55 protein-coding genes and 1 riboswitch (1 of these 56 only partly in view) are annotated in these 57227 nt (G+C 58.6%); of the genes, 21 read left to right on the top strand and 34 right to left on the bottom strand.

The genetic code is table 11. From position 1 onward, the window contains the following. Positions 1 to 198: 198 nt before the first annotated feature. Genes RUM8411_RS09855 through RUM8411_RS09845 form a run of 3 tightly spaced genes read right to left on the bottom strand, consistent with a single transcriptional unit; the run spans position 199 to position 2734 of the window. Positions 199 to 597 carry a (deoxy)nucleoside triphosphate pyrophosphohydrolase gene (locus RUM8411_RS09855; RefSeq protein ID WP_085822766.1) on the bottom strand — a complete coding sequence of 133 codons (399 nt, stop codon included), beginning with the start codon at positions 595 to 597 and terminating at the stop codon, positions 199 to 201. Positions 598 to 652: 55 nt separating this feature from the next. Continuing rightward, positions 653 to 1879 carry a bifunctional glutamate N-acetyltransferase/amino-acid acetyltransferase ArgJ gene (gene argJ, locus RUM8411_RS09850; RefSeq protein ID WP_085822523.1) on the bottom strand — a complete coding sequence of 409 codons (1227 nt, stop codon included), beginning with the start codon at positions 1877 to 1879 and terminating at the stop codon, positions 653 to 655. 6 nt (positions 1880 to 1885) lie between these two features. Then, positions 1886 to 2734, bottom strand: a complete 849-nt coding sequence (locus RUM8411_RS09845) for a peptidylprolyl isomerase (protein ID WP_085822522.1) — start codon at positions 2732 to 2734, stop codon at positions 1886 to 1888. Between the two features lie 176 nt (positions 2735 to 2910). Between RUM8411_RS09845 and secA the strand changes: the two genes are divergently transcribed. The 3 genes from secA (at position 2911) to RUM8411_RS09830 (ending at position 8236) form a co-directional block, all read left to right on the top strand. Continuing rightward, complete coding sequence (gene secA / locus RUM8411_RS09840; protein WP_085822765.1) at positions 2911 to 5628, top strand: preprotein translocase subunit SecA; 2718 nt, start codon at positions 2911 to 2913, stop codon at positions 5626 to 5628. A 100-nt stretch (positions 5629 to 5728) separates the two neighbouring features. Then, a complete protein-coding gene (locus RUM8411_RS09835) occupies positions 5729 to 6655 on the top strand; it encodes a hypothetical protein (RefSeq protein WP_085822521.1) in 927 nt (308 codons plus the stop codon). Between the two features lie 24 nt (positions 6656 to 6679). Further along, positions 6680 to 8236, top strand: coding sequence for a phosphate ABC transporter substrate-binding/OmpA family protein (locus RUM8411_RS09830; protein ID WP_085822520.1), 1557 nt, complete (start codon positions 6680 to 6682; stop codon positions 8234 to 8236). 3 nt (positions 8237 to 8239) lie between these two features. Here RUM8411_RS09830 and radC read toward each other — a convergent pair whose 3' ends face one another. From radC to dnaK, 13 genes are all read right to left on the bottom strand, one after another. Further along, a complete protein-coding gene (radC, locus tag RUM8411_RS09825) occupies positions 8240 to 8995 on the bottom strand; it encodes a RadC family protein (RefSeq protein ID WP_085822519.1) in 756 nt (251 codons plus the stop codon). Positions 8996 to 9030: 35 nt separating this feature from the next. Beyond that, positions 9031 to 9765, bottom strand: a complete 735-nt coding sequence (locus tag RUM8411_RS09820; RefSeq protein ID WP_085822518.1) for an ABC transporter permease — start codon at positions 9763 to 9765, stop codon at positions 9031 to 9033. Further along, complete coding sequence (locus RUM8411_RS09815; RefSeq protein ID WP_085822517.1) at positions 9762 to 10490, bottom strand: ABC transporter ATP-binding protein; 729 nt, start codon at positions 10488 to 10490, stop codon at positions 9762 to 9764. Before RUM8411_RS09815 ends, RUM8411_RS09820 begins: the two co-directional genes overlap by 4 nt. Then, a complete protein-coding gene (tenA, locus tag RUM8411_RS09810) occupies positions 10487 to 11164 on the bottom strand; it encodes a thiaminase II (RefSeq protein WP_085822516.1) in 678 nt (225 codons plus the stop codon). Before tenA ends, RUM8411_RS09815 begins: the two co-directional genes overlap by 4 nt. Further along, on the bottom strand, positions 11161 to 12096 hold the full coding sequence (locus RUM8411_RS09805; RefSeq protein WP_085822515.1) for an ABC transporter substrate-binding protein: 936 nt from the start codon (positions 12094 to 12096) through the stop codon (positions 11161 to 11163). Before RUM8411_RS09805 ends, tenA begins: the two co-directional genes overlap by 4 nt. Positions 12097 to 12116: 20 nt before the next feature. After that, positions 12117 to 13082, bottom strand: a complete 966-nt coding sequence (locus RUM8411_RS09800; RefSeq protein WP_085822514.1) for a HesA/MoeB/ThiF family protein — start codon at positions 13080 to 13082, stop codon at positions 12117 to 12119. Next, positions 13079 to 13675 carry a thiamine phosphate synthase gene (locus RUM8411_RS09795; RefSeq protein WP_085822513.1) on the bottom strand — a complete coding sequence of 199 codons (597 nt, stop codon included), beginning with the start codon at positions 13673 to 13675 and terminating at the stop codon, positions 13079 to 13081. Before RUM8411_RS09795 ends, RUM8411_RS09800 begins: the two co-directional genes overlap by 4 nt. Beyond that, positions 13672 to 14436, bottom strand: a complete 765-nt coding sequence (locus RUM8411_RS09790; RefSeq protein ID WP_085822512.1) for a thiazole synthase — start codon at positions 14434 to 14436, stop codon at positions 13672 to 13674. Before RUM8411_RS09790 ends, RUM8411_RS09795 begins: the two co-directional genes overlap by 4 nt. 2 nt (positions 14437 to 14438) lie before the next feature. After that, positions 14439 to 14633, bottom strand: coding sequence for a sulfur carrier protein ThiS (gene thiS, locus RUM8411_RS09785; protein WP_085822511.1), 195 nt, complete (start codon positions 14631 to 14633; stop codon positions 14439 to 14441). Next, entirely contained in the window at positions 14617 to 15594 is a 978-nt protein-coding gene (locus RUM8411_RS09780) for an FAD-dependent oxidoreductase (protein WP_085822764.1), read from the bottom strand. The genes thiS and RUM8411_RS09780 overlap by 17 nt, the downstream gene beginning before the upstream one ends. After that, positions 15591 to 16394: a bifunctional hydroxymethylpyrimidine kinase/phosphomethylpyrimidine kinase gene (thiD, locus tag RUM8411_RS09775; protein ID WP_085822510.1), complete on the bottom strand. Its 804-nt coding sequence runs from the start codon at positions 16392 to 16394 to the stop codon at positions 15591 to 15593. The genes RUM8411_RS09780 and thiD overlap by 4 nt, the downstream gene beginning before the upstream one ends. A 46-nt stretch (positions 16395 to 16440) precedes the next feature. Next, positions 16441 to 16547: riboswitch (TPP riboswitch) on the bottom strand. 165 nt (positions 16548 to 16712) lie between these two features. Next, positions 16713 to 17867 (bottom strand): molecular chaperone DnaJ, encoded by a 1155-nt coding sequence (gene dnaJ, locus RUM8411_RS09770; protein WP_085822509.1) that lies wholly within the window; start codon positions 17865 to 17867, stop codon positions 16713 to 16715. A 75-nt stretch (positions 17868 to 17942) separates the two neighbouring features. Beyond that, positions 17943 to 19853 carry a molecular chaperone DnaK gene (gene dnaK / locus RUM8411_RS09765; protein WP_085822508.1) on the bottom strand — a complete coding sequence of 637 codons (1911 nt, stop codon included), beginning with the start codon at positions 19851 to 19853 and terminating at the stop codon, positions 17943 to 17945. A gap of 213 nt (positions 19854 to 20066) precedes the next feature. Here dnaK and RUM8411_RS09760 point away from each other — a divergent pair, with 213 nt between their 5' ends. Further along, positions 20067 to 20669 (top strand): alpha-ketoglutarate-dependent dioxygenase AlkB family protein, encoded by a 603-nt coding sequence (locus RUM8411_RS09760; RefSeq protein ID WP_085822763.1) that lies wholly within the window; start codon positions 20067 to 20069, stop codon positions 20667 to 20669. On the opposite strand, the gene RUM8411_RS09755 is transcribed toward RUM8411_RS09760, so the two are convergent. Then, positions 20666 to 21487, bottom strand: coding sequence for an ABC transporter permease (locus tag RUM8411_RS09755; RefSeq protein WP_085822507.1), 822 nt, complete (start codon positions 21485 to 21487; stop codon positions 20666 to 20668). The two genes, RUM8411_RS09760 and RUM8411_RS09755, sit on opposite strands and share 4 nt — an antisense overlap. Before the next feature lie 122 nt (positions 21488 to 21609). Here RUM8411_RS09755 and cysQ point away from each other — a divergent pair, with 122 nt between their 5' ends. The 7 genes from cysQ to RUM8411_RS09720 all read left to right on the top strand — a co-directional run bounded on the left by cysQ (position 21610) and on the right by RUM8411_RS09720 (position 29618). Next, positions 21610 to 22407 (top strand): 3'(2'),5'-bisphosphate nucleotidase CysQ, encoded by a 798-nt coding sequence (gene cysQ / locus RUM8411_RS09750; protein WP_085822762.1) that lies wholly within the window; start codon positions 21610 to 21612, stop codon positions 22405 to 22407. Continuing rightward, positions 22407 to 23207, top strand: coding sequence for a 3-deoxy-manno-octulosonate cytidylyltransferase family protein (locus RUM8411_RS09745; RefSeq protein ID WP_085822506.1), 801 nt, complete (start codon positions 22407 to 22409; stop codon positions 23205 to 23207). The genes cysQ and RUM8411_RS09745 overlap by 1 nt, the downstream gene beginning before the upstream one ends. Before the next feature lie 70 nt (positions 23208 to 23277). After that, entirely contained in the window at positions 23278 to 24261 is a 984-nt protein-coding gene (gene galE / locus RUM8411_RS09740; protein ID WP_085822505.1) for a UDP-glucose 4-epimerase GalE, read from the top strand. Positions 24262 to 24268: 7 nt separating this feature from the next. Continuing rightward, positions 24269 to 25336, top strand: coding sequence for a glycosyltransferase family 2 protein (locus tag RUM8411_RS09735; protein WP_085822504.1), 1068 nt, complete (start codon positions 24269 to 24271; stop codon positions 25334 to 25336). Between the two features lie 146 nt (positions 25337 to 25482). Continuing rightward, a complete protein-coding gene (locus RUM8411_RS09730) occupies positions 25483 to 26469 on the top strand; it encodes a glycosyltransferase family 2 protein (protein ID WP_085822503.1) in 987 nt (328 codons plus the stop codon). Then, positions 26466 to 28166, top strand: a complete 1701-nt coding sequence (locus RUM8411_RS09725) for a DUF5927 domain-containing protein (protein ID WP_085822502.1) — start codon at positions 26466 to 26468, stop codon at positions 28164 to 28166. The genes RUM8411_RS09730 and RUM8411_RS09725 overlap by 4 nt, the downstream gene beginning before the upstream one ends. 6 nt (positions 28167 to 28172) lie before the next feature. Beyond that, on the top strand, positions 28173 to 29618 hold the full coding sequence (locus RUM8411_RS09720) for a nodulation protein NodH (RefSeq protein WP_085822501.1): 1446 nt from the start codon (positions 28173 to 28175) through the stop codon (positions 29616 to 29618). Here the strand turns inward: RUM8411_RS09720 and RUM8411_RS09715 are convergent. The 8 genes from RUM8411_RS09715 to hslO form a co-directional block, all read right to left on the bottom strand. Beyond that, on the bottom strand, positions 29602 to 30120 hold the full coding sequence (locus RUM8411_RS09715) for a L,D-transpeptidase family protein (RefSeq protein ID WP_085822500.1): 519 nt from the start codon (positions 30118 to 30120) through the stop codon (positions 29602 to 29604). The genes RUM8411_RS09720 and RUM8411_RS09715 overlap by 17 nt on opposite strands. 61 nt (positions 30121 to 30181) lie before the next feature. Next, entirely contained in the window at positions 30182 to 30967 is a 786-nt protein-coding gene (locus tag RUM8411_RS09710) for an ion transporter (protein ID WP_085822499.1), read from the bottom strand. 14 nt (positions 30968 to 30981) lie between these two features. Next, entirely contained in the window at positions 30982 to 32211 is a 1230-nt protein-coding gene (locus RUM8411_RS09705; protein ID WP_085822498.1) for a class I SAM-dependent RNA methyltransferase, read from the bottom strand. Positions 32212 to 32250: 39 nt separating this feature from the next. Then, positions 32251 to 34083 (bottom strand): ABC transporter ATP-binding protein, encoded by a 1833-nt coding sequence (locus RUM8411_RS09700; protein ID WP_085822497.1) that lies wholly within the window; start codon positions 34081 to 34083, stop codon positions 32251 to 32253. Then, positions 34080 to 35918 (bottom strand): ABC transporter ATP-binding protein, encoded by a 1839-nt coding sequence (locus tag RUM8411_RS09695; protein WP_085822496.1) that lies wholly within the window; start codon positions 35916 to 35918, stop codon positions 34080 to 34082. The genes RUM8411_RS09700 and RUM8411_RS09695 overlap by 4 nt, the downstream gene beginning before the upstream one ends. A 197-nt stretch (positions 35919 to 36115) precedes the next feature. Continuing rightward, complete coding sequence (locus tag RUM8411_RS09690) at positions 36116 to 37270, bottom strand: CCA tRNA nucleotidyltransferase (RefSeq protein ID WP_085822495.1); 1155 nt, start codon at positions 37268 to 37270, stop codon at positions 36116 to 36118. Continuing rightward, entirely contained in the window at positions 37267 to 37872 is a 606-nt protein-coding gene (locus RUM8411_RS09685) for a CoA pyrophosphatase (protein ID WP_085822494.1), read from the bottom strand. The genes RUM8411_RS09690 and RUM8411_RS09685 overlap by 4 nt, the downstream gene beginning before the upstream one ends. Further along, positions 37856 to 38833, bottom strand: a complete 978-nt coding sequence (gene hslO, locus RUM8411_RS09680) for an Hsp33 family molecular chaperone HslO (protein ID WP_085822493.1) — start codon at positions 38831 to 38833, stop codon at positions 37856 to 37858. The genes RUM8411_RS09685 and hslO overlap by 17 nt, the downstream gene beginning before the upstream one ends. Before the next feature lie 76 nt (positions 38834 to 38909). Here hslO and RUM8411_RS09675 point away from each other — a divergent pair, with 76 nt between their 5' ends. Beyond that, the gene (locus RUM8411_RS09675) at positions 38910 to 39353 is read left to right on the top strand and encodes an NUDIX hydrolase (protein ID WP_085822492.1); all 444 of its coding nucleotides are present in this window, start codon (positions 38910 to 38912) and stop codon (positions 39351 to 39353) included. Here the strand turns inward: RUM8411_RS09675 and RUM8411_RS09670 are convergent. After that, entirely contained in the window at positions 39350 to 40621 is a 1272-nt protein-coding gene (locus RUM8411_RS09670; RefSeq protein ID WP_085822491.1) for a PP2C family protein-serine/threonine phosphatase, read from the bottom strand. The genes RUM8411_RS09675 and RUM8411_RS09670 overlap by 4 nt on opposite strands. A 156-nt stretch (positions 40622 to 40777) precedes the next feature. Here RUM8411_RS09670 and RUM8411_RS09665 point away from each other — a divergent pair, with 156 nt between their 5' ends. After that, positions 40778 to 41107: an Hpt domain-containing protein gene (locus tag RUM8411_RS09665; protein WP_085822761.1), complete on the top strand. Its 330-nt coding sequence runs from the start codon at positions 40778 to 40780 to the stop codon at positions 41105 to 41107. On the opposite strand, the gene ilvA is transcribed toward RUM8411_RS09665, so the two are convergent. Both ilvA and RUM8411_RS09655 read right to left on the bottom strand, forming a co-directional pair. After that, positions 41104 to 42330: a threonine ammonia-lyase IlvA gene (ilvA, locus tag RUM8411_RS09660; protein ID WP_085822490.1), complete on the bottom strand. Its 1227-nt coding sequence runs from the start codon at positions 42328 to 42330 to the stop codon at positions 41104 to 41106. The two genes, RUM8411_RS09665 and ilvA, sit on opposite strands and share 4 nt — an antisense overlap. Before the next feature lie 58 nt (positions 42331 to 42388). Then, positions 42389 to 43159: a hypothetical protein gene (locus RUM8411_RS09655; protein ID WP_085822489.1), complete on the bottom strand. Its 771-nt coding sequence runs from the start codon at positions 43157 to 43159 to the stop codon at positions 42389 to 42391. A gap of 142 nt (positions 43160 to 43301) precedes the next feature. On the opposite strand from RUM8411_RS09655, the gene RUM8411_RS09650 reads away from it, so the two are divergent. The 3 genes from RUM8411_RS09650 to msrA all read left to right on the top strand — a co-directional run bounded on the left by RUM8411_RS09650 (position 43302) and on the right by msrA (position 45723). Continuing rightward, on the top strand, positions 43302 to 44528 hold the full coding sequence (locus RUM8411_RS09650; RefSeq protein WP_085822488.1) for an argininosuccinate synthase: 1227 nt from the start codon (positions 43302 to 43304) through the stop codon (positions 44526 to 44528). Positions 44529 to 44671: 143 nt separating this feature from the next. Next, complete coding sequence (locus tag RUM8411_RS09645) at positions 44672 to 44953, top strand: SCP2 sterol-binding domain-containing protein (RefSeq protein WP_085822487.1); 282 nt, start codon at positions 44672 to 44674, stop codon at positions 44951 to 44953. Between the two features lie 98 nt (positions 44954 to 45051). Then, on the top strand, positions 45052 to 45723 hold the full coding sequence (gene msrA / locus RUM8411_RS09640; RefSeq protein WP_085822486.1) for a peptide-methionine (S)-S-oxide reductase MsrA: 672 nt from the start codon (positions 45052 to 45054) through the stop codon (positions 45721 to 45723). Here msrA and RUM8411_RS09635 read toward each other — a convergent pair. Then, entirely contained in the window at positions 45720 to 46589 is an 870-nt protein-coding gene (locus tag RUM8411_RS09635; RefSeq protein ID WP_085822485.1) for a ribokinase, read from the bottom strand. The genes msrA and RUM8411_RS09635 overlap by 4 nt on opposite strands. A gap of 3 nt (positions 46590 to 46592) precedes the next feature. Further along, positions 46593 to 48848, bottom strand: a complete 2256-nt coding sequence (locus RUM8411_RS09630) for an NADP-dependent malic enzyme (RefSeq protein ID WP_085822760.1) — start codon at positions 48846 to 48848, stop codon at positions 46593 to 46595. A gap of 161 nt (positions 48849 to 49009) precedes the next feature. Between RUM8411_RS09630 and mutS the strand changes: the two genes are divergently transcribed. Beyond that, positions 49010 to 51622 (top strand): DNA mismatch repair protein MutS, encoded by a 2613-nt coding sequence (mutS, locus tag RUM8411_RS09625; RefSeq protein ID WP_085822484.1) that lies wholly within the window; start codon positions 49010 to 49012, stop codon positions 51620 to 51622. A gap of 31 nt (positions 51623 to 51653) precedes the next feature. Here mutS and RUM8411_RS09620 read toward each other — a convergent pair whose 3' ends face one another. Beyond that, on the bottom strand, positions 51654 to 52217 hold the full coding sequence (locus RUM8411_RS09620) for a nucleotide exchange factor GrpE (protein ID WP_085822483.1): 564 nt from the start codon (positions 52215 to 52217) through the stop codon (positions 51654 to 51656). Positions 52218 to 52227: 10 nt separating this feature from the next. Beyond that, positions 52228 to 53292 (bottom strand): heat-inducible transcriptional repressor HrcA, encoded by a 1065-nt coding sequence (hrcA, locus tag RUM8411_RS09615; protein ID WP_085822482.1) that lies wholly within the window; start codon positions 53290 to 53292, stop codon positions 52228 to 52230. A 112-nt stretch (positions 53293 to 53404) separates the two neighbouring features. Between hrcA and rph the strand changes: the two genes are divergently transcribed. From rph to RUM8411_RS09595, 4 genes are read left to right on the top strand one after another with little or no spacing between them, the layout of a single operon-like run. Further along, a complete protein-coding gene (rph, locus tag RUM8411_RS09610; RefSeq protein ID WP_085822481.1) occupies positions 53405 to 54118 on the top strand; it encodes a ribonuclease PH in 714 nt (237 codons plus the stop codon). Beyond that, positions 54115 to 54729 (top strand): RdgB/HAM1 family non-canonical purine NTP pyrophosphatase, encoded by a 615-nt coding sequence (rdgB, locus tag RUM8411_RS09605; RefSeq protein WP_085822480.1) that lies wholly within the window; start codon positions 54115 to 54117, stop codon positions 54727 to 54729. The genes rph and rdgB overlap by 4 nt, the downstream gene beginning before the upstream one ends. Next, positions 54719 to 55873, top strand: a complete 1155-nt coding sequence (gene hemW, locus RUM8411_RS09600; protein WP_085822479.1) for a radical SAM family heme chaperone HemW — start codon at positions 54719 to 54721, stop codon at positions 55871 to 55873. The genes rdgB and hemW overlap by 11 nt, the downstream gene beginning before the upstream one ends. 3 nt (positions 55874 to 55876) lie before the next feature. Beyond that, a complete protein-coding gene (locus tag RUM8411_RS09595; RefSeq protein ID WP_085822759.1) occupies positions 55877 to 56230 on the top strand; it encodes a YbaN family protein in 354 nt (117 codons plus the stop codon). Here RUM8411_RS09595 and RUM8411_RS09590 read toward each other — a convergent pair. Both RUM8411_RS09590 and RUM8411_RS09585 read right to left on the bottom strand, forming a co-directional pair. Continuing rightward, on the bottom strand, positions 56220 to 57113 hold the full coding sequence (locus RUM8411_RS09590) for a ParB/RepB/Spo0J family partition protein (protein WP_085822478.1): 894 nt from the start codon (positions 57111 to 57113) through the stop codon (positions 56220 to 56222). The genes RUM8411_RS09595 and RUM8411_RS09590 overlap by 11 nt on opposite strands. Positions 57114 to 57133: 20 nt before the next feature. After that, a protein-coding gene (locus RUM8411_RS09585; protein WP_085822477.1) for a ParA family protein crosses the window boundary here: on the bottom strand, positions 57134 to 57227 show its final stretch. It continues 710 nt past the right edge of the window; 94 of the gene's 804 nt are visible here — the last part of the coding sequence; its start codon lies beyond the right edge, outside the window; the stop codon is at positions 57134 to 57136.

Genomic DNA, 57227 nt, shown 5'->3' with positions numbered 1-57227 from the left:
GTCAGTACTTGATCCCAAGGTTGCTCGGTGACGGATTGGTTCGTTGCAGAAATCAAGCTTGTGAATGAAGCGAGAAACTTGATGAAACAATAGAACGTCACGAACATCCCGACCAATACCACAACCAGAAGAGCGTAAATTATTGTAGACACTTCAACTAACCTTCCAATTCCAAAAATCGTTTAAAAAGGTCTTTGCCTACAACCAATCCCTCAAAATCGGAATCAAAGGCACATCCGCCGCTGGCATCGGGTAGGTACGCAGTTCATTCGCACGCACCCATTTCAACGCCTGATCTTCGCGCGATTGCGGGATGCCTTCCCATTTTCGGCAGGCAAACAGTGGCATCAGCAGGTGGAAATCGTCATAGCTGTGGCTGGCAAAGGTCAGAGGCGCCAGGCACGAGGCCCAGGTGTTGATGCCCAACTCCTCTTCCAGCTCGCGGATCAGGGCGGCTTCGGGGGTTTCGCCGGGTTCGATTTTACCGCCGGGAAATTCCCACAGACCAGCCATGGATTTGCCCTCGGGGCGCTGCGCCAACAGCACCCGGCCCTCGATATCGATCAGGGCGACGGCAGACACTAATACAGTTTTCATGGTCACAACCCCGGACGCAAAACCGGGTTCCACATTTGCCGGAGTTGTTTCAGTTTCACGAGCGATAATCCGCGTTGATCTCGATATACCCATGGGTCAGATCGCAGGTCCAGACAGTCGATTTTCCATCGCCCAGCCCCAGATCAACTGCAATCACCAGGTCCTGGCCTTTCATATATGCAGCGGCGTCTTCTTCGCGATAATCCGGGCTGACCCAGCCTTTTTCGGCCACAAGAATATCGCCGAAGGAAATACTCAGCAGGTCGCGATCTGCAGCGGCGCCGGATTTGCCAATAGCCATGACCACACGTCCCCAGTTTGGATCCTCGCCGGCAATGGCCGTTTTCACCAGCGGTGAATTGGCAACAGCCAAACCGTGCACCTTGGCGTCAATATCTGAGACTGCACCAGTCACGCGGATTTCCACGAATTTCGTTGCACCCTCGCCGTCGCGCACCACCTGATGCGCCAAATCCAGCATCACGCCTTCCAGCGCCCGGGCAAACGCGTCATTGCAGGTGGCATCCACGCCGGATGCCCCAGTCGCACACAAAAGCAGCGTGTCCGAAGTCGACGTGTCGCTGTCGACGGTGATGCAGTTGAACGTCCGATCAGCTTGTGTGCCCAGCATGGCCTGCAACGCGGGTTGGGCGACCTGTGCGTCGGTGAAGATGTAAACCAGCATCGTCGCCATATCCGGCGCGATCATGCCCGATCCTTTGGCAATCCCCGCGATAGAGACTGTTTTGCCGTTAATCTCAACCTGCGCGCTGGCCCCTTTCGGGAAGGTGTCCGTGGTCATGATCGCCCGCGCCGCGTCTTCGATCGCATGACGGCTGAGGCCCGATTTCAACACCTCAAGCTGGGCCACGATACGCTCATGCGGCAAAGGCTCGCCAATCACCCCGGTTGATGAGGTAAAGACGCGCCCGACGTCAACACCGGTTGCTGTTGCCACGGCCTGCGTTAGTTCGGTCACTGAGCTTTGCCCGTAATGTCCGGTGAACGCGTTGGCATTGCCCGAGTTCACAAGGATCGCCGCGGGCCCGTCATTGGCCCCGCCGACCTTGTCCTGACAGTCCAGTACCGGGGCCGCACGGGTGGCCGAGCGGGTAAAGACCCCAGCCACAGATGTGCCGGGGTCCAGCACCGCCAGCATCACATCGGTGCGCCCCTGATAGCGCACGCTCGCCTCGACGGTGGCAAAACGCACACCGTCAATCGCGGGCAATTCGGGAAACGCCACTGGCGCCAGCGGTGAGACTTTGGTGATCTTCGCCACGCGGGATTACTCCTGAATCAGGTCCAACTGGCGCACAACGTCCGGGGTCAGGCCCTCGGGTGCTGGGCGCTCGATCTGGGCCTGTTGCGTCAGCTCATCAATGCGGGTCTGAATGGCCTCTTGCTGAAGGGTCTGGGCCAGCTCTTCGCGCACACTGTCCAGCGCAGGCGCTTCGCTTTTGCGTTTGTCGTTCAGGACGATCACATGCCAGCCAAACTGTGTTTTCACCGGATCAGACACCTGATCCTTTTCCAGACCGATAACGGCGGTCTCGAACTCGGGCACCATGCGGCCTGCGCCGAACCAGCCCAGCTCACCGCCATTGGGACCCGATGGGCCGGTCGATTTCTCTTTGGCCATCTCGGCGAAATCAGCACCATCATCCAGCTGCGCCTTGATCTCGTTTGCTTCTTCTTCGCTTTCCACAAGAATGTGGCTGGCGTTGTATTCATCCGCGCCCTGGAATTCGGCGAACTGTGCATCATAGGCTGCTTGAATGGCGTCATCGGTCACGGCGTCACCGACCAGCGCGTTCACTGTCTGCACGGCCCGCAAAGAACGGGATTCGTTTTCCAGCGCCAGCGCATTCAACTTGGTCAGATTGTCCTGTTCCTGCCCCAGCAATTGCTGCTGGATCAGCTGCTCGATGATGAAATCGTACAAAACGTCATCTTCGACCTGCTGATATTGCGGCGGCAAGGTCGCCACTGTGGCGATAACGTGACCCAATGTGATCTCATCGCCGTTTACACGGGCCACCACGGTCGACGCGTCGGGCTTGGTTTCAGCAGCCAATGGCAGGGCCATCACGGCGGCAAGCGCCAGCGTTGGCAGAAAAGTGAGGCCTTTGGGCATGGAATCTTCCTATTTCTTTGCCGCGACAGGGCGTGGCGTTGACACTCTGGGACCTGCCGCTTACATCGCTTTGAAGCCTTGGACAGGGCCGCCTTTCACCCCCCGTATCTATGGGTTGCGCGCAAGGTGGGCAAGCCTGTCGCAACCAAGACAAGAACAGATCCGCTGGAGTGAACATGCTGGGACTCGGAACGCTTGCCAAAAAGGTGTTCGGAACACCGAACGACCGCAAGATCAAGGCGACCCGACCGCTGGTCGAACAGATCAACGCGCTGGAGCCGGAGTTCGAAAAACTGTCGGATGAAGGCCTGATCGAAAAAACCGCCGAGCTGCGCAAACGTGCACTGGATGGCGAGGCCCTGGATGCCCTGCTGCCCGAAGCTTTTGCCAACGTTCGCGAAGGCGCCAAGCGCGCGCTGGGTTTGCGTGCCTTTGACGTGCAGCTGATGGGTGGGGCGTTCCTGCATCAAGGCAACATCTCGGAAATGAAAACCGGTGAGGGCAAGACCCTGGTCGCCACTTTCCCCGCCTATCTGAACGCGCTGACCGGCAAGGGCGTGCATGTGGTAACGGTGAACGAATACCTAGCCAAGCGCGACTCGGACTGGATGGGCAAGGTGTTTGCATCTGTCGGCATGACCACTGGCGTGATTTGGTCAGGCCAGCCTGATGCCGAGAAAAAAGCCGCCTATGGCTGCGACATCACCTATGCCACCAATAACGAGCTGGGTTTTGACTATCTGCGCGACAACATGAAGGCCGATCTGGCCGAGATCTACCAAAAGCACCACAATTTCGCGATTGTGGACGAGGTTGACTCGATCCTAATTGATGAGGCACGGACGCCGCTGATCATCTCTGGGCCGTCCGAAGATCGGTCAGACCTGTATACGGCGATTGACGCAATGATCCCGTCACTGGGCGATGATCACTTTACGCTGGACGAGAAAGCCCGCGGCGTGACCTTCACCGATGAGGGCAACGAGTTTCTGGAACAGCAGCTCATCGCTGCAGGCCTGATCCCCGAGGGACATTCGCTGTATGATCCCGAAAGCACCACAGTGGTGCATCACGTCAACCAGGGTCTGCGCGCGCATAAACTGTTCACGCGCGACAAAGATTACATCGTCCGTGATGGCAACGTGGTGCTGATCGACGAGTTTACCGGCCGCATGATGCCTGGCCGCCGCCTGTCCGAGGGTCTGCATCAGGCCATCGAAGCCAAGGAAAGCGTGCAGATCCAGCCCGAGAACGTGACGCTGGCCAGCGTGACCTTCCAGAACTATTTCCGCCTGTATGACAAGCTGGGCGGCATGACCGGCACCGCGCTGACCGAGGCCGAGGAATTCGCCGAAATCTACGGTCTGGGCGTGGTTGAAGTTCCGACCAACAAGCCGATTGCCCGTCTGGACGAAGACGATCAGGTCTTTCGTACCGCTGGTGAAAAATACGGCGCTATGATCGAAGAGACCAAGGAAGCGCAGGCAAAGGGCCAACCGGTTCTGCTGGGCACCACCTCGATCGAGAAATCCGAACTGCTCAGCCAGTTGCTGACCAAGGAAGGTATCGAACATAACGTTCTGAACGCCCGTCAGCACGAGCAAGAGGCGCAGATCGTCGCTGATGCCGGTCGGTATGGCGCGGTGACCATCGCCACCAACATGGCCGGTCGCGGTACTGATATTCAGCTGGGCGGCAATGTGGAAATGAAGGTTCTGCAGGCGCTGGCCGAAAACCCCGAGGCCGACCCGGCCCAACTGCGCGCCTCGGAAGAAGCGCGCCATGCCGAAGAAAAGGAAAAGGTCCTGGCTGCCGGTGGGCTGTATGTCATGGCGTCCGAACGGCACGAGAGCCGCCGTATCGACAACCAGCTGCGGGGCCGGTCCGGCCGTCAGGGTGATCCGGGCCGCACCGTGTTTTACCTGAGCCTCGAAGACGACCTGATGCGCATCTTCGGCTCGGAACGGTTGGACAAAGTTCTGACCACCCTGGGCATGAAAGAAGGTGAGGCCATCGTCCACCCTTGGGTGAACAAGTCGCTGGAGCGCGCGCAATCCAAGGTCGAAGGTCGCAACTTTGACATGCGTAAGAACGTTCTGAAATTCGACGACGTGATGAATGATCAGCGGAAAGTGGTGTTCAGCCAGCGGCGCGAGATCATGTCGACTGACGACCTGTCCGAGATCGTCTCGGACATGCGCGAACAGGTGATCGACGACCTGATCGACGAACACATGCCGCCGAAATCCTATGCCGACCAATGGGACACCGATGGTTTGCACGAGGCGGTCAAGGACAAGCTGACAATCGACGCACCGGTTCAGGACTGGGCCGCCGAAGAGGGCGTGGATGACGAACAGGTCCGCGAGCGTCTGGTGAAAGCGGCCGATGAGATGATGGCGCAGAAAGCCGTGGCCTTTGGCCCCGAGAACATGCGCAACATCGAAAAGCAGGTTCTGCTGCAGACCATTGATGGCAAATGGCGCGAGCACCTGCTGACGCTGGAACATCTGCGTTCCGTCGTTGGTTTCCGTGGGTACGCCCAGCGCGATCCGCTGAACGAATACAAAAACGAAAGCTTCCAGCTGTTTGAATCCATGCTCGACAGCCTGCGTGAAACCGTGACCCAGCAATTGTCGCGCGTCCGCCCGCTGACCGAAGAAGAACAAAAGGAAATGCTGGCACAGATGGCTGCCCAGCGTGCACAGGCACAACAATCAGTTGAACAGGCCACCAATCAGGCCGAAGCAGTGGCCGAGGCTGAAGCCTCCGGTGATCCGCGCCCCGGCTTTGTCGAGGATGATCCAGCCACCTGGGGCAACCCGTCACGCAACGACAGATGCCCTTGTGGATCCGGCAAGAAATTCAAACATTGCCATGGCCGCCTGACCTGACGTCACCGTAGTTCAGACACAATGAGTCCGCTGCACGGCCACATATTGGCCGTGTTTCAGGGACAATGTGCGACTCGCTCCTTCAACTGGGGAGGGTGTCTTGTTTGTAATAAAGAACTACGTAACCACCGGAGGCACAGTCGTGTGTGCTCTGGCTATCGGTTACCTGATGCAAAATGGATCAACTGCGCAGCGTAACGCCGCGCATGCTGAAGTCGCGGCTGCCACCGTGGCGCAAACCTCGGTGATGCCCGGGCTGGACGGAATTGTTCTGACCTCCTCGCCGTCTGCCTATCGTACGGATGCCGTCACCGAACCTGCGCGACGAACCCTGCAGCCTAGCCAGTCAGCCCCCTCTGACCATGCCAACTGCAGTTTAAGTGCCCGGGCCCATGCAATGCCCGGAGCCACGGCACGGCTGATTGTCAAAGCACCTTGCTATGCAGATGAACGGGTAGAAATCCATCACAGCGGCCTGACCGTGACCCAGCACACAGATGCAAGCGGGACACTGGACCTGACCATTCCCGCCTTGTCGGAATATGCAATTTTCCTGATCTCGCTTGAAAACAAGCAAGGTACCGTTGCCACCACTCATATCCCTGACATGGGCCATTACGCGCGCATCGCTTTGCAATGGCAGGGTCAGACCGATTTGCAGATTCACGCGCTGGAATTTGGCGCCAGTTACGGCAGCAATGGCCACGTTTCAGCGAATCCGGAAACGCAAGGCATAGGCAGCGTTGTGCATTTGGGTCAGGCCGGTCTTACTGATGCCCGCAACCTGCAAGTGTACTCATTCCCCGCTGGCCGGGCGTCCGAGGCAGGATCGATCGAAGTAACGGTCGAAGCCGAAGTGACAGCCGAGAACTGTGGTCGTGACCTGAGCGTGCAATCGCTGGAGCTGCGTGGTGATCGGAAGCTGCGCTCGCACGATTTGACGTTGAACATTCCCGATTGTTCGCGGACCGGTGAGTTTCTGGTGTTGAATAATCTGTTCCAAGACCTGACAATCGCGGCAAAGTAATCCGCAGGCAGGCTCGACACTCTTATGACATTCTTTCGTGCGGCGTCCGCTGCACTGTTTTTCGTGATCCTTGCATCCGGCGCGCAGGCGCAGGACATCACGCTGACATCCCATGACGGCAAAGTCGAAGTCACCGGCACTCTGCTTGGCTTTGATGGTGAATTCTATCGCGTCGACACCCAGTTCGGTGAATTGACCGTCGACGGGTCCGGTGTCACCTGTGACGGCCCGGCCTGCCCCAGCCTGACCGATTTCGTGGCCGAGATTCGGTTCTCGGGCGCGTCCGCCATGGCCGAGGCCGTTCTGCCCGCCCTTCTGATGGGGTTTGCTGACCATGAAGGGCTGTCCATCTCAGAGCCACACATCGACGCCAAAAGCCAAACCTATGCGCTGCATCAGGCTGGTCGGGATGCGCCTCTGGGCCGGTTTATTTTTGATGTCAGCAACACCGGCCAAGGCTTTGCCGATCTAACCGCGGATCAGGCTGATATCGTCATGGCCCTGCGTGAAATTCGCCCGTCAGAACAAATGACTGCCGAAACCGCCGGTTTGGGTGATCTGACCGATGTGCGCCGGTCCCGCGTGGTGGCACTGGATGCTCTGGTGCCCGTTGTGGCGCGGGACAATCCGGTGCGGCAGATCTCTCCCACCGATCTGGTTCGGGTGTTTTCCGGCGCGATTGCGAATTGGTCGGACCTTGGCGGCCCGGACGCGCCGATTGCGCTGCATCTGCCCGATGTCGGATCAGGGTTGGCACAAGGGTTCGAGGATCAACTACTTGGCCCGGCCAATGCCACTTTGGCCGATGGGACAATTCGCCATCACAACAGTGGTGATTTGGTTCGCGCCGTGGCCAAAGACCCCTTTGGCATCGGAATCGCCAGTAAAGCAGAGGCCGAAACAGCGCGTGCCTTGCCTCTGACGGGTGGCTGCGGCCATGCGCTGGTCGCGACGCGCCAATCGATCAAAACCGAGGATTACCCGCTGACCTCGCCTATGTTCCTGTACTTGCCCGACCGTCGCCTGCCGCGCATTGCAAGGCAGTTCCTGGCCTATACCCAAAGCGAGGATGCCCAGATGGCGATCCGCGATGCGGGGTTTGTGGATCAGGCCCCAGAGGCCATGCGCCTTGGATTGCAGGGGGATCGTCTGGCCAATGCGGTGGCCGCGGGCGGTGCCGAGGTGGGTCTAGAAGAGCTGCAACGCATGATCGACACGTTGCGGCCCATGGCGCGCCTGTCTTTGTCCTTCCGGTTCGAGGCAGGCTCATCCCGGCCAGATGCGCAGTCGCGTTCAAACATCCGCCAGTTGGCGCAGCAGCTTGAGGCCGGCACGCTGGATGCGCGCAAACTGGTCTTTATCGGGTTCAGCGACGGCGATGGTCCTGCCGCGGCCAATGCCCGGATCGCGCTTTTGCGGGCTAAGACCGTGCGCAATGCGGTGCTGTCCTCTGTCGAAACCGCCATTCCCGACAGTGTAGAGCTTGAGGTCGATGCCTTTGGTGAGGCGATGCCGATGGCCTGCGACGACACCGATTGGGGTCGCAAGGTAAATCGCCGGGTCGAGGTCTGGGTTCAGTAACGTCTACAGATAGCCTTCGGCCCGAAAGCTCAGCTCGTTCGATTTGCCGATGATCAAATGGTCGTGCAGGGTCAGGCCCAGCGCCACGCATGCGTCCTGAATGCGGTTGGTCATATCGATATCCGACTGCGACGGGGTCGGATCACCCGAAGGGTGGTTATGCACCACAATTAGGGCCGATGCGTTCAATTCCAGCGCCCGTTTTGCAACCTCGCGCGGGTAGACAGGCACGTGGTCGACGGTGCCCTTGGCCTGCTCCTCGTCCGCGATCAGTACATTTTTCCGATCCAGGTAGAACACCCGGAATTGTTCTGTCTCGCGATGCGCCATTGTGGTGTGGCAGTAGTCCAACAGCGCGTCCCAGCCCGAGATCACATGCCGTTGCATCACCCGTGCACGGGCCATCCGGTGGGCGCATGCCTCAAGGATTTTCAGGTCGGTGATGACGGTATCGCCGACGCCCTTGATCTGGCGCAACCGGTCTTCGGGCGCGGTCAGCACGCGGTTGAAATCACCAAACGTATCCATCAACGCCCGCGCCAAGGGTTTCACATCCTGCCGAGGAATTGAGCGAAACAGAACCAGCTCCAACAGCTCGTAATCCGGCATCGCGGCCGATCCGCCGGACATGAACCTTTCCCGCAGGCGTTTGCGGTGATCCTTTATGTAAGACGGCAGGCGGCCTGAAGGCAGCGGCTGCACCGGGGCTTCATCTGTTTCAAACAACATCGGGGCTTCGGCAAAGGCATCCTGTGTCATGCCTCCAGAGTGGTCCAGAATCGGTTTCTGAAAGGTTAACGCATCTCACCGGCCATGCGTGCCGTGGCGCGGCGAATGATCATGTGCAGCACGATGGAAAACACACCAAGTGTCAGCATGGCCGCAAACATCAGGTCCGTCTTGGCGCGACCGTTGGCCAGCAACATCAGATACCCCAATCCTTGCGAGGAGCCGACCCACTCACCGATGACCGCCCCAATGGGTGCATAGACCGCAGCCAGCCGCATCCCCGACGCCAGCGAGGGCAAAGCAGCCGGAATTCGGATATGCCACAACACCGCGCGTGGGCTGGCCTGCATCGTACGTGCCAGATCAAGATAGCCCGACGGTGTGCGCATCAACCCGTCAAAAAAGGACGAGGTGATCGGGAAATAGATGATCAGCACGGCCATCGCCACCTTGGACCACAACCCATAGCCCAGCCACAGGGTCAGCAGCGGGGCCAGTGCAAAAACCGGCAGCGCCTGCGTGAACACAAGCATCGGCTGCACCAACACCCGCGCGGCCCGGGAATTGGCCAGTTGCAACGCGGTGATCACACCCAGGATCGTGCCAAACGCCAGCCCGATCACCACCTCAATCGCGGTGATCCAGGTATGTTCGGCAATCAGCCAACGGTTCTGCCACCAGGTCTCAGCCACCAGCGCGGGCCCCGGCAGGATAAACTTTGGCAGGCCGGTCAGGGAAACGATCGCCTGCCAGATCGCCAGCGCAAAGATCGTGGCAGCAAGGGCCGAGAGGTACTTCATGCCGCGCCCTCGCGCAGCATACGCAGCAACGCGCCCTGTGTTGCCAATGTCTCCAAATCGTCCACATGACGCGGCGCTGGCGCATGTGGCGGATTGCAGGGCGTCAACCCGTGCTGGGTCATGACAGTGATGGACTGGCCCAGACGTGCGGCCTCGCCCGGATCATGGGTCACCAACAGAACGGTACGGCCTTGCAACGCCTCGGCGGCCAGATCCTGCATATCGGCCCGGGTACGGGCATCCAGCGCTGAAAACGGCTCATCCAACAGCACGATGGGGCGGTCTTCCATCAACGTGCGAGCCAAAGCCACCCGTTGCCGTTGGCCGCCGGACAGCTCGGACGGTTTTTTGCCCAAATGCTCCTGCAACCGCATTCGTTCGATCAGACGGTCGCGGCGGGCCAGATCGGGCTTTTCCCCCCGCAGGCGCGCGCCCAGCGAGACATTCTGCGCCACTGTGGCCCAGGGCAGCAACAGATCATCCTGCGCCATATAGGCGACCCGTTCAGTCACGGGCTGGCCGTCACTGGCCATAATCTCACCGGTGAAAACCGCGCCGGTGTTTAGCCCGGCAATCAACCGCAGCACCGTGGTTTTTCCAACACCCGACCCGCCCAACAGACACGTCCACTGCCCCGCCCCAAGGGTCAGGGTCAACGGTGCGAACAGTGTTGCGCCATCGATCGAGGCTTTGCCTTTGACGATCAGGTCAGGTGCCGGGGTCACGGGGTCAAACCCATTTGCCAGAAATTGACCTCGAGCATCGTTGCCGTTTCAAAGGTCTTGCAAAGGTCGGACCATATTGGAAGCGTATCGTAGTTTTCGCCCAACCGTCGGATCAGCGCAGAATCCAGTAAAGCACCGATATCACGGCAATAGCTCTGATACTGATCGCCCGCATACGTATCGATCCACGGGCGGTAGGTTTCTGATGTCGCTTCTTGTGCCAACCGCGCGCCGATCTCGGCATAGCCGATGACGCAGGGCACTAATGCGGCCAGCAGGGTCAGGTAGTCACCGGAATACCCGGCCTCAAGCACAAATCGGGTATAAGCCAGGTTTTCCGGCCGCTCAGGCGTTGCAAACAGCTTCTCACGCGAGATCCCCGCGTCGGCACAAACGCCCACATGCAGCATCATCTCTTCATGCATCAGCCCATTCACTGTCGCCGAAGCGACCTGCATTTCCTCATGGGTCTGCGCCTTGACTACCGCCAACGCCCAGGCGCGCGAGAAATGGGTCAGGAACACGTAATCCTGCCGCAGGTAATGCAGGAACGCCGCGCGCGGCAGGGTGCCGTCTTTCAACCCTTCGACAAAGGCATGGCGGGTATAATCCCGCCACGGCCCTTGTCCCGCCTCGCGCATCAGCGCGAAGGCTTTGCCGTAACCGCTGCTCATTTCGCGGTTACGTCGATGGCAATGTCACTGACCGGCTTGATGCTGTCGATCATGCCGCTGTCTTTCAGGAACGCTTCGAACCTTGCATAACGACCAGCCTCAAGACCTGCCGGGCGTAGGGCAAAACGCGGCAACGTGTCGACCCAGGCGCGGGCGTTCAGCTCATCCTGCAACTCAGGCGAGGTGCCCGAGAAAATCTCCCAGCTTTTGTCCGGGTTGTTGACAATGTACTGCGTCGCCTTTTCGGTTGCGGCCAGAAAACGGGTGACCTTGTCGATATCCATGGTCTCAGGGTTGGCAACATAAATCAGCTCGTCATAGGCGGGCACGCCTTCTTCCTCGATATAGAAACAGGTACCGGGAACGCCTTCGATATCCATCTGGTTCAGTTCGAAATTGCGATACGCGCCGATCACCGCATCGACCTGACCAGTCATCAGCGAGGGCGAGAGCGAGAAGTTGACATTGATCAGCTCAACCTCATCCAGTTTGACGCCGTATTTACCCAGAACGGTGGTCAGGACGGCCTCTTCTACACCTGCAACCGAGAAACCGATCTTCTTACCCTTAAGGTCTGCGGGTGATTTGATCGGTCCATCCTCTAGTACCAGCAGGCAATTCAGCGGTGTCGCCACCAGCGTACCGACCCGCTTCAGCGGCAGGCCTTCGTGGATCTGCAGGTGCAGCTGCGGCTGATACGACACGGCCAGATCAGCCTGACCAGCGGCAACCAAACGCGGCGGGGCGGAAGGGTCAGCAGGGGGAACGATCTCGACCTCAAGCCCCTGTTCAGCGAAGTAACCGTTTTCCTGCGCCACAATGATAGGCCCATGATCGGGGTTGATGAACCAATCCAGCAGCACGGTCATCTTGTCTTCGGCCCAGGCGGGCGCGGCGGCCAGCAGGGCGATGGCAGTGATCAGCTTTTTCATATCTCGCGTTTCCTTTTCATTCACGAGGTTGAGGCCGCGACGAGGACAATCTCGCCCGGCCAATTCGGTTGAATTTGTTCGGCCGCCCGCCACGCGCGCAGGCCGGTGGCGCAGCAAAGCGCCAGCCTTTTTCCTTGATTAGGGTCTACTTCGTTCACGTTTTCAGGCGTCACCCGTTTTGCGTTGGGATGGGCCGGACAGGCGGCTTCGTCCACCGAGCGAAGCTCGATGATCTGGTCTTCGTCAGTCAGCTGGCTGGCCGAAAGAAAGCGAAAGCAGCTGTTCGGCTCCGGCGCGTCATCGAACCTGAAACCGCTGCTGCGCAGGGTGCGGCCGTCGTATTGCACCATCTGACCCAGAGGCGAGGGAGCGAGCCCGAGGATCAGGTTCAGCGCCATCTGCGCCTGCATCGCGCCAACCGCACCAACGACGGGGCCAAGCACACCAGCCGTGGCACAACTGGCACCACTGTCCGGCGCATCGGGGAACAGCGCGCGCAACGACGGCGCGCCGCCGCAGAAGCCACCGACATAGCCCGACAATCCCAACACCGAGGCCGAGATCAGCGGCTTGCCTTGCGCCAGACAGGTGTCCGACAGGGTATAGCTGGCGGCATAGCTGTCGGCACAATCCAAGATCACATCCGCCTGCGCCACCAACCCGGCTGAGTTTACACTTGTTAGAGACTGTTTATGACCGATCACATCAATCTCAGCATTCAACGCACGGCACCGGGATGCGGCGATTTCAGCCTTTGGACGACCGCAGTCCGATTCGGAAAACAGCGTCTGACGGTGCAGGTTTGACAGATCAACACTGTCGCCATCCACAATCGTGATCCGGCCAACCCCAGCCCCGGACAGGAAGGGTAGCACTGGAGCGGCCAGACCGCCTGCGCCCACCACCAGCACGCGCGCCGAGGACAGGCGAGCCTGCCCTTCGGGGCCTACCTCGGGCAGTTGGGTCTGGCGGGCATAGCGGCTCATCGCGTGACCTCGATCCATTGGCGCACACGGGCTTCTGGGTCAGCGTTCAGGGTAATATCGGTGACGACCGAGACGATATCCGCCCCTGCCTGCAACACACCTTCCGCCCGCTCAACACGCATCCCGCCGATCCCGACAAGAGGGATATCTCCCACGCGCGCCTTCCATTCGTTGACGCGGGGCAAGCCCTGCTGGTGCCATTTCATTTTCTTCAGGATAGTGGGGTAGACCGGACCTAGAGCGACGTAATCTGGATCCATAGCCAAGACACGCTCAAGCTCATCATCGTCATGGGTTGAGACGCCCAGTTTCTGCCCTGCCTTGCGGATGGCTTTCAGATCAGCCTCGTCCAGATCCTCTTGACCCAGATGAATCCAGTCACACCCGGCGTCAATGGCGGCCTGCCAATGGTCATTCACCACTAGCATTGCGCCATGTTCGCGGCACAGATCGCGCGAGATTGCGATCTGTTCCCTCACAATCGGTTCGGGCTGATCCTTGACCCGTAGCTGCACCAGTTTAACGCCCAAAGGCAGCATGCGCCGCAGCCAGTCGGAATGATCGAAGATTGGGTAGAACCGATCCAGCCTCATGACAAAAACGCCTTTCCGATGACGGGGGTTGAAGGTTCGGCCATATCGCGCGCCTCAATCGGATCGGCTTGATAGGACAGGTGCCCGGCCTCAATCGCCAGCTTCATCGCTTTGGCCATCATCGCCGGATCGCCCGCCCGGGCCACGGCGGTGTTCAACAAGACCGCATCATAGCCCAGTTCCATCGCGTGTGACGCGTGGCTGGGCAAACCGATCCCGGCATCAACCACCAGCGGCACATCGGGAAATTCAGCTCGCATCGCACGCAAGGCATATGCGTTGTTCAACCCACGGCCCGATCCAATCGGCGCACCCCAGGGCATCAGCACCTCACACCCAGCAGCCAGCAACTGTTCTCCCACAATCAGATCGTCGGTGGTGTAGGGAAAGACCTGAAACCCGTCCTCAGTCAGGATGCGCGCCGCCTCGACCAACTGAAACACATCCGGCTGCAGGCTGTCGGTATGGCCAATCAATTCCAGCTTGATCCATTTGGTGTCAAACACCTCGCGCGCCATATGGGCCGTGGTCACGGCCTCTTTCACCGTGTGACAGCCGGCCGTGTTGGGCAGAATCAGCACACCCAGATCGCGGATCATCTGCCAAAACGTCTGCCCCGCCCCGGATTCGCGACGTAAAGAAACCGTCGCCACCCCAGCGCCGCTGTCACGAAACGCCTGTTCCAGAATGGCAGGGCTGGGGTATTGCGCCGTGCCCAGCATCAACGGGTTTGGCAGTTGCGTGCCGTAGAACAGCTTCATCCTCAGCCCCCCTGCATCGGGGCGACAACTTCGACCCGGTCTCCATCGTTCAGCTTGTGTGCGATGCGCAGGCTGGACGGCACGAAATCTTCGTTCACTGCCGTTGCCACCCGGCCCGAGAATCCAGATTCCTGCAGTAAATCCGAGAGAGTTTCGCCGCGCATCTCACGCGGTTCGCCATTAAGCACGATCTTCATCAACCATCTCCGAATGTGTGTTCTTTAGCGCCAGATCAGCCACACCTTGCGCCAGGGCAGGGGCCAGCAGATAGCCGTGGCGGTACAGCCCATTGGCATAGATTGTCCGGCCTAACCGCCGAATGCGGGGCAGATTGTCGGGAAAGGCGGGGCGAAGATCTACGCCGATCTCAAGCACCTCAGCCTCGCCGAAAGCAGGGTTCAGCGCATAAGCCGCACTGAGCAGTTCCAGCATCGAGCGCGCCGTAATTCGGCTGCTGTCCTCGGATTCGATCATCGTCGCGCCCAGCATATAAACGCCGTCCCCGCGCGGAACGATATAAAGCGGAATCCGCGGATGCAGCAAGCGCACGGGCCGGGTCAGGGTCACGTCTGGGCAGCGGATTACCAGCATCTCTCCTTTGACACCACGCAGATCATGCAAGACGTCCCGCGCGTGCAGACCCCGGCAGTCGATCGCGTTTTCCAGCCGTGTGGGCGCCAGTTTATGGTGGAACTCGACCCCCTGTTTCACAAGCTGGGTGTACAGATCGCGCAAGGCCTGTCGCGGGTCCAGATGGGCCTCATCCGCAAAGTGAAGACCTCTGGTGAAACCATGTAAGTCAGGCTCTAACTCTCGGATTTTTGGTTGATCAACCTCGGCGAACCCTTCGGTCCGGCGGGAAAAACGACGCAGATCTGGCAAATCTCGAGGATTAGCCACAACCAATGTTCCACGTCGCTGCACCCGCGTCCGTGTGCCCCACCACTCCAGCGCATGCTGACCAAGCCGCAACACCGATTCTTCCGCGTTTTCAAACTCGCACCAAGGGGCCAACATGCCCCCGGCCCACCATGAACACCCGTGCGGGCCAGGCGGGCCACCGGGATCAAAGATCTGAACCTGTGCACCGCGCGACACAAGCTCACTGGCAACAGCCAGACCGGCGACGCCGGACCCTATGACCGACCAGACTGTCACGCGGGCCAAACTTGGTGGAAATGGTGAACCGGACCATGCCCCTGGCCGATGGACAGCGTATCCGCCGCGGCGATCGCCCCTTGCAAATACGCATGTGCCTGTGCGGTGGCCTCGACCAGGCTAAGCCCTTTGGCAAGCCCTGCTGCAATCGCAGAGGACAACGTGCACCCGGTACCATGCGTGTTGCGCGTATCCCGGCGCGGCGCCTTGAACTCAGCAACCCGCCCGGAAGGGCTGATCAGAAAGTCTTGGCAGATTTCACCCAGCCCATGCCCACCCTTCATCAGAACGGATCCGGCACCCAGCCCACATAAGGCAAGCCCCTGTTCCACCATTTGCTCTGGCGTCGCTGCCTCAGGCGCGCCGAGCAATCGGGCAGCCTCCGGCAGATTTGGTGTCAGCACGGTTGCACGGGGCAATAGAACATCGCGCAATGTCTGGACCGCGTCCTGCGCCAACAGCGCATCACCGGATTTCGCGATCATGACAGGGTCGAGAACAACAGGGCCAGTAAACCCGGCGATGCCATCTGCGACGGTGTGAATGATCTCGGGGGTGGCCAACATGCCGATCTTAATCGCACTAACGTCCAAATCGACCAGCACAGCTTTGATCTGCGCTGCTATGACGTCCAGCGGGATACCATGTACAGCTGTCACGGCCTTGGTGTTTTGGGCAGTCACCGCTGTAATCACACTGGCACCGTAAGTACCCAGCGCGGACATCGCCTTGAGGTCGGCCTGAATCCCGGCCCCACCGCCACTGTCAGACCCTGCAATTGTCAATGCAATCGGCGTCATATCGTTGCTCCAATTCGGTTTGGGCAACGGGGCGTGGAAAACGTCTGTAACGTGTTAGACCGTTCCCTCCGCCGGTATTGCCCGGATCAGGTTCGATGGGTTGACACGTGCATGCCTCTCAGCCCCTGACATGGGGCACCCCAACGGTTGTTGCGGACAATCTCAGGTGAAGTAGCGAAAATCAAGCGTCAATCTGTGGGCTATATGGCCACATTGAACCCGGAAATAAGGCCAACACGCGCATTGGAAACTTGTGGAACGTTGCGAGGCTTTGCCTCGGCGGGGGCAGAGCCCCCCCTTGATGTACGGAAAGGCTGGTTAGCCTTTCATCCCGTCCCAAAAAGACTTTACAGACGAGAAAAAGCTATTGGATTCCGGGTGGTTGTCCTCACCCAAGTCGTCAAATTCCCGCAGCAGTTCTTTCTGACGGCTGGTCAGATTGACGGGGGTTTCCACGGCCAGTTCGATGAACATGTCCCCAACGCCGCCTCCGCGCAGGGCCGGCATGCCTTTGCCACGCAGACGCATTTGGCGGCCGGATTGGCTGCCAGAAGGGATCTGAATGCGGCCGCGACCACCATCAATGGTAGGCACCTCGATGGATCCGCCCAGCGCGGCCTTGGCCATACTGACCGGCACGCGGCAATACAAGTTCACGCTGTCACGTTCGAAAAGCTTATGATCTGACACTTCAACAAAGATATACAGATCGCCCGGGGGACCTCCGCGCATCCCGGCTTCGCCTTCGCCAGCCAACCGAATGCGGGTGCCGGTTTCAACGCCCGCAGGGATGTTGACCGAAAGCGCGCGTTCACGTTCGACGCGGCCTGCGCCCTGACAGGATTTACAGGGGTTCTTGATGATCTGGCCCAGACCGGAACAGGTGGGGCAGCTGCGTTCGACGGTGAAGAAACCCTGTTGTGCGCGTACCTTACCCATGCCCGAACAAGTCGGACAGGTCGTAGGTTCCACGCCGCCTTCCGCACCCGATCCGTCACAAGCCGAACAAGCCACAGCAGCCGGGACGCTGATCGTTTTTTGCAGGCCTGCAAAGGCATCTTCCAGCGACACGCGCAGGTTATAGCGCAGATCAGATCCACGGGCCGCACGACGTCCGCCGCCAGTGCCACCACGCTGGCCGCCCATGAAATCGCCGAACAGGTCGTCAAACACGTCCGAAAAGGCGCTGGAGAAATCACCCTGTCCGAAACCACCACCGGGGCGTCCGCCGCCACCGCCCATGCCGTTTTCAAACGCGGCATGACCAAAACGGTCATAGGCGGCCTTGCGTTCAGCGTCTTTCAGAACGTCGTAAGCCTCGTTGGCTTCTTTGAACTGGGCTTCGGCATCTGGGTTGTCTTTGTTGCGGTCGGGATGCAATTCCTTGGCTTTCGTTCGAAAACCCTTTTTGATCTCGTCCGCCGATGCGCCCTTGGACACGCCGAGCACATCATAGTAGTCGCGTTTTGACATCAGTTGTTCCTTATGTCTCAACGTAATCGGACCGGCCCGGGTCACCGGACCGGCCCGACTTGGCCCGGTTACCCGTTAGTTGCGCTTGTCGCCGTCCAGATCTTCGAACTCGGCGTCGACGATGTCGTCTTCACCTGCCGGAGCCTCGTCAGCCGCCGCAGGTTCGTCGTCACCCTCTTCAGCTTGCGCCTTGTAGATCGCCTCGCCCAGCTTCATCGCAGCTTCGGTGACGTTCTGGATACCCGACTTGATCTTGTCGGCGTTCTCAGTCTCCAGCTCGTCTTTCAGCGCGGCGATTGCCAGTTCGATGGCTTCGACAGTCGTCGGATCGACTTTGTCCGAATGTTCTTCGACGGACTTTTCGGTCGAGTGGATCAGGCTTTCGGCCTGGTTCTTCGCCTCGATCAACTCGCGGCGTTCCTTGTCCGCCTCGGCGTTGTCTTCGGCGTCCTTGACCATCTTGTCGATGTCTTCGTCCGACAGACCGCCCGAGGCCTGAATGGTGATCTTCTGCTCTTTGCCGGTGCCTTTGTCCTTGGCCGAGACCGAGACAATGCCGTTGGCGTCGATGTCAAACGTCACTTCAATCTGAGGCATGCCGCGTGGCGCGGGCGGGATTTCTTCAAGGTTGAACTGACCCAGGATCTTGTTGTCCGCGGCCATTTCACGTTCACCCTGGAAACACCGGATGGTCACGGCGTTCTGATTGTCTTCGGCAGTCGAGAAGACCTGAGACTTTTTCGTCGGGATCGTGGTGTTGCGGTCGATCAGACGGGTGAACACGCCACCCAGCGTCTCAATACCCAAGCTCAGCGGCGTCACGTCCAGCAGAACCACGTCCTTGACGTCGCCCTGCAGAACACCGGCCTGAATGGCGGCGCCCATGGCCACAACTTCGTCCGGGTTCACGCCCTTGTGCGGCTCTTTACCGAAAAACTTGGTGACCTCTTCGATGACTTTCGGCATCCGGGTCATACCACCGACCAGAACAACCTCATCAATGTCGCCCGCCGACAAACCGGCGTCTTTCAGCGCGGCCTGACAGGGTTTCATCGACTTTTTGATCAGGTCACCGACCAGTGATTCCAGTTTGGCACGGGTCAGCTTCATGACCATGTGCAGCGGCTGACCGTTGGCACCCATCGAGATGAACGGCTGATTGATTTCGGTCTGCGAGGTCGAGGACAGTTCGATCTTGGCTTTTTCAGCAGCTTCTTTCAGGCGCTGCAGCGCCATCTTGTCGCTGGACAGATCGACGCCGTGTTCCTTTTTGAACTCATCCGCCAGATAGTTGACGATGCGCATATCAAAGTCTTCGCCACCCAGGAAGGTGTCGCCGTTGGTCGATTTGACTTCGAACAGACCGTCGTCGATTTCCAGAATGGTCACGTCGAAGGTACCGCCACCAAGGTCATAGACCGCGATGGTTTGGGTTTCTTCCTTGTCCAGACCATAGGCCAGCGCGGCGGCTGTCGGTTCGTTGATGATCCGCAGCACTTCCAGACCGGCGATCTTGCCTGCGTCTTTGGTGGCCTGACGCTGAGCGTCGTTGAAATAGGCCGGTACGGTGATCACGGCCTGTGTGACTTCCTCACCCAGATAGCTTTCGGCGGTTTCCTTCATCTTACCCAGAGTGAAGGCCGAGATCTGGCTTGGGGAATACTTTTCACCGCGGGCTTCCACCCACGCGTCGCCATTGCCGCCGTTCACGATGGCATAGGGCACCATTTTCTTGTCTTTTTCGACTTCTGCATCATCCACACGACGGCCGATCAGGCGCTTGACGCCAAAGATCGTGTTGTCGGGGTTGGTGACCGCCTGGCGTTTTGCAGGCTGACCGACCAATCGCTCATCTTCGGTGAAGGCGACGATCGAGGGCGTGGTCCGCGCCCCTTCTGCGTTTTCGATGACCTTCGGCTGCGAGCCGTCCATGATGGCCACACACGAGTTTGTGGTGCCGAGGTCAATACCGATTACTTTTCCCATATGTCGATCCCTTTCTCTTCAAGGCGATGTCCCAAGGCCTGAACCCGTTACGGCATCCCGGCCTCGATCAGTTATGCGCAACAGCTCTACACCATCGCGCGTCCCGGCGTATATAAGGGCGAGACCAAAGGCCTGCAAGCGGTCTAAATCGCAGGTTTTCGGGAATCTATGGCCTTTTTTGGCAAGGTTTTGGCAAGGATTGAGGATTCTGCGATGGCGCGGCTGCATTTGCGCGATTTTGATATCAGAAAAACCTATCTGGATATGGAGGAACAGACCCAATTGGTCGAAGTGCTGCGCCCGATTCTGAAATCCGCCCCGCTGTTTCGGCCGGTGACGCCCTCGGGTAAGGAAATGTCCGTGCGCATGACCTCGGCCGGCGCGTTGGGATGGGTCACGGATAAGGCCGGATACCGATATCAGCCCGAACACCCCAAAGGTGCGATCTGGCCAGCTATCCCCGATAAGATTCTGGACATCTGGCGGGATCTGGCCAGCCCTGACCGTGAACCAGACTGCTGCCTGATCAACTACTACGGCGAGGGCGCCCGGATGGGCCTGCATCAGGACAAGGATGAGGCGGATTTTTCGTGGCCCGTCCTGTCGATCTCATTGGGGGATGATGCGCTGTTCCGCATTGGCAACCAAACCCGCGGTGGTAAAACGGAATCGATCTGGCTGAACTCGGGCGACGTGGTGATTATGGGAGGACCCGCGCGCCTGACCTATCACGGGGTCGACCGTATCCGCTTTGGCTCCTCCAAGCTGTTGCCCAAGGGCGGGCGGATCAATCTGACCCTGCGCGTGGCCGCTTAGCGGCGCGCGCCCCAGCTTTGCGAAACATGCTGACGCGTGAAGAATATTCCCAAAAGTCCGATAAGCAACAGCACCAAACCAACCCAAAGCGCATATTCCCAACTGGTATTTCGCGGGAAATAGTTGCGGAAAACAAAGCCCCGGCACTGGTCGATAATATGAAACAGCGGGTTCCAGATGAACATGGTCAGCATGACCCCACCCAGCGCATTGCCCACAAACATCTTACCCGAAAATATCATGTTCAAACGCCGGTAGATGTTTTTCAGCATCTCAGACGTACCCGGCAACCAGGGCTTCATCGCCATGAACACGACACCAACCGAACAGCCGGTAAACCAGGCCAGTATAAGCATCGCAAACGCACCGCCCGGTTCCTGTATTTCGATCGGGGAAACCGCAACGCTATACAGAAACAGGATCACAAGGATGGACATCATCTGCGTGTAAAGCGAGCCGTAGGCCGTGGCCAACAAAACGACCATCATGTTCATCGGCGAATGCAGCATCATCGGACTGTTCCCGGTGCCCACGCCCGCAATCGCACTGACGGCTTTTATATGGGTCAGAAACAAAAACACTCCGGTCAACAGATACAGAATGAACTCGCCCCGAATTTTGGCGACACGCGACCCCATGAACGACATGATGGTATAGAACACCAAAACCAGTGCCAGTATCTGTACAATGTTAATGATGATCGCAAGCACTGCGTTGGAATGCTGCGACCGCACGTTGCGCACCACCGCATGGAATATCAATTCCGCAGTTGTAAACGCACCGCCCAGAAGGGACTGGTTTCGCTTGAAATAATACACTCTGAGTGTCTTTCCCGCTTTTTCGCCAGCAATCTGCCACGAATTTCTTGCCGATCCGTAACCGGCACATCATAAGGCCGATAGAAATTTCAATCAACAAACCACGCGAACGGAGCATTTTTGTGACCTACGACGCCCTTATTCCCGTCATCCGACGTCTGGCCCTGGAAGCGGGCGACACGATCATGAAAATCTACGAAGCGGATGACTTCGACGTGAAGGTCAAATCCGACGCCAGCCCCGTGACCGAAGCGGACGAAGCCGCCGACGCCCTGATCTCGGCCGGGCTGCGTGCCGCTTTCCCGGATATCCTGCTGGTGACCGAGGAACAGGCTGCCTCGCACACGCAAAAGGGAGATACGTTCCTGATCGTGGATCCGCTGGACGGCACCAAGGAATTCATCAACCGGCGCGGCGATTTCACCGTGAATATCGCGCTGGTCGAAAACGGCGTTCCAACCCGGGGTGTTGTCTATGCCCCCGCCCGTGGTCGTATGTTCTATACCCAGACCGACGGCCAGACGGTTGAGGAAACAGGCGCGTTGGACAAGGCGCAAGCTGGTGCCGTAACACCGATCTCGGTGTCTGAGCCGGACAACTCGGCCCTTCTGGTCGTAGCATCGAAATCGCACCGGGATCAGGCCACTGACGACTACATCAACAAATATCAGGTTCAGGACAGCAAAAGCGCGGGCTCATCGCTGAAATTCTGTCTGGTGGCCACCGGCGAGGCGGATATCTACCCCCGCGTCGGGCGCACCATGGAATGGGACACCGCAGCCGGTCACGCGGTGCTGGCCGGTGCGGGCGGCAAGGTTGTGCGGTTCGACAACCACGAACCACTGACCTATGGCAAGGACGGCTATGCAAACCCGTTCTTTATCGCCTACGCTCCGGGTGTTGACCTGAAGGAGGCCTGATGTCCGTATTGATCGCCATTCCCGCCCGTTACGCCTCGACCCGGTACCCGGGCAAACCGCTGGTGCCGTTGACCGGAGCCAGTGGCAACGCGATGACCTTGATCGAACGGTCCTGGCGTGCGGCCAGTTCGGTATCGGGCGTGGACAAGGTGGTTGTGGCCACTGATGACGACCGTATCCGCGAAGTCTCTGAGGGTTTCGGCGCCGAGGTGGTGATGACATCCGAGACCTGCGGCAATGGCACCGAACGCTGCGCCGAAGCGCATGACGTACTGGGCGCAGGCTATGACATCGTAGTGAACCTGCAAGGCGATGCCCCCCTGACCCCACATTGGTTTGTCGAGGACCTGATCGCCGGCCTGCGCGCCGCACCCGAGGCCGGTGTCGCGACCCCCGTGCTGCGCTGCGATGGCGACGCGCTGAACGGTCTGCTGAACGACCGCAAACACGGGCGCGTCGGCGGCACCACCGCCGTCTTCGCCGCTGATCACAGCGCGATGTATTTCTCGAAAGAGGTCGTCCCCTACACCGCACAAACCTATGCCGGTGAACAGCCGACCCCGGTGTTCCACCATGTTGGCGTTTATGCCTATCGTCCAGACGCGCTGGCTGCTTATCCCGGTTGGCCGGTTGGACCGCTGGAACAATTGGAAGGGCTGGAACAGCTGCGGTTCATGGAAAACGGCCGCAAGGTTCTGTGTGTCGAGGTGGAAGCCAAAGGCCGCCAGTTCTGGGAGCTAAACAACCCGCAGGACGTGCCGAAGCTGGAAGAGATGATGGCCGCGATGGGGTTGGAGTGATCCGTTTTCCCCGTGACTCCGCGGCTCCGCGTTGGCTTTGTGTCGACACTGCGACAATTTGGGATCTGCAATGACAAACGTGTTGGTAACCGGCGGGGCCGGGTATATCGGATCCCATGCCTGCAAGGCGCTGGCTCGTGCCGGATACACCCCGGTAACCTATGATAACCTGATCACCGGTTGGCAGGACGCGGTGAAATTCGGACCGTTTGAACGGGGCGACTTGCTGGATCGGGCACGGCTGGATGAGGTGTTTGCCACATACCAACCCGCCGCCGTGATGCATTTCGCCGCCCTCAGCCAGGTCGGTGACGCGATGTCTCAGCCTGGAACATACTGGTCCAACAACGTGACCGGCTCGTTGACACTGATCGAGGCCGCGGTGGCCGCAGGATGTCTGGACTTTGTGTTCTCATCGACCTGCGCCACTTATGGCGAACATGACAATGTGGTGCTGGACGAAAACACAGCGCAAGAGCCGCTGAATGCCTATGGCGCCTCAAAACGCGCCATCGAGGATATCCTGCACAATTTCGAGGCCGCGCATGGGCTGAACCATGTGATCTTTCGTTATTTCAACGTGGCCGGTGCCGACCCCGACGGCGATGTAGGTGAGTTCCACCGACCCGAAACCCATCTGGTGCCGCTGATGCTGGACGCGATTGACGGCAAGCGCGACGGGCTGACCGTTTTTGGCACCAATTACGACACGCCTGACGGCACCTGCATTCGCGACTATGTGCATGTCTGCGATCTGGTCGACGCCCATGTGCTGGGGCTGAATTGGCTGGAACAGGGCAAGGGCAGCCGGGTCTTCAACCTGGGCACCGGCAGCGGGTTTTCGGTGATGGAGGTGATCGGTCATTCCAAAGCCGTCACCAATCGCGAGGTGCCCTATTCCATCGGCCCGCGCCGCGCCGGGGATTGCACCAAGCTGGTCTCAGGCTCGGTCCGCGCCGGAGAGGAGCTGGGTTGGACCCCGAAAAGATCAACGTTAGAGACGATGATCGGCGATGCATGGCGCTGGCATCAAAACGGTCACTACGACAAATGAGCGGTAGGTGACAGGCGCGGCAACCGATAAGCTCCCACCCATCGGATGGGCACAGAAGTACCGGTTGCGGCTGAAACGCAAACGGCTTTTGTGGCGATCCTTTCGCAGCCGCCGTCAACTGCGCAGCCTCAGCGATCGGACCGGGCGGATTGGGTCAGGCGATATTCTTGCGTTTACCACGTTGCGTAACGAAGTCACCCGCCTGCCCTGGTTTCTGCGCCACTATCGCACGCTGGGGGTGGGTCAGTTTTTGATTGTCGATAATGGCAGCAGCGATGGCTCTGTCGAATATCTGCTGGACCAGCCGGATGTGTCGCTGTGGCAAACCGGTGCCAGCTATCGCGATGCCCGCTATGGCCTGGACTGGCTGACCTGGCTGCAGATGCGCCATGGGCACGGCCACTGGACCCTGATGGTGGATGCGGATGAGCTGCTGATCTACCCAAATCACGACCGCAAATCCCTGCATGATCTGACCGCGGCGCTGGACCATCAGGGCCGCACCGCCTTTGGCGCGTTGCTGCTGGACCTCTATCCCAAAGGCCCGCTAGGTGCGCAAGATTACGACCCTTTAACCGACCCTGCCGAGGTTCTAACCTGGTTCGATTCCGGTCCTTTTCGGGTGCAACGGCAAAGCCCGCTGGGCAATCTTTGGGTTCAGGGCGGGGTTCGGGAACGTATGTTCTTTGCTGACAGAAAACGGCATTCGCCGACGTTGAACAAAATCCCATTGGTGCACTGGTCACGACGCTTTGCCTACGTAAACTCGTGCCATTCCGCACTGCCCCGGTACCTGAACGCGGCGTATGACGGGCCGGGCAGCAATGCCCCCTCGGGCGTGTTGCTTCACACCAAATTCCTGCCCGAAGTGGTCGGCAGGTCAAAAACCGAAAAATTGCGCCGTCAGCATTTTCATGATCCCGACCTATTTGGGACATACTATGATGCCATTGGGGACCGGCCCGACATGTGGCATGCGAGCTCGGTTCGCTATGAGGGTTGGGCGCAGTTACAGCAACTGGGGTTGATGGGACAGATCAGCTGGAAACAACACGAAAGCAACGCATCCGGCTAACGGTTTTTAAAGTCGTTGCTTTGAAAGATGTAAAAATGGCATAAGTCAGCAATTGTCCGGCACCACTCTGGATTGTCCAGACCCCGGGCATGCTCGCGTAGACAAGAAGGTTGAACAGCCGCGTGAGTCTGTTGGATTCATACCGGATGAGGTTGCGGCGCAAGCGTCGCCTGATGCGCTGCCTGCGCAAACGTCGGGATTTGAAGTCCGTCGCCGACAACACTGCCAAGATCAAACGCAGTGATATCCTGTTGATGAGTGTGGTGCGGAACGAAAAGATCCGCCTGCCGTATTTTCTGGACTATTACCGCAAGCTGGGCATCAACCATTTTCTGTTCATCGACAATGACAGCGACGACGGCACTGGCGACTATCTGAGCGATCAGCCGGATGTGTCGGTCTGGCATACCAACGCCAGTTACAAGCGCGCCACGTTTGGCACTGACTGGTCAAACTATCTGCTGCGCAAATATGCCCACGACCATTGGGTTCTGACCGTCGACCCTGATGAGTTCTTTATCTATCCGTTCTGCGATACCCGACCTATCCGCGCCCTGACGGACTGGTTGAACGGCTGCGCCGTACGCAGTTTCGGCACCATGCTGATCGACATGTACCCGCAAGGTCCGGTGGATGCCGAAACCTATCACGAAGGACAGGATCCGTTTCAAATCGCCCGGTGGTTCGATGCGGGGAACTACATGATCACCAAAAACCCCGATTACGGGAATCTTTGGATACAGGGCGGTCCGCGGGCTCGGGTGTTCTTTCGGGACAACCCGGCCAAAGCACCGGCACTGAACAAGATCCCGCTGGTGAAGTGGGACCGGCGATATGTTTACGTCAGCTCGACCCATTCGCTGCTGCCGCGCGGCCTGAACCAGGTGTATGATGAATGGGGTGGGGAAAAGGCCAGTGGCGCGTTGCTGCATGCCAAGCTGATCAACACCCTGGGCGACAAAGCCAAAGAGGAACTGCAGCGCGGCCAGCACTATCGCCGCTCGGGCGAATACCGCGCCTATGCTGAACAACTGGCCGACAAGCCCGTATTCTGGTGCGACCGGTCCGAGAAATACATTAACTGGCGACAACTTGAGATTCTGGGCCTGATGTCAAAAGGCAACTGGGCATGAGCAGTCTTGGCATCCTCATGCTGGTCCACACCGCGCTGCACCGGGCCGAACAGGTCGCACGTCACTGGACCGCGTCGGGCTGCCCTGTGGTAATCCATGTGGATCAAAAAGTTTCCGACAAGGTCTATTCCGATTTCGTCACCGCATGCGCGGATGAGCCGCTGATCCGTTTTTCAGACCGCCACGTCTGTGAATGGGGCGGATGGGGCATCGTCGCGGCGTCACAGTCCGCGGCTGAGCTGATGCTCGAGGCGTTTCCGGATGTGCATCACGTCTATCTTTCCTCGGGTGCCTGCCTGCCCTTGCGGCCGGTGGACGAGTTGATCGACTATCTTCTGGACCGGCCCCGCGTCGATTTCATCGAAAGCGCCACCACTGCGGATGTCAGCTGGACCATCGGTGGGCTGGATCAGGAAAGATTCACCCTGCGCTTCCCGTTTTCGTGGCGCAAAAACCGTAAACTGTTCGACGCCTATGTTAAGTTTCAACGCGCCACCGGGATGCGCCGTCGCATCCCCGACGGGATCATGCCGCATATGGGCAGCCAATGGTGGTGCCTGACCCGCCAGACTCTTTCGGCGGTTCTGCAGGACCCGAGGCGGCAGACCTATGACCGCTATTTCCGGCGCGTGTGGATTCCGGATGAAAGCTATTTCCAGACTTTATCGCGGCTCTATTCAACACATATCGAAAGCCGGTCTCTGACCCTGTCCAAGTTCGACTATCAGGGGCGTCCACATATCTACTATGACGACCATCTGCAGCTCTTGCGCCGGTCCGACTGCTTTGTGGCTCGCAAGGCGTGGTCCCATGCGGACCGCCTGTATCAGGCCTTTCTGACCGATCAGGCCGGGGCGATGAAACCGGCCGAACCCAATCCCGGCAAGATCGACCGGGTGTTTTCCAAAGCGGTCGAGCGGCGCACGCGGGGGCGCGACGGGCTGTATATGCAAAGCCGCTTTCCTCGTCACGGCAGCGAAAACGGCCTGACCTCCTTCCCCTATTCAGTATTTCAGGGCTTTGCTGAGCTGTTTGAGGATTTTGAGCAGTGGCTGACCGAAACCACCGGCACCCGCGTTCACGGCCATCTTTTCGGTCCCGAGCGTGCCGAGTTTTCGGGTGGTGAGACGATCATCAACGGCGCGCTCAGCGATTGCGCGGTGTTGCGGGACTATAACCCAACGGCCTTTCTCTCAAATCTGGTGTGGAACACCCGGGGCGAACGGCAGTGTTTTCAGTTCGGCCCGGGGGATACCCAGAAAATCAACTGGTTCCTTGCGCGCGACAAGAATGCGCAGATTTCGGTCATTACCGGCGCCTGGGCTATCCCGCTGTTTCGGTCAAACCTGAATTTTGCCGATATCCGGACTGCGGCGGCCCACCTGCAACAGGTCGAAGCCAAACAGATTGAGGTGCTACGTTCAGTTTGGGCCAAAGCGCGGATACGCAGCTGGTCGCTGGCCGATTTTGTGGAATCTCCGATGGAGCCGCTGCAATTGGTGATCGAAGAGATTGGAACCGTCCACGCCAGCCACCTGACCGAAGCGCCGACCATGGTGGACCTGTCCGGGTTTGGAAAGTTCCTGCAAAACCTCAAGAACCAGGGGATGCACCCCTATATGATGGGTGACTTTCCCACAGACGATGTGTTTGGCACGCGGATCCGGCCTTACCGAAAACCCTATCTGGTGCAATAGTCCGTTATGACACCCAATTTCGATTACTTTGTCGTTCTCGCGGCCATGCGGACCGGTTCGAACCTGCTTGAGGCCAACCTGAATGCGCTGGACGGTGTCACCTGCCATGGTGAGGCGTTCAACCCGCATTTCATCGGGCGGCTCAAGTCGGACAGCCTGCTGGATATCTCGCTTGAGGATCGCGACAATGACCCGCAAAGACTGATCGGGGCAATCAAGTCCGCCCCGGGTGCGTTGAACGGGTTTCGCTTTTTCCAGGGCCATGATCCACGTGTGTTAGAGCCTGTTTTGTCTGACCCCCGCTGCGCCAAGATCATCCTGACGCGCAATCCGCTGGAAAGCTATATCTCGCTGAAAATCGCGCGCGAAACCAAACAGTGGCAGCTGAAAAACATCAAACGCCGCCGCGACGCGCGGATCGAATTTGACCCGAAAGAGTTCGAGAGTTATCTCGATCAACAACAGGGGTTTCAACTGACGATTCTGCACCAGTTGCAGGACACCGGGCAGACCGGGTTTTACATCGCTTACGACGATCTTAACCGTCTGGACGCCCTGAATGGTCTGGCCGCGTGGCTTGGCATCACCGCCCGGTTGACGGCCATTGACGATACTCTCAAGCCGCAGAACCCCGATCCTACCCTGTCCAAGGTGACAAACCCGGATCAGACCGAGGGTGCGCTGGCCCGGATCGACAGTTTCAACCTGCACCGCACGCCGAACTTCGAACCAAGGCGTGGTCCGGCGGTTGGCAATTACGTGATCGCGCCCAAAACACCGCTGATGTATCTGCCAGTGCGCAGCGGCATCGAAGGGCTCGTTGCCCAATGGCTGGCTGATCTGGATGGGGTCGGCACCGATAAGCTGATCACCAATCAGAACAGAAAGCAGACAAGACGTTGGATGCAAGCCCATCCCGGGCATCGAAAGTTCACCGTGCTGCGACACCCTCTGGCGCGGGCGCATTCCGCGTTCTGCTCATACATCCTGAGTACTGAACCCGGAGCATATCTGAAAATCCGCAACGTATTACGCAACCGGTTCAAGATTCCGATCCCCGGCCAACTGCGCGCGGACAACTATTCGCGCGATCAGCACCACGAGGCGTTCTCGGCCTTTCTGACATTCCTGCGTCAGAATCTGTCGGGGCAAACACCGGTGCGGGTGGACGGGGTGTGGTGCAGCCAGTCACAGGTGATCGAAGGGATAACCGCCTTTGCCCAGCCCGACTTCATTCTGCGCGAGGATGAGATCGCCACTGCCCTGCCAAATCTGGGCCGACAAATGGGGCAGGTCACCGCGCCTTCACCCGGTCTAAGCCCAGCGGATATGCCCTTTGCTCTAAGCGAGGTCTATGACGACGCGCTGGAAACGCTGGCGGCCGAGGCCTACCAGCGCGACTATTTGCAATTTGGGTTTGGGGGTTGGAAGCCGCTTACGCCCGCAGAGTGATCAGCGTGCCGCGGTTCACCATCGCGTAGATCTCTTCAATCTCTTCATTCTTGACGGCGATGCAGCCCGCAGTCCAATCCGGTGTCTTTTTGGCACGCTTGAGTTCCGAACGACGTTTGGGCTGACCGTGGATAAATATGTCACCGCCGGGATCAACCCCGGCCGCCTTGGCCTGCGCAATGTCGCTTGAGTTCGGATATGAAATCCCCAGCGACAAGTGATAGCGGCTGTTTGGGTTGCGCCGGTCGATCAGATAGCTGCCCTCGGGCGTACGGCCATCCCCGCGCTTGGTTTTGGTGCCATTAGGCGCAAAACCCAGATCGACCTTGTATTCCTTGAGGACGTGTTCGTTGTGCAGAAGATACATCTTCCGCGCGCCCTTGTTGATAACCAAAGAGGTCACCTGAGGCCCATCATAAGCTAAAAACCGTGGGCCTGCCGAGGCACAGGCCGAAAGGCCCAGCGTTGCCATAGCACCCAATCCAAATACGCGACGATCCATGTTCACTGCCTGCTACTGCTCTTTTTTTCAGGTATTATGCCAGAAAACTGAAAAACTGAAATCACTTTTTGCTGTGGGCCTGTTCCGTCAACCGCCGTTCGATACTTTCCAGCCGTTCCAGCACTTCGTCGCGATAGGCGTCGGTTTTCACCTCATCTTCGGCATGGTGCGCGTCCTGCATTGAGTTCACGATCAGGCCCACCAGCAAGTTCACCACTGCAAAGGTGGTGACCATGATGAAAGGGACAAAGAACAGCCAGGCATAGGGATAGACCTCCATCACCGGGCGCACGATGCCCATCGACCAGCTTTCCAGCGTCATGATCTGGAACAGGGTGTAGGCCGACAGGCCCAGATCGCCAAACCACACAGGGAACGAAGCTGAGAACAGTTTGGTTGATATGACCGCGCCGATGTAAAACAGGATCGCCATCAACAGGAACACGCTGGCCATGCCCGGCAAGGCCGAGATGAACCCCTCGACCACCCGCCGCAGCCGCGGCGCCACCGAGATGACGCGCAAGACCCGCAAAATACGCAGTGCCCGCAGGACCGACAGGCCCGCACCGCCGGGCACCAATGCGATGCCAACAATCAGGAAATCGAAGATATTCCACCCGCTGGTGAAAAACCGCCGCCCGGTGGCAATCAGCTTCATTCCGATCTCGGTCACGAAAATCGCAAGACAGATACTGTCGAGCGTGACAATCAACGGGCCGGCTGCCTGCATCAGGGTGGGTGACGTCTCCATACCCAACAGCACGGCATTAAAGATAATGACACCAGTGATGAACCGCCCAAAGGCCGGGGCTTCGATGATGCTCAGCAAGCGGTGGGTGAACCCCATTCGGCGGTCTCCTATCAGGTTTTGGGGCTCAGGCTGAACCGCGCGGCAAGTTCCGTGTGTGACGACCATCGAAATTGGTCAACCACTTGTACCCATTCAAGGGTATAGCCCGCATTAACCAGAATTTTTGCGTCCCGCGCGAATGAGACCGGGTTGCACGAGACATAGGCGATCACCGGTCGTTTGGCCTGTGCCAGTTCGTTTACCTGCGCTTCGGCCCCGGCACGGGGTGGATCCAGCACGACGGCATCTATTTTGGTCAACTCGTCTGGCATCAGAGGACGACGGAACAGGTCGCGTGCCTCAGTCGTGATCTGCTTAAGCCCCTGCGCCCGGCGCCAACCCTGATCCAATGCCTGTGTCATCGCCGCGTCACCTTCGACGGCATGCACTTCTGCCGATTGGGCCAAAGGCAATGAGAATGTGCCACTGCCCGCAAACAGGTCCACAACGCGCTTGGCACCCTCAGTCGCCCGCAAAACAGCCTTTAATAGAGCCTGTTCTCCGTCTTTCGTGGCCTGCAAAAACGCCCCGGGCGGCGGGACAACATTGGCAGGGCCGAACCGTTGAACCGGGGCATGGCGCATCGCGATCCCCTCACCGTCCCAGCTGAGCCGCGCCAATCCGTGTTTTTCGGTGGCCTGCGCCAGTATCGATTCCAAGGGGCCGTCCAGTGGCTTGCCGCCCCTTACGGCTACATCCAAACCACCCTCGGACAGGGTCAGTGTCACGGCCAGAACGCTTTTGCGGCTGCCGCCCAAAAGCGCCAGCGCCTCGGCCACCGGAATAGCAGCGATCAGGGCGGGATCCAGCAGATGGCAATCGGGGATTTCGGTGATCGTGTCCGAGGCGCGACCGTGGAACCCGGCCAGAGTACCCTTTTTCGTCCGCCGCACGGCAATTGTTGCCCGCCTGCGCGAGCGTTCGGGTGATGTGTGGATCGGGCGCATCACCGCCTCTAACCCCTGTGCAGCCAGCGCGGTCCGCACAACTTCCACCTTCCAGTCGGCCACGAACCCGTCCGCAGCATGCTGCAACTGACACCCGCCGCAGGATTTGTAATGCCTGCACGGCGGCTTAACCCGCTGATCTGACGGTGTTTCGACCCGGATATCGGTCAGAACCTGATCAACCAAGGTGCCGCTGACCACCTCACCCGGCAGGGTACGGGGCGCATAAACAGGGCCATCTGCGATACCATCGCCCTGATGGCCAAGGCGGGCTATAGTGAATTGCTGCGTCATAAGGGGCCTGATACCGGGGCTTAGCGCGCAACAAAAGCCTTATTCCGCAGCTTCCGCCTGAATGAAGCCACCCGACTGACGATGCCAGAACCGCGCATACAGTCCGCCCTGTTCCAGCAACGCATCATGGGTGCCGGTTTCCACGATCCGCCCTTGATCCAGAACGATAATCCGGTCCATTTCGCTGAGCGTCGACAGCCGATGCGCAATCGCCAACACGGTCTTGCCTTGCATCACCCGGTGCAATGCCGTTTGGATCGAGGCCTCAACTTCGGAATCCAGGGCCGAAGTCGCCTCATCCAGCACCAAAATCGGCGCATCCTTAAGGATGGCACGGGCCAAAGCGATCCGCTGGCGCTGCCCGCCGCTGAGTTTAACGCCCCGCTCACCCAGATGCGCATCATAGCCGGTGCGCCCATGCGCATCCTGCAGGCTGAGAATGAATTCATGCGCTTCCGCTTTTTGGGCAGCCTCGATCATATCGGCTTCCGAGGCATCGGGACGACCATACAGGATGTTGTCCCGGGCCGAGCGGTTAAACATCGCCGTTTCCTGCGTCACCATACCGATCTGACGGCGCAGGCTGTCCTGTGTCACCCGCGACACATCCTGTCCGTCGATGCAAATTGCGCCATTTTCCCCGTCATAGAGCCTGAGAAGCAAAGACACCAAGGTCGACTTGCCCGCACCCGAGGCCCCGACAATGCCCAGCTTTTCGCCAGGGCGCGCGGTCATGGTGACGTCGGATATACCACCAACATTACGGCCATAGGCAAAGCTGACGTGGTAGAAATCGATCTGCCCCTGGGTCACGTCCAGTTCAACTGCGCCCGGCGCATCTTCCACCCGGTCGCGCTTGGCCAGGGTTTTCATGCCGTTTTCGACCTCACCCACGTTGGCGTAAAGCCCCATAAGCGTGAAACTGACCCAGCCGGTCATTTGCGAGATTCGGACCGAGACCGCCCCGGCTGCCACGATATCACCCGTCGTTGCCGAACCCCCCTGCCATAACAGTAAGGTTGCACCCAGCAACAGAACCGGCAGCACACCGGCCAGCACCATCAGGATAAAGCGAAAGCTTGCGGACAGCTTGCCAAAGGCCAGCATCTTTTCGCGCAGATCAACCATGGACGTCTGCGCGGCCTGATCCTCGAATTTGGAATGGGCGAACAGCTTGACGGTTTTGATGTTGGTGATCGTGTCGACCACCTGCCCTGACACCATCGCCCGCGCCCCGGCCCGCGCTGCGGAACGCGCGCGAATACGCGGCAGATACCAGCGGATCAGCAGCGAATACACCACCAGCCAGGCAACAAAAGGCAACATGACCAGAGGGTGAATAGACCCTAACAAAAGCAAAGATCCCGCCAGCGAGGCCAGCGCAAAGACAATCGCGCTGATCGTCTCGGACACGACCGAGGCCATCGCGTTCGAGGTTTGCATTTGTTTCTGCGCAATACGACCCGCAAAATCGTCGTCGAAATAGGTTACTGACTGGCCCAGCGTCCAGCGGTTCAACTTGGCCAGAACCAGCGGCGGAATGTTGGGCATAACGACATAGTTGTTCGAATATGCCGACAGGCCAAAGAACACAGGGCGCAGCAACATGAAAAACGCCGCCACGCCAAGTATCATCCTAAGATTGGCGGGGGACAAGAAGTTCTGTGGCCCGCTTTCGGTCGCCAGATCAATCACCAGCCCCAGCATCCACGCGGTTCCGGCCTCCATCGCACCGGCCAATGCCGAAAAGGCGGCGGCGATGAAGATCATTGGCCAGGCGCCCGACAGACACCAGCGGATAAACGCCCCCAGCGTTTGCGGTGGGGGCGTTCCGATGTTTTTGAACGGGTCTATGAGGTCGGCAACCTTCATTCTGCGGCCTCCGTGTTCAGGAAGCCGCCAGATTGCCGTGCCCAGAACTGGGCGTAAAGCCCGCCCTGTACCATCAGTTCAGCATGGTCGCCTTGTTCGACGATCCGACCACCATCCATCACCAGAATCCGATCCATCTGGGCAATGGTGCTCAGCCGGTGGGCAATGGCAATCACGGTTTTGCCCTGCATCATGCCATAGAGCGTTTCCTGAATGGACGCTTCGACCTCGGAATCCAGCGCCGATGTTGCCTCATCCAGCAACAGGATCGGCGCATTCTTCAGGATTACCCGCGCCAGCGTCACCCGCTGTCGCTGACCACCGCTGAGCTTTACGCCTCGTTCCCCCACATGCGCGTCATAACCGGTCCGGCCTTGCGGATCCTGCAGGTTCAGAATGAACTCATGCGCTTCGGCCTGTTTGGCGGCGGCGATCATCTGCTCTTCGGTCGCCTCGGGCCGACCATACAACAGGTTGTCGCGGACCGAGCGATGCAGCAATGCGCTGTCCTGTTGCACCATCCCGATATGGCCGCGCAGACTGTCCTGGGTCACACCCGCAATGTTCTGATCGTCAATCAGGATCGCCCCCTGTTCGACGTCATAAAACCGCAAAAGCAGCATTACCAGAGTCGATTTCCCGGCACCCGACCGACCGATCAGACCGATCTTTTCGCCCGGCTGGATCGTCAGATTGACGTGATCCAGACCCCCGGTTCTGCGCCCGTAGTGGTGCGACAGGTCGCGGATTTCGATCTGACCATCGGTCAGTTGCAACGGTTTTGCATCCGGCGCATCCAGCAGGTCGATGGGTTGGGCAATCGTCTCCATCCCCTCGGCCACTACGCCGAGCTGGCGGAAGAAACTGGTCAGCGCCCACATGATCCAGCCGGTCATCGCGTTCAGCCGCAGGGTCAATGCAGTTGCCGCCGCAACGACACCGACGGATGCGCTGCCCTGCATCCACAGGGCAATGGCCCAGCCAACAACGCCGACGATCAGCAAGCCATTCAGCGTGACCAGAACCACGTCCATAACGGTGAAGATCCGCATCTCGACCATGAAGGTGCGACGGGTTTCTTCGATGGCTTCGCGGGCATATTCCAGCTCTTGCGAACCGTGAGCGAACATCTTGACCGAGTGGATGTTGGTATAGCTGTCCACCACACGCCCCGTCACAGCCGAGCGCGCATCGGATGCCGCTTGCGATGCTGGGCCAACACGCTGAACCGTCCAATGCACCAGAAGACCGTACAGCGCGAACCAGATCAGCAACGGCAACAGCAGCCGTGGATCAGCCGCCATCAACAATATCGCCGCCCCGATCAGATAAGCCAGCGAGAACGAGATGGCGTCAAAGACCTGAAACACCGCCTCGCCTGCAGCGGGCGGGGTCTGCATGATCCGGTTGGCGATACGTCCGGCAAAGTCATTCTCGAACCAACCTACAGACTGGCGCAGCACATGTTTATGCGCCCGCCACCGGATCAGCGTGCCAAAGTTCGGCAGGATCGTGTTGTTCAGCAACAGCACATCCACAACATGCAGAATTGGGCGCAACAGCAATACAAACACAGCCACCAGAATCAGCTCTGTGCCGTGAGTTTGCCAAACCTCGGTCGGCGCGCCGGACAGCAGGTCAACCACCCGACCCATATAATAAATCAGGCCGACCTCAACCGTGGCGACAACGATGGAAATCAGCCCGGCCCAGAAAAACACCCGCATGAAAGGGCGGGAGTATTCCAGCATGAACGGCCACAACCGTGTCGGCGGCGTGTCGGATTCTTTATAGGCGACAAAAGGGTCTACAAGGTTTTCGAAATAGCGAAACATGGAGAGTGCTCCGGTTTGAGCAGAAAAATGGTCATGCGAAGAAAGATGGCGCCAGAACACCACCCTTACGGGTCAAAGTGTTCCAGCGTTAGCTGTCCCAGATCCCGTAATACATACGCATGCCTCCCTCCAATTCATGTAACAGGCGCACGTAACCACAATATTATTTGTTTGTCATCCCTTTTTGAGACTTCATTCTAACCGCCCAGCAGATCGTCGCGCGTCAGGGTAAAGCCGGATGCAATCCAACGGGATTCGAGCTCGGCCAGTTTCTTGCCCAGCGCAGGGCCGGTGAAAGTCGGGATAAGGTCGGTAGCCTGTATGGGAAAATCCGCAGCAGCCCCAGAGTGCAGCGCGTGGCGCATGTCTTCGGACCACGGCTGTTCCAGAAATGCACAGCGCAGCAAGGTTTCGTGCATCCCGCCCTCATCGCCATAACGAAAGCCCAATTCGGCGATGCTGGCTGTGCCTGACGCCTCATCCCGCATGCGGGTCAGCCGCTGCAGCTGCGCTTTGCTCAGGCGCAGGGACTTTGCGATTTCCGGTGCGGCGATGGCAGCCAACCGGCGGATCGGCTCGGGATCGGCTCCGGCCTGGTGTTCCAGCGCGATCAAAGGGGCCAGCGCCCGGTCATCCGCCCCGGGCAACAGCTGTGCCAGAACACCCGCCTGACGCATTGCCGCAATCGAGGGCGCAGGATCGGGGGCACCCAGCAGTTTCAGCAGCTCGGCCCCTACCCGTTCGCGGGACAACCCGGCCAGCCCATCCAGATGGGCGGCGATGGCAGCCAGAGCGTCCGGGTCAAACCCAGCCTCGGCATCGCCGTACCAGGCATGAAACCGGAAATAGCGCAGCGAGCGCAGATAATCCTCGCGGATGCGGTTCTCGGCCGTTCCGATAAAGCGCACATGGCGTGCTAGCAAATCGGGCAGCCCGTTCAGAGGGTCTAACACAGTGCCATCAGGCTGCGCATAAAGCGCGTTCATGGTGAAATCGCGCCGTGCGGCGTCCTCTTCGACGGTGTCGGAAAAGGCCACAACAGCGCGGCGGCCATCGGTTTCTACATCGCGGCGGAAAGTGGTTATTTCATGCGGGATGCCACCGCTGACCACTGTGATCGTGCCGTGCTCAATCCCTGTGGGAATGGCCTTGAGACCCTCTGCCTGCGCCAATTCCACCACCTGCTCTGGGCGTGCATCGGTGGCGATATCGATATCGGCGACCGGCGCACCCAGCAGCGCGTTGCGCACGCAGCCGCCCACAAACAAGGCCTGTGCCCCGCCAGCGGTCAGGGCCGCACAAACCTTTTGCGTCGCCGGGACAGACACCCAGCCTTCTGTGATTTGCGTCATTCCCCCACCTGCGCAGCCAATCCCCGCAACATTCGGGCCGTTGCCCCCCAAATGTAATAGGGGCCTAGCGGCACCGTGAAATAATACCGTTTCTGACCGCGCCACCGGCGCGATTCAACGATATAATTCTCAGGGTTCAGCACATGTGCAAGCGGAACCGAAAACACTTCGTCCACTTCGCCGGGCTCTGGGACAGGCTGGAATGGCGCCCGCAGGATCGCAACAACGGGCGTCACCGAGAAAGAAGTCACCGTTTCATGGGTCGGCAAATGACCCAGAACCTCGGGCAGATCCGTCGGTAGGCCGATTTCCTCTTGCGCTTCACGCAAGGCAGTCGCGGTCACATCGGCGTCGCCGTCATCCTGTTTGCCGCCCGGAAAGGCGATCTGGCCCGGATGATGTTGCAGGGCCGAGGACCGCTTCGTCAGGATCAACCGCGGCGTATCACCTACAACCGAGATCGGAACCAACACGCCCGCGGGGCGCAGTTTGCGCCCTTCGGGCAGACTAGCATCGGGGTTCAGATCAAAATCGCTGGACCCGGTACCCGGGCGGCGCAGGGCCGCCCGCAGCAGATCTGTTGGATCAGGCGTCGTCGGCATCAAAGCCAACCGTGCCGGGTTGCAGCACATAATGGGCACCACAGAACTGGCAATCGGCCGTGACCAAACCTTCGGGCGTGGTCATTTTTTCGATATCCTTGGCCGAGTAGATCGACAGGCTTTGCCGCACACGATCCTCGGAACAGGTACAGCCGAATTGCACGGATTGCGCGTCATAGACCCGCGGCCCTTCCTCGTGAAACAGCCGAACCAGCAGATCAGTGGGCGCAATCGACGGTCCGATCAACTCCAGCTCGTCGACCGTATCGAGCAGGATATTGACGCGGCCCCAGTTCTCGCCTTCTTCGCCGTCCACCAGATCATTGGCCGACAGGATTTCTCCTTCGCCTTCGCTTGCGGCGACAAAGGGCGAGGCCTTGGGCATGTGCTGCAGCATGATCCCGCCCGCACGCCAGTGTTCTTCAACGTCCTGCTCGGTTGATTTACCAAAGCTCAGCGAGAACCGCGTCGGCAGCTGTTCGGATTGCGCAAAATATGCCTCAGCACAGGCACTGATCGAGTCACCGGCCAGCGGAGTGATGCCCTGATAAGGCTGTGTTCCTTCGCCCTGATCGATCATGATAGCGAAATACCCTTCGCCCACCTGATCGAACGGCGCGCCATCGGTCAGGCGATCGCGGTCGAAACTGGCATAGGCGCGGATGCGGGCCGGTTCACCCTCTTGCTGCGGGGCGTAGTAATCGGTGGCAATCATGCGCACTGCGCCCTTGGACTGGACCTGCAGCGACAGCTTCCAGCGCAGCGCGACAGTCTGACCGATCAGTGCAGTCAGCAGGGCCATCTCAGCCACCAGAGCTTCGATCTTTTCCGGATAGTCGTGCTGTTTCAGGATGCCGTCGAGCACGCCATCCAGACGGGCTATACGGCCGCGCATATCCGATACATCAAGTTGAAAAGGCAGGACTGTATCGTCCCACGCGATTTTAGTTCCAAGAGACATGGGGTTTCCTTACACGCCACAGGTTGGCATACCGCCAGCATATAGGTCGAACATTTCGGGTTTTAAGGGGCCATACATGATCAGACGGTTCGGTGAAACCCCTCAAGCGGGGCGCAAATATACAAGACGCGTGGGTGTCTATGGAATTTTGCCGCGCGGTAGACATTTGCTGCTGACCTGCCAGACGGAGCCCGGTCCGGATCTGCAATTGCCCGGTGGCGGGATCGATCCGGGCGAATCGCCAATTACAGCGCTGCATCGCGAAGTGTACGAGGAAACCGGCTGGCTGGTAGCAGCCCCGCGCCGGATCGGAGCGTTTCGCAGGTTTACCTATATGCCCGAGTATGACCTGTGGGCCGAAAAGATATGCCTGATCTATCGAGCCCGCCCGGTGCGTCATATCGGGCCCCCGACCGAGCCATTTCACGATGCCCTGTGGATGGACACGGCGGATGCGGCCCAGATGCTGGGTAATGGCGGGGATCGCCATTTCGCCACCCTGCATCTACAGCGGCTTTAAGCCTTGTCATATTCAAAGAACACGGCAGACACGTCGTCATCCATACCGTTTCCAGGCGCCATGGCTTGCGTCAGGCGCCAGAACATATCGTCCAGAAACTCGGTCCCGCTGCGGTCAGGCGCACAATCCAACGCCATGGCGCGCAACCCGTCTTCCTCCAACAAAGTGCCGTCTGCAAGGCTGCATTCAGTAAACCCGTCTGAATAAAGCAGCAATTTGTCGCCGGGTTTCATATAGGTTTCGGTCCGCTGAAACGTGACATCCGGCAACAGCCCGATCGGCAGCCCCCCCTCGCCCAGAAACTGGGTACCGCCGTCCCCGCGCAGCAACAGGGGGTGCGGGTGCCCCGCCTGCACCATCTTCAGATGCCCGTTGCGCAGGTCGATGATGGCATAAACCATAGTGAAGTATTCTTCGACGCCCGCATCCGCCATCAGCCGGGAATTCAGGGTTTCGGCCACCTGTTCAGGCGGCAGCAGCGCATAAAATTTGTCAAAGCGTTTTTCCATCGCCAGGTTCTGATCGAAATGGCTGCTGGACAAATACCCGCCCAACCGTGCCGTCATCATCGCCGAGGTGATGCCGTGCCCCGACACATCAATGCTGTAGAAACCCAGCCGATTGACCCCGGGCGAGAACATTCCCACCAGATCGCCGCCGATATGGCCGCAGGGTTTCAGCAACATACTGACCCGAGAGCCGCCGAAATCCCGCATCAGTTCCGGCACCAGCGATTCCTGAATCTTCCGCGCCTGCATCAGGTCTTTGTCGATCGCATCATGGGCCAGCTTCAGCTCATCCAGCGCCGTTTCGATCATGCGGTTCTTTTCGGACAGCTCGCGCTGCATATCCAGAATCCGCGCCCCAGCCGAGATCCGCGCGCGCAATTCGTCTGCCTCAAGCGGTTTGATCAGAAAGTCGTCCGCCCCCGCATCAAGCCCCCGCGCCACCTCCTGCTTTTCACTTTTTGAGGTCAGCAGAATGAAATAGCTGTACTGATCGCTGTCCATCGCCCGAAAAGACCGGCAAAACTCCAGCCCGCTCATCCCTGGCATGATCCAGTCGCTGACAACAAGGTCCGGCGGATCGGTTGTGCACATGTTCAGGGCGGCTTCACCGCTGTCGGCCTCAAGCACTTCGAACCCCCATTTCTTGAGAGACGCGACAAGAATCCTCCGTTGCAGGCGGCTGTCGTCAACAACAAGCACCTTTTGGATCGCACCAAAATCCAACTCTGCCCTGGCGTTTGCCTGACTGACCTCTGCCACCTGAACCCTCTGCCCTGCGACGTTACACGGAGTGATGCGACCGTAACGCGCAGCGGTTTAACATCCCGTGAAGGCCGCAGGGTTACGTGGCTTAACCTGTCCTTTACCCTCAGCCCGGAAACATAGACGAATTACTATGCCATGCGGGGAACGGTCGTGATCAACTGGACCAGAGTCATACAGCTGCGCGATGAGGTTGGTGCCAGTGAATTCGGTGAAGTGGTGCAGATTTTCTTTGATGAAGTTCAGGAAGCCATCGAGCGACTGAACAATGATACCGCCCGGCGTGACCTTGAGCAAAACTTGCATTTCCTCAAAGGCAGCGCGCTTAGCCTCGGGTTCGACCGGTTTTCCAGATTATGCCAGGACGGAGAGCGCAATGCCGCAGCCGGCAACCCGGCAGAGGTCGATCTGCCTGCCATTCTAACGGCTTATGACGAATCCCGCAGAGCGTTTCAGGCCGAGCTGACGGCCAATCTGGCCTAGATCACGAACTGCGCCAGGGTCTCATCCTCGGTGATGTCGGTATAGGTGAATCCCGCCTCATCCAGATGCGCAAACAAGCGGGCAAAGTTCTCGGGCTTGCGGGTTTCGATCCCGATCAGAACCGAACCAAAATTGCGCGCCGATTTCTTCATATATTCGAACCGGGCGATGTCGTCTTCGGGGCCCAGAATGCCCAGAAACTCTTTCAACGCACCGGGGCGCTGCGGCAGACGCAGGATAAAATACTTTTTGACGCCGGAATAGCGCTGCGCGCGTTCTTTCACTTCGGGCAGGCGTTCGAAATCGAAATTGCCGCCCGACGTGACACAGACCACGGTCTTGCCGCGGATAAAGCTCTGCACATCGCCTATCGCTTCTATCGCCAGCGCACCGGCCGGCTCCAGAACGATGCCTTCGACATTCAGCATCTCGATCATCGTGGTGCAGATGCGGTCCTCAGACAGGACCAGAACATCTGACAGGTGACGGTCTTTCAGCAATTCAAACGGCTTTTCACCAATTCGCCCCACCGCCGCACCATCGACAAAATTATCGACGCGGTCCAACGCAACCGGATGCCCTGCCGCCATCGCGGCGTGCAAGCAGGCCCCGCCTTTGGGTTCGACAAACAGGCAATGCGTGCGATCCCCGAACCAAGTTGCCACGCCCGAGGACATGCCACCCCCACCCACCGGCAGGATGACATGATCAGGCACAGCCCCCAACTGCACCTCAATCTCAACCGCCAACGAGGCCTGCCCTTCGATCACATCCTCATCATCAAACGGCGACAGGAAATACCCGCCCTGCTGCGTGCACCATGATTGCGCAGCGGCAAGCGTGTCGTCGAAGTAGTCTCCGATCAGGTGGATTTCGATATTGTCGCCACCAAAGATGCGGGTCTTCTGTATTTTCTGCTGCGGCGTGGTCACCGGCATGAAGATCACACCCTTCACACCCAGGTGCTTGCACATAAAGGCCACACCCTGTGCGTGATTGCCGGCGCTGGCGCAGACGAACAGCTCTTGCCCTTGCTGTTTGCGCATGGCGTTGAAGGCGCCGCGGATCTTGTAGGACCGCACCGGGCTGAGATCTTCGCGTTTAAGCCAGATATCGGCACCATAGCGGTCGGACAAATGGGCATTGCGCTGCAACGGCGTGGCCGGAAACACAGTGCGCATCGCCTGTTCGGCTGTGCGGGCGCGGGTCATGAATTCGCTCATGATCGTTTCAGTGCCGCATCACTGCGACAAGGGCAAGGAATACATATGTGTACGCAAGTCAGGTGAGTTCGCGTTTCTCGACGAAGACGCCGTACATCGCGGTCAATACACTTACATTCACCAGCGACATCACCAGTCCGATAATCGTCTGGCTTGCGATGCCCAATATTGGCAAAACCTGCAGGGCAAGAATGAGAATCCCTGCTAGACCCACCTGCACAAGCAAAAGGATTGTCGCAAGCAAGATCAGCATGCCATTGGTTCCGGCCGTCGCTTTTGCGGCTGCGCCCAAGCCCAAAGGCACTCCGATCGCGGCGGCTGGCAAAACTGGACTGAACCGAAGAAAGGCGACGTAGACCAGAACAAGCACAAAGAGCGGCACCACTTGGACGATAAGACCTAATCCGGGAATTACCGACAGTATCGCGCCGATCAGCACAACTGGCACCGCAAAACAGATCGCCGCGACAAACAGGACACCGAACAGCAATAACGTATATCCAAGGTACTCGAAAAACCGGTCCACCCGAAATGCAGGCACCCATCCAACCGGATACTCTTCAAGCAAGACGAAACGATGCCATGCGACAAAAATCCAAATGGTGACGAAAAAACTTGCGAGTGCGGTGCCAAGCACCAAAATCGCACTTTCTGGTGCGGCAGTTAAATCTGATGCGTTCAGCGTAACCGCGTCCGCGCCGGTGAAATGCAATACGGTTGTGCTGAAGACTGCCGCTGCAACACTGGGCACCAGCCCGATCTGAAGGGCCTGCTGCATATTGTTAAACACCATTCGCACTGAATGCGAAAAAATCGTCCAGCCCAGCATCCTGAAAACTACCCTTTCAACCAATCCTTGTTCTTGTTGCGCCCGTATCACCCCATTTACTGTGCCGCGTCAACGCACATAACTTGCCCCCGGTTGCAAAACCCGTTAGGGGCCAATCGTCTTACGAATAAGGGGAAGTCAGATGTCCGCGCCCAAGAAAGTTGTTCTGGCCTATTCCGGTGGCCTTGATACCTCGATCATCCTGAAATGGTTGCAGACCGAGTATGGTTGTGAGGTCGTGACCTTCACCGCCGATCTGGGTCAGGGAGAAGAACTTGAGCCCGCCCGCCAAAAGGCCGAGCTGCTGGGGATCAAGCCCGAGAACATCTATATCGAAGATATCCGCGAAGAGTTCGTCCGCGATTTCGTCTTCCCTATGTTCCGCGCCAATGCGGTTTATGAAGGGTTGTATCTTCTGGGCACCTCAATTGCCCGCCCACTGATCTCAAAGCGTCTGGTCGAGATTGCCAAGGCCACCGGCGCTGATGCCGTCGCCCATGGGGCAACCGGCAAAGGCAATGATCAGGTGCGGTTCGAACTGGCTGCATACGCGCTGAACCCAGACATCAAAGTAATTGCGCCGTGGCGCGAGTGGGATCTGACCAGCCGCACCCGACTGCTGGAATTTGCCGAAGCCAACCAGATTCCGATTGCTAAGGACAAGCGCGGCGAAGCGCCGTTTTCGGTTGATGCCAACCTGCTGCACACCTCGTCCGAGGGCAAGGTTCTGGAAGATCCGGCCGATATGGCACCCGATTACGTCTATCAGCGCACGGTCCACCCTGAGGACGCACCTAACGAGCCCGAATTCATCGAGATCGGCTTTGAAAAAGGTGACGCGGTCAGCATCAATGGTGAGGCGATGAGCCCGGCCACCATCCTGACCAAGCTAAACGAATATGGCGGCAAGCACGGTATTGGCCGCCTCGATCTGGTCGAAGGCCGCTTTGTCGGTATGAAGTCACGCGGCATCTATGAAACGCCTGGTGGCACAGTGCTGCTCGAGGCGCATCGCGGCATCGAATCCATCACCATGGACCGTGGCGCAATGCACCTGAAAGATCAGCTGATGCCGCAATACGCCGAGATCATCTATAACGGCTTCTGGTACTCGCCCGAGCGTGAGATGCTGCAGGCCGCCATCGACAAGTCACAGGAACATGTCACCGGCACCGTGCGGCTGAAGCTGTACAAGGGCTTGGCGTCAACCGTAGGTCGGTGGTCGGATCACTCGCTTTATTCTGAAGAGCACGTGACCTTTGAGGACGACGCCGGTGCCTATGATCAAAAAGACGCGGCCGGATTTATCCAGCTGAACGCGCTGCGCCTGAAACTGCTGGCGGCACGCGACAAACGGCTGTCAAAGTAACCAAGTCTCTGCATTCCCGTAAAAAAGCCCCGGCCATAACGCGCTGGGGCTTTTTTGTTTGCGCTGCCTCAGGTCCCGTGGGGTCAATCTTGCCCATCGCCTGAACCCGCTTTACGCAGAGGCCAATTAGGGAAGGGGATTTCATGCTTCAGGACATCGCAGACGGGATTCAAAAAGGCCTGAAAGGTCAGAGCTTTGACGGCTCGCTCAAATTCGATTGTGGCGATGCCGGTGTGATCGTTTTGGCCGGCAATCAGGCCAGCACACAGGATCAGGACACCGATTGCACGATCCGCATTTCGCAGGAAAACCTGACCAAACTACTGACCGGTAAGCTGAACCCTATGACTGGCGTGGCGCTGGGAAAGCTCAAGATTTCGGGCAATATGGGTGTGGCGATGAAACTGGGGCAGTTGCTGGGCTGAGGGTCGATAAACTCGTCTCACCACCCCGTGACAAACGATGTCAGACGATTGCGCAATTGGTGATCACAGGGCAGCTTGATCCCTGAAGGAGACTTGCCATGACCCGCATCGCTTATCTGGACTACGCTAAACCAGCGCTTTTGTTTGCTGTGATTACGCTGATTGCCATGTTGCGTGCCTTGCCCGCACCCGCTGCGGGGACGGATACCCTGACCGTGGCTGGCGGGTGTTTCTGGTGCGTCGAGTCCGATTTCGAATCCGTACCGGGTGTGGTCGGTGCCGTTTCAGGATTTGCTGGCGGTAAAACCGCCGATCCGACCTATGATCAGGTTACCAAGGGCGGCACAGGACATTACGAGGCCGTCCAGATCACCTTTGACCCGGCCCGCGTTTCCCGTGAAACACTGCTGAACATGTTCTTCCGCTCCGTCGATCCAACTGATGCGGGCGGGCAGTTCTGTGACCGCGGTGACAGCTATCGCACAGCCATTTTCGTCTCTAATGCTGGGGAAAAGGCGCTCGCGGAACAAGCCAAAGCAGACGCCCAGCGGGCGTTGGGACAAACAGTGGTGACCCCGATCCTGCAGGAAGGCGCGTTTTACCCTGCCGAGGCGTATCATCAGGATTACTACAAAGGCAGCAAACTGGTGTTCACCCGTTTTGGCCCCAAACGTCAGCTCAATGCCTATAAAGCGTATCGCAAGGCCTGTGGACGCGACGCCCGTGTAAAGCAATTATGGGGCAATGACGCGCCGTTTGCCGGGTCTTAATCGAACCGCGCCTCGCGCACCTCTTTCAAATCCGGAATGACATCCGCCGTTCCGTGCCGCGTTACCATCAGGGCTGCGGCACGGTTCGCTTGAGTAATCGCCTGTGCCATTGGCATTCCGTGGTCCATTCCGGCCAGAACATAGCCCGTGAATGTATCCCCCGCGCCTGTGGTATCCACCGCCTGCACCTTATGGGCCGGGAAATTCGATGCCGTGCCCCGCAGGTAATACCGCGCGCCTTTTGATCCCAAAGTCACGATCACATGCTCGATGTTCAGATCAGTCACCGACTTTCCAGTCGCCGCACGCAGCTGTTCTGCTTCGACCTCGTTCAGGATGAGGAAATCCAGATAGGGCAGCACGGCCAGAACCGCATCGGCCTGAAACGGCGCAGCGGCATAGCAGATCGTCAAGCCCAGCTTCCGGCCCGTTTCTGCAGCCTCGACTTGAAGGCTGGTTTCGTTCTGCATCACCAGCAGATCACCTTGTGCAGCAGATGACAGCGCCTGCCCCAACTGATCCTGCGAAATCGCATGATTTGCGCCGGGAAACAGAATGATATTGTTTTCGCCCTGTGCATCCACCGCAATTATGGCGTGGCCCGTGGGCACCTTGGCCTGCTCAATATGGCGGGTATCAACGCCGTACTCGGTCAGGCGATCCAGCGCCCAGCGCCCGTCTGGCCCGATAGCACCGATATGTGCTGTCCGTGCCCCGGCGCGTGCGGCCGCCACCGACATATTCGCACCCTTGCCTCCCAAAAACCGATCCAGACGATTGGCCGACAGTGTTTCCCCCGGTCCGGGCAGATGCGGTACGTCATAGATCATATCCGCGTTGATCGAGCCGAGGTTCCAGATCGTCATGTCTTATCCGATATCACAGGAGGCCAGAATGGCCATGTTCAGAATGTCATTTGCGGTCGACACGGTCGAACAGATTTGAATCGGCTTATCGATGCCCGACAGGATTGGGCCGATGACGGTCGCGCCGCCCATTTCCTGCATCAACTTTGTCGAAATTGATGCTGAGTGCCGAGCCGGAACAATCAGGATATTCGCCGGGCCGGTCAGGCGCTGGAACGGATAGCCAGCCTGCTGATCGACGTTCAGGGCCACATCCACGGTCATTTCACCTTCGTATTCGAAATCGACACCGCGCTGGTCCAGAACCGCCGGCGCGCGGTGCATCTTTTCGGCCCGCTCCGAGACCGGATAGCCAAAGGTCGAGAAACTGACAAACGCAACACGCGGCTCCAGCCCCATATGACGGGCTACGGCAGCAGAGCGTTCAGCAATATTCGCCAGATCGTTTTCATCCGGCCATTCATGCACCAGCGTATCGCCAATCAGCACGATCCGTCCCTTGTGCAGCAGGGCTGTCACACCTGCCGCGCCATAGGTCGCGTCGGCATCAAACACATGGTTGATGCGGTCCAGCACATGCGCAGATTTGCGTGTGGCCCCGGTGACCAGACCATCGCCATGCCCATGCGCCAGCATCAGGGACGAGAATACATGCCGGTCCCGCGCCGCCAGACGGTAGATATCCTTGCGATCGAACCCCTTGCGCTGCAGGCGTTTGTAGAGGAAATCCGTATATGCCTCGAGATGCGTGGTGTTGGCGGCATTGACCACCTCCAGCTCGCGCACCGCGTCGCCTAGTCCGGCCTGTTCCAGCTTTTGTTTGACGTCATCGGGACGACCAACAACCAGCGCCTTGCCAAAGCCAGACCGCTGATAGGTCACAGCAGCGCGCAACACTCGCGGATCGTCGCCCTCGGCAAAGATCATCCGACTTTGGGCTGCACGGGCACGTGCGTTCAGACCGCGCAGAATACTGGCGGTTGGGTCCATCCGGGATTTCAGGCTCAGCTCATAAGCGTCCATGTCGATAATTGGACGCCGGGCCGCACCGGTATCCATCCCGGCCTTGGCAACCGCAGGCGGGATACGGTGGATCAGGCGCGGATCAAATGGCGTCGGGATGATGTAGTCGCGGCCAAAGGCCAGCGTTTTTCCATAGGCCATCGCGACCTCATCCGGCACATCCTCGCGTGCCAGATTGGCCAATGCATGGGCGCAGGCGATCTTCATCTCGTCATTGATGGCACGGGCGTGAATGTCCAGCGCACCGCGGAACAGATAGGGAAAGCCCAAAACGTTGTTGACCTGATTGGGATAGTCACTGCGACCCGTGGCGACGATGGCGTCCACACGCACCTCATGTGCCTCTTCCGGAGTGATTTCCGGGTCTGGGTTGGCCATGGCAAAAATCACCGGGTTGTCGGCCATGCTGGCAACCATATCCTGCGTCACAGCCCCCTTGACCGACACGCCCAGAAACACATCCGCACCCTTCATTGCGTCTTCCAGACTGCGCAGATCGGTGGTGATGGCGTGGGCCGATTTCCACTGGTTCATCCCCTCGGTTCGGCCTTGGTAGATCACGCCCTTGGTGTCACAAACGATGCAATTGTCGTGCCGTGCGCCCATGGCCTTGAGCAGCTCTATACAGGCGATCCCAGCGGCCCCCGCGCCGTTCAGGACAATCTTGACGTCTTCGATCTTTTTGCCCGAGATATGCAGCGCGTTCAGCAGCCCCGCCGCACAAATCACCGCCGTGCCATGCTGATCATCGTGAAAGACCGGGATATCCATCTCTTCTTTCAGGCGTTGTTCGATGATGAAACACTCGGGCGCTTTGATGTCCTCAAGGTTGACACCACCAAAGGTCGGCCCCATCAGGCGCACGGCGCGGCAAAACTCGTCCGGGTCCTCGGTGTCCAGCTCAATATCGATCGAGTTCACATCGGCGAACCGTTTGAACAGCACCGACTTGCCCTCCATCACCGGTTTTGACCCCAGCGCGCCCAGATTGCCAAGGCCCAGAACAGCCGTCCCGTTTGAGATCACGGCAACCAGATTGCCCTTGTTTGTATAGTCATAGGCGGTTTCCGGATTTTCCGCGATGGCCTCGCAGGGAACAGCCACGCCCGGGCTATAGGCCAGCGACAAATCACGCTGCGTGGTCATGGGGACGGTGGCCTGCACCTCCCATTTGCCGGGGGTGGGGTCCAGGTGAAAGGCCAGCGCCTCTTCTTTGGTGATCTTCGCTTTGGGCATTTTCGGGGTCGTTTCCATGACTTCGGGGCTGATGCGTCATAGCGCAGGCGGGGCTGCGTCTCAACGACAATACGTTTTCACCTTTCGTCACGGGTGGGGGATTTGTAAGGTCGCGCCCGGAATACGCCAAAAGGGGGCCGCCTTTGTCCACAGTCACGCCAATGATGGCGCAATATCTTGAGATCAAAGAGGCCCATGCCGACGCTCTGCTGTTCTATCGGTTGGGCGACTTTTACGAGATGTTCTTCCAGGACGCGGTCAACGCCGCCGAGGCGCTGGATATCGCCCTGACCAAACGCGGCAAGCACAATGGCGAAGACATCCCGATGTGTGGCGTACCGGTCCATGCCGCCGAAGGGTATCTGTTGTCGCTGATCCGCAAGGGGTTTCGCGTCGCCGTTTGTGAACAGATGGAAAGCCCGGCTGAGGCGAAGAAAAGAGGCTCTAAATCAGTCGTAAAGCGCGATGTTGTCCGTTTGGTCACCCCGGGAACGCTGACCGAAGACGCGCTGCTTGAGGCCCGCCGCCACAATTTTCTGGCCGCATACGCCGAGGTGCGGGATGAGGCTGCGCTGGCCTGGGCCGATATCTCAACCGGTGCGTTTCATGTGATGCCTTTAACATCCGTGCGCCTCAGCCCGGAGCTGGCGCGGCTGGCCCCGTCCGAGTTGATCGTGGCCGACGGCGCCGAACAGGCATTGCACGAACCCGCCAGTGATCTGGGCATTTCGCTGACCCCTATCGGGCGCGCCAGCTTTGACAGCACCGCCGCCGAAAAGCGTATCTGCGCGCTGTTTCACGTCGGCGCATTGGATGCGTTTGGCAATTTCGGGCGCGCTGAAGTGTCCGCGATGGGCGCGCTGATCGACTATTTGGAGATCACGCAAAAGGGCAAACTGCCGCTGCTGCAAACACCCCAGACCGAATCCGGGGACCGCGTGGTGCAGATCGATGCCGCAACGCGCCGCAATCTGGAGCTGACCCGGTCCCTGTCAGGGGGACGCCCGGGATCGTTACTGTCGGTTGTTGATCGCACTGTAACACCGGGTGGCGCGCGGCTGTTGGAGCAGCGCTTGTCCAGCCCGTCGCGTACATTGGACGTCATACACGCCCGTCTGGATGCGGTGAGTCTCGCGACCGAAGACAGTCTGATCGCACAGGATATCCGCGATGCGTTGCGCAAAACCCCCGATCTTGACCGCGCCCTGTCGCGCTTGTCATTGGAACGCGGCGGCCCCCGCGATTTGACCGCTATCCGAAACGGGTTGACGCAGGCTGAGGCAATTGCCGAACTGGGTAGTAAACACGACCTGCCGGTTTTACTGGCCACCGCCGTGCAAAACCTGGTTGGTTTCGACGATCTTCTGACCTTGTTGGATGAGGCACTGGTCGCCGAACCGCCGCTTCTGATGCGAGACGGCGGATTTATCGCGCCCGGATTCGACAGCGAGCTGGATGAGGCCCGCACCCTGCGCGACGAAGGCCGCTCGGTCATTGCCGGGTTTCAGCAAAAATACGCAACCGACACCGGCATCACCTCGTTGAAGATCAAGCACAACAACGTTCTGGGCTATTTCATCGAAACCACCGCGACCCATGCCCAGAAAATGCTGAGCCAGCCGTTCAGCGAAACATATATTCACCGCCAGACCACCGCCAATCAGGTCCGGTTCACAACAGTTGAGCTGTCTGAAATTGAAACGCGCATCCTGAACGCGGGAAATCTGGCGTTAGAAATCGAAAAACGGCTCTATCAAAGGCTTACTGGCGAAATACTGGATCACGCCGCGCGTCTGAACCAAGCCGCCCGAGGGCTGGCAGAACTGGATCTGACAACCGCCCTGGGTGATTTGGCACGCGCCGAGAATTGGTGCCGCCCAAAAGTAGATACCTCGCGTTCGTTTGACATTCAGGGCGGGCGTCACCCGGTTGTCGAACACGCGTTGCGTCAACAAGGCGGTGATGCCTTCGTGGCCAATGATTGTGACCTGAGCGCTGATACCGGCGCTGCCATCTGGTTGCTGACTGGGCCCAACATGGCTGGTAAATCGACTTTCCTGCGCCAGAATGCCTTGATCGCCCTATTGGCCCAGATGGGCAGCTTTGTTCCGGCGGAACACGCGCATGTCGGCGTAGTCAGCCAGCTGTTCAGCCGTGTAGGTGCGTCGGATGATCTGGCGCGGGGACGGTCGACCTTCATGGTCGAAATGGTGGAAACCGCCGCGATCCTGAACCAGGCAGATGACCGGGCCCTGGTTATTCTGGATGAAATCGGTCGCGGAACGGCCACCTATGACGGGCTATCCATCGCCTGGGCGACGCTGGAACATCTGCACGCATCCAATCAATGCCGCGCGCTTTTCGCCACGCACTATCACGAACTCACCGCCCTGGCTGGAAAACTCGAAGGGGTCGAAAACGCCACTGTTACGGTTAAGGAATGGGAAGGCGAGGTGATCTTTTTGCACGAGGTCCACAAGGGTGCCGCCGACCGGTCTTATGGCGTACAGGTCGCGCAACTCGCCGGTCTGCCCGCATCTGTGGTTGACCGTGCGCGGGTTGTTCTGGATCAGCTGGAAAAGACCGAACGGGAAGGTGGCAAGCAAAAAGCGCTGATCGATGATCTGCCGTTGTTTTCCGCCGCTCCTCCTCCGCCGCCGGCGCCAAAAGCGTCTCCGGTCACAGGAATTCTGGACGAGGTATTGCCGGACGAGCTGAGCCCGCGTGAGGCATTGGACCTGATCTATAAACTGAAAGAGGCGGCCAGAACCTGACCGCCTCAACAATTCCTGTTCCGAAACCGGCTTAGCTTGCGGGGGTCGACGAGACGCCCACTTGCGCCGGGCGCAGCAGGCGGTCATACAGCATAAAGCCTTCGGCCGAGACCTGAATTATGTCGCCAGCGCGGGTTCCGGGAACCGGCGCTTCGAACATCGCCTCATGCACATTAGGATCGAACCGGTCGCCGACCTCGGGGGTGATAACCTCGATCCCGTGTTTCTGAAACACGTCCTTGAGGGCGCGCATGGTCAGCTCAACGCCTTCCAACAGCGGTCCCGCGACCTCTTTTTGTTCGTCGGTCGCGGCCTCTAGCGCGCGCTTCATGTTGTCGTACACCGGCAGCATGTCCCGCGCCAGTTTTGACCCACCGTATTGCTCTGCGTCTCGGCGGGCCTTATCGCCGCGCTTGCGCGCGTTCTCGGCATCCGCCAACGCGCGCATGAACTTGTCTTTGTAATCGTCCCGCTGAGCGCGCAACTCATCAAGTTCCAGCGCTTCATCGCTGATCTCAGCAAATTCTTCAGCCAGCTCTTCAGCTTCCGCGGACATGATATCGTCCAGAAATTCTTCGTTCTTGGGCTCTGCCATCTCTTACCCTCTAGCTCCGGTCGGAAATCAATTTGCCAACCAGTTGCGCCGTATAATCCACGATCGGCACGATCCGTCCATAGTTCAGACGCGTGGGCCCAATGACCCCAACCGCACCAATTATCTTTCGATCAGCGTTCATATATGGAGACACCACCAAAGAGGAACCCGAAAGTGAGAAAAGTTTGTTCTCAGAGCCGATAAAAATGCGCACACCCTCGCCTTCTTCGGTCAACTCAAGGAATTCGGCGATATCGCGCTTGCGTTCCAGATCGTCAAATAGTGTCCGGATGCGGTCCAGTTCCTCGGCCTCACCCGGTTCACCCAGCAGATTCGCCCGTCCACGCACGATCAAACGGGCCGAGTCGCCGTCATCCCCGTCCCATGCAGCCATGCCGCTATCGACCATTTGCCGCGCCAGAACGTCAATTTCCTGTTTGCGGGCATCGATCTGTGACAGCATCTGACGCCGCACTTCGCTGATCGTACGGCCCTCGATCAGGGCATTCAGAAAATTGGCGGCTTCGCGCATCGAACTTGGCGTTTGCCCAGGCGGTGGTGTGAACAGACGGTTTTCGACATGACCATCCCCAAATACCAGAACAACCAATGCCCGATCATGCGCCAGTGAGACAAACTCGATGTGTTTGATCTCGGATTCCTGCTTGGGGGTCAGAACCAGGGATGCACCATGTGTCACGTGTGACAAGGCCGATCCCACGCGGTCCAGCATGCCGCCCACATCGCCTGCGTTAGAGCCTAATGTCTCATCCAGTTTCTGCCGATCGTCCTTGCCCAGATCACCGACCTCAAGCAATCCGTCCACAAACATGCGCAGCCCCTGCTGGGTTGGTATCCGCCCCGCGCTGATATGAGGGCTGTCGAGTAGGCCCAGAAACTCAAGATCCTGCATCACATTGCGCACCGTCGCGGCGCTGACTTTTTCTGACAAAGTACGGGTCAGGGTGCGGCTGCCGACCGGCTCACCACTGTCCAAATAGCTCTCGACGATCAACCGAAACACCTCTCGCGACCGGTCATTCATCTCATCCAGAATCTTGCTTGCTTCGCTCATCTGCCATCCCTTGCTGGATTGTCATTAAATAGCAGGCCTGTGAAAGGTCAATCGGGGTTGCATCGTAACGCCACGGGGCGGTATCCCCAAGCCAGCAAACAAAGGATTTCCCATGCGCCCTTCTGGACGAGATTTAAGCGAAATGCGCCCGGTTTCAATTGAGACTGGATTCACCAAACATGCCGAAGGTTCCTGCCTGATCAAAATCGGCGACACCCATGTATTGTGTACCGCCACGATCGAGGACCGCGTGCCGCCCTTCATCAAGGGTTCTGGGCTGGGTTGGGTCACCGCAGAATACGGCATGCTGCCCCGTGCGACCAATACCCGGATGCGGCGCGAAGCAGCCAGCGGCAAGCAAGGCGGCCGCACCGTGGAAATCCAGCGCCTGATCGGGCGTTCCCTGCGGGCCGGCGTCGACCGCGTTGCGCTAGGTGAGCGTCAGATCACCGTCGATTGTGACGTGATCCAGGCCGATGGCGGCACCCGCTGCGCCTCGATCACCGGGGGATGGGTTGCGCTGCGTCTTGCAGTGAACAAGCTGATGAAAACGGGTGACGTGATTTCCGATCCACTGGTCGATCCGGTTGCTGCTGTGTCCTGCGGTATCTATGCTGGTCAGCCAGTTCTGGATCTGGATTACCCAGAAGACAGCGAAGCGGGCGTGGATGGCAATTTCATCATGACCGGATCAGGCAAACTGATCGAAGTCCAGATGTCGGCAGAGGGGTCCGTTTTTAGCCGCGATCAAATGAACCAGCTGATGGATCTGGCGGAAAAAGGCGTGGGCGAGTTGGTTGCCGCGCAGAAGGCTGCCACCGCATGACCCGTAAGTTCGACGGCGACAGGTTGCTGGTGGCGACTCACAACAAAGGCAAGCTTGAAGAGATGGCGCATCTCCTCAGCCCTTTTGGAGTGAGCGTCGTGGGCGCGGGTGAAATGAACCTGCCCGAACCGGAAGAAACCGAGGATACATTCGTCGGCAACGCCCGGATCAAAGCCCATGCTGCTGCCAAGGCCACCGGCCTGCCTGCCCTGTCGGACGATTCGGGAATTACAATCGACGCGCTGGATGGCGCACCAGGTGTTTACACCGCGGATTGGGCAGAAACCGGAAATGGGCGCGATTTCCTGATGGCGATGACACGGGCCTATACAGAGCTTGAGGCCAAAGGCGCCGCGCATCCACGTACAGCGCAATTCCGCAGCACGCTGGTTCTGGCCTGGCCTGATGGGCATGACGAAGTTTTCGAAGGCATCGCCCCCGGTCATCTGGTTTGGCCCATCCGTGGCGAGGGTGGCTTTGGCTATGACCCAATGTTTGTCCCCGAGGGTCACGACATTACCTTTGCCGAAATGGATCGCTGGGAAAAGAACAAGATCAGCCATCGCGGCCGCGCGGTGGACATGTTCGTGAAGGGCTGTTTTGACGGATGATTGGCGCAACGGGGGCTTTGGCCTATACGTGCACTGGCCATTTTGCGAGGCCAAGTGCCCCTATTGCGACTTCAACAGCCATGTTTCGAAGAATATAAATCAAAAACAATGGCTTACTTCTTATTTGAGCGAACTTCATCGCGCGGCTGCTGAAACCCCTCACCGCGTTTTGAATACGATCTTCTTTGGCGGGGGGACGCCTTCACTGATGGAGCCTGAAACGGTTGCTGCGGTCATCGACACGGCCCGTGCCTTGTGGCGACCTGCCAATGACATGGAAATCACGCTTGAGGCCAATCCCGGCTCGGTCGAGGCCGGGCGGTTTGCGGCGTATCGCGATGCCGGTGTCAATCGGATTTCGATGGGGGTTCAGGCCCTGGATGACGATGACCTGCGTCGACTGGGACGGATCCACACGGTGGCCGAGGCCCGCGCCGCCTTTGATGTCGCGCGCAATTGCTTTGACCGTGTAAGTTTTGATCTGATCTATGCCCGTCAGCACCAAACGCTGAACGCCTGGCGCGCTGAACTGACCGAAGCCCTGTCGATGGCAGTGGATCACTTGTCACTGTACCAACTGACCATCGAAGACGGCACCGCCTTTGGTGATCGCTATGCTATCGGCAAACTGCGCGGACTGCCCGAAGATGACAGTGCCGCAGACATGTATCTGGCCACGCAAGAGATCTGCGAGGCGCATGGGCTGCCTGCCTACGAAGTCTCAAACCATGCGCGCCCCGGCGCGGAATCACAGCATAACCTGATCTATTGGCGCTATGGCGATTATGTGGGCATTGGCCCCGGAGCGCATGGGCGCATCACGCTGGACGGCCAAAAACTGGCGACTGAAACCTATCTGTCCCCCAACGCATGGCTTACTGCTGTCGAAAACGGATCTGGTGAGAAAGAACGCACAGAGCTTTCGCGACAGGATCAGGCCAACGAATATCTCATGATGGGGATGCGTATTACAGATGGACTAGATATAGATCGGTTTGAGACCTTGTCAGGGCAACCGCTGCGCCAGGACAAGCTGTCTGACCTGATCGAATACGGTATGGTTACCCATGCAGACGAGCACCTTGTTGCAACCAAAAATGGACGTGCAGTGCTGAACGCTGTGATCCGAGAACTGTTGGGATAGATGATGCACTACATCTGGGCTACGTTGGGCTTGATCTGCGTCGGGCTGGCGGTGGTTGGCATTGCCCTGCCCTTGCTGCCAACTGTTCCGTTCTTGCTTCTGGCGACGTTCTTCTTCGCCCGCTCCTCAACCCGCTTGCATACCTGGCTGATCACCCATCGTACATTTGGGCCGATGATTCTGGATTGGCAGAATTCGGGCGCGATCCGACCAGCTGCAAAAAAAGCGGCCACCCTATCGGTCGCCGCTGTCTTTGGTCTGTCGATTCTGGTTTCCGTTCCAACGCAGGTTCTGATCATTCAGGCCGTTGTTCTGGGGGCAGTAATGACCTTTATCTGGACCCGCCCTAGCGGCTGAGCTTTGCGCACAGATCATCCAGCTGATCCAGGTTTTCGTAAGTCAGAAGCACTTGACCCGATTCCGTTCCAGCTTTGTGATTGATCACCACTTTCATCGCCAAAATAGCCGACAGGTCTTTTTCCAGAGCCCGTGTGTCCGCATCTTTGCCCGCATCCAGATTTCTGGCGCGTGGCGCAGGATTTTCCGGGTCCGCCTGTTGCTTCTTCACCAATGCTTCGGTTGAACGCACCGACAACCCGTTTTTGACAACCAATTTGGCCAGTTCTGACGGATTCTCTGCGGTAATCAGCGCCCGCGCATGACCTGCAGACAGTTTCCCTTCGATTACAAGGGCTTGTACATCCATGGGCAATGACAGCAACCGCAGCAGGTTCGCAATATGGCTGCGACTTTTTCCCAATGCTTCGGCCAGTTTTTCCTGGGTATGGCCGAAACGATCCATCAACTGCTTGTATCCGGCTGCCTCTTCCACCGCATTCAGATCAGCGCGCTGAATGTTCTCGATGATAGCGACTTCCAGAACTTCGGTATCGTCAAATTCGCGCACGATAACAGGTATGTCATGCAACTGGGCCATCTGAGCCGCACGCCAGCGGCGTTCGCCGGCCACGATTTCATAATCACCGCCGCTGGTTTCCCGCACGATCAGCGGTTGGATGATGCCCTTTTCCTTGACCGAGGCGGCAAGCTCATCCAATTGCGCCGCCGCAAATGTGCGACGCGGCTGGTTCGGGTTGGCACGCAGTTTTTCAATCGGAACCGTCAGATCGGGACGACGCGATTCAGACGTGGTCAGACCTTCTGTTTCCTGTGTCACATCCGCCATCAAAGCAGATAGTCCGCGGCCTAAACCTCTGGGTTTTGTTTTCTTGGCAACCACAGCGCCCTCCTCACTGCCGCTCAGGCGGCGACATTCTTGTTCTTGTGAATGACTTCTCGCGCCAGATGCCGATACGCCATCGCTCCCAACGACCCGGAATCATATTGCAGAACC

This window comes from Ruegeria meonggei, from assembly GCF_900172215.1.
GTDB classification, from domain to species: domain Bacteria; phylum Pseudomonadota; class Alphaproteobacteria; order Rhodobacterales; family Rhodobacteraceae; genus Ruegeria; species Ruegeria meonggei.
The sequence above is the reverse complement of the archived record's forward strand: the minus strand, read 5'-3'. Positions and strand labels throughout refer to the sequence as shown.

Excerpts from the sequence above, each read along its gene's own strand:
- RUM8411_RS09695 (WP_085822496.1), bottom strand. The coding sequence starts at position 35,918 with ATGTTTCGCTATTTCGAAAACCTTGTAGACCCTTTTGTCGCCTATAAA.
- RUM8411_RS09715 (WP_085822500.1), bottom strand. The coding sequence starts at position 30,120 with ATGGATCGTCGCGTATTTGGATTGGGTGCTATGGCAACGCTGGGCCTT.
- tenA (WP_085822516.1), bottom strand. The coding sequence starts at position 11,164 with ATGAGCAGCGGTTACGGCAAAGCCTTCGCGCTGATGCGCGAGGCGGGA.
- RUM8411_RS09720 (WP_085822501.1), top strand. The coding sequence starts at position 28,173 with ATGACACCCAATTTCGATTACTTTGTCGTTCTCGCGGCCATGCGGACC.
- RUM8411_RS09710 (WP_085822499.1), bottom strand. The coding sequence starts at position 30,967 with ATGGGGTTCACCCACCGCTTGCTGAGCATCATCGAAGCCCCGGCCTTT.
- thiS (WP_085822511.1), bottom strand. The coding sequence starts at position 14,633 with ATGAAGATCGTGCTTAATGGCGAACCGCGTGAGATGCGCGGCGAAACT.
- dnaJ (WP_085822509.1), bottom strand. The coding sequence starts at position 17,867 with ATGTCAAAACGCGACTACTATGATGTGCTCGGCGTGTCCAAGGGCGCA.
- RUM8411_RS09725 (WP_085822502.1), top strand. The coding sequence starts at position 26,466 with ATGAGCAGTCTTGGCATCCTCATGCTGGTCCACACCGCGCTGCACCGG.
- RUM8411_RS09595 (WP_085822759.1), top strand. The coding sequence starts at position 55,877 with ATGCACTACATCTGGGCTACGTTGGGCTTGATCTGCGTCGGGCTGGCG.
- thiD (WP_085822510.1), bottom strand. The coding sequence starts at position 16,394 with ATGACGCCGATTGCATTGACAATTGCAGGGTCTGACAGTGGCGGTGGG.
- RUM8411_RS09705 (WP_085822498.1), bottom strand. The coding sequence starts at position 32,211 with ATGACGCAGCAATTCACTATAGCCCGCCTTGGCCATCAGGGCGATGGT.
- RUM8411_RS09790 (WP_085822512.1), bottom strand. The coding sequence starts at position 14,436 with ATGAAGCTGTTCTACGGCACGCAACTGCCAAACCCGTTGATGCTGGGC.
- RUM8411_RS09795 (WP_085822513.1), bottom strand. The coding sequence starts at position 13,675 with ATGAGGCTGGATCGGTTCTACCCAATCTTCGATCATTCCGACTGGCTG.
- RUM8411_RS09645 (WP_085822487.1), top strand. The coding sequence starts at position 44,672 with ATGCTTCAGGACATCGCAGACGGGATTCAAAAAGGCCTGAAAGGTCAG.
- RUM8411_RS09690 (WP_085822495.1), bottom strand. The coding sequence starts at position 37,270 with ATGACGCAAATCACAGAAGGCTGGGTGTCTGTCCCGGCGACGCAAAAG.
- RUM8411_RS09620 (WP_085822483.1), bottom strand. The coding sequence starts at position 52,217 with ATGGCAGAGCCCAAGAACGAAGAATTTCTGGACGATATCATGTCCGCG.
- galE (WP_085822505.1), top strand. The coding sequence starts at position 23,278 with ATGACAAACGTGTTGGTAACCGGCGGGGCCGGGTATATCGGATCCCAT.
- RUM8411_RS09855 (WP_085822766.1), bottom strand. The coding sequence starts at position 597 with ATGAAAACTGTATTAGTGTCTGCCGTCGCCCTGATCGATATCGAGGGC.
- hrcA (WP_085822482.1), bottom strand. The coding sequence starts at position 53,292 with ATGAGCGAAGCAAGCAAGATTCTGGATGAGATGAATGACCGGTCGCGA.
- RUM8411_RS09830 (WP_085822520.1), top strand. The coding sequence starts at position 6,680 with ATGACATTCTTTCGTGCGGCGTCCGCTGCACTGTTTTTCGTGATCCTT.
- RUM8411_RS09805 (WP_085822515.1), bottom strand. The coding sequence starts at position 12,096 with ATGAAAAAGCTGATCACTGCCATCGCCCTGCTGGCCGCCGCGCCCGCC.
- dnaK (WP_085822508.1), bottom strand. The coding sequence starts at position 19,853 with ATGGGAAAAGTAATCGGTATTGACCTCGGCACCACAAACTCGTGTGTG.
- RUM8411_RS09650 (WP_085822488.1), top strand. The coding sequence starts at position 43,302 with ATGTCCGCGCCCAAGAAAGTTGTTCTGGCCTATTCCGGTGGCCTTGAT.
- RUM8411_RS09820 (WP_085822518.1), bottom strand. The coding sequence starts at position 9,765 with ATGAAGTACCTCTCGGCCCTTGCTGCCACGATCTTTGCGCTGGCGATC.
- RUM8411_RS09675 (WP_085822492.1), top strand. The coding sequence starts at position 38,910 with ATGATCAGACGGTTCGGTGAAACCCCTCAAGCGGGGCGCAAATATACA.
- RUM8411_RS09760 (WP_085822763.1), top strand. The coding sequence starts at position 20,067 with ATGGCGCGGCTGCATTTGCGCGATTTTGATATCAGAAAAACCTATCTG.
- RUM8411_RS09635 (WP_085822485.1), bottom strand. The coding sequence starts at position 46,589 with ATGACGATCTGGAACCTCGGCTCGATCAACGCGGATATGATCTATGAC.
- RUM8411_RS09745 (WP_085822506.1), top strand. The coding sequence starts at position 22,407 with ATGTCCGTATTGATCGCCATTCCCGCCCGTTACGCCTCGACCCGGTAC.
- radC (WP_085822519.1), bottom strand. The coding sequence starts at position 8,995 with ATGACACAGGATGCCTTTGCCGAAGCCCCGATGTTGTTTGAAACAGAT.
- RUM8411_RS09630 (WP_085822760.1), bottom strand. The coding sequence starts at position 48,848 with ATGCCCAAAGCGAAGATCACCAAAGAAGAGGCGCTGGCCTTTCACCTG.
- RUM8411_RS09655 (WP_085822489.1), bottom strand. The coding sequence starts at position 43,159 with ATGCTGGGCTGGACGATTTTTTCGCATTCAGTGCGAATGGTGTTTAAC.
- secA (WP_085822765.1), top strand. The coding sequence starts at position 2,911 with ATGCTGGGACTCGGAACGCTTGCCAAAAAGGTGTTCGGAACACCGAAC.
- ilvA (WP_085822490.1), bottom strand. The coding sequence starts at position 42,330 with ATGAGCGAATTCATGACCCGCGCCCGCACAGCCGAACAGGCGATGCGC.
- mutS (WP_085822484.1), top strand. The coding sequence starts at position 49,010 with ATGATGGCGCAATATCTTGAGATCAAAGAGGCCCATGCCGACGCTCTG.
- RUM8411_RS09700 (WP_085822497.1), bottom strand. The coding sequence starts at position 34,083 with ATGAAGGTTGCCGACCTCATAGACCCGTTCAAAAACATCGGAACGCCC.
- msrA (WP_085822486.1), top strand. The coding sequence starts at position 45,052 with ATGACCCGCATCGCTTATCTGGACTACGCTAAACCAGCGCTTTTGTTT.
- rph (WP_085822481.1), top strand. The coding sequence starts at position 53,405 with ATGCGCCCTTCTGGACGAGATTTAAGCGAAATGCGCCCGGTTTCAATT.
- hslO (WP_085822493.1), bottom strand. The coding sequence starts at position 38,833 with ATGTCTCTTGGAACTAAAATCGCGTGGGACGATACAGTCCTGCCTTTT.
- RUM8411_RS09800 (WP_085822514.1), bottom strand. The coding sequence starts at position 13,082 with ATGAGCCGCTATGCCCGCCAGACCCAACTGCCCGAGGTAGGCCCCGAA.
- RUM8411_RS09730 (WP_085822503.1), top strand. The coding sequence starts at position 25,483 with ATGAGGTTGCGGCGCAAGCGTCGCCTGATGCGCTGCCTGCGCAAACGT.
- RUM8411_RS09845 (WP_085822522.1), bottom strand. The coding sequence starts at position 2,734 with ATGCCCAAAGGCCTCACTTTTCTGCCAACGCTGGCGCTTGCCGCCGTG.
- RUM8411_RS09685 (WP_085822494.1), bottom strand. The coding sequence starts at position 37,872 with ATGCCGACGACGCCTGATCCAACAGATCTGCTGCGGGCGGCCCTGCGC.
- rdgB (WP_085822480.1), top strand. The coding sequence starts at position 54,115 with ATGACCCGTAAGTTCGACGGCGACAGGTTGCTGGTGGCGACTCACAAC.